Below are 57,318 nucleotides of genomic sequence, written 5' to 3' on the forward strand. Positions count from 1 at the left end.
TCATATGCCAACGCGGGCAACAGCTTCCACCGAAAACGCTGGTGGTGGCGCCGCTACGCGCAGCCACCACCAGCGGACTTCGAAACACGCCCTAGTGCTTCCGGTCGCGGGACATGCGGTGATGGAGCGGCGAAACGGCGGGCGGGGCACCCGCTACACCTGGGCGCCTGGGCTGGTCGACCTCCGGCTCCCGGACGAATCGGTCGTGCTGCGATTTCACGCCGAGCAGCCGATGCGCAGCGTGCAGATTCTCGTTCCGCGCGACACCGTCGATGCGGCTGCGGCGCAATTGAGCGGCCGCACAGTGGATTTCGAGGCGATGGCTGCGTCCTTGAGCACGGGAGATCCGCTGATCGAGGAGGTCGCCCGAGCGCTCACCGTGCCCGGCATCGGCGATGATCTCTACGCCGAATCCGCCGCCGCTTTCCTGAGCATGCACCTGCTCACCCGACATGCCCGATCGTCGGCTCCCCGGGCGCCGGTACGCGACGATCAGCGCGTCCGCTCGGCGGTTGCGGTGATGCGCGAGCGATTCGCCGATCCGATCACGTTGGCCGACATCGCGGGCGAGGTGCACCTGAGCGTGTATCACCTCGTCAGGGTCTTCCGGAAAGCAACAGGGACCACACCCCACCGGTTCCTCACCACACTGCGGGTCGAGGCGGCGAAACGGCTCCTGCGCGACACCGAACTCTCGATCGACCAGATCGCGCCGCGATGTGGCTTCGGCAGCACCGGCGCGCTGTCGAACGCCTTCCTGCGGCACACCGGCACTCGCCCCTCGGTGTACCGCAAGAACTGATCGACACTCGGCAATTTCGCGCATGGCCTCGAGCTGAACATTCACGTGTACTGAGTTCCGGAACGTGATTGACAGGTTCGAAATCGACTGCGTAAGAAGGGCAATGAGCCTTGGGCGAGGAGTGGGTGAACGACGTTGTCGCCAACTACGAAGGTGATCACGCACCGGCCCATGAGTATGCCGGAGAGAATGGCGAGTGGACCACGCTCAGCCGCCACGACCTGTTGCGGGCAGTGCAATCGAGCGCACAGGGCTGGCGAGAGGCAGGCTTGCAGGCTGGAGATCGGGTCGCAGTAGAGGCCACCGATCCGCATATCTTCGTCCCGGCTTTCCTCGGCGCGCTGTGGGCAGGAGTGGTCCCTGTTCCGGTGCCGCCGACTGCGGGCAGTCGTGCCGCGTGGAGCACTTGCGTCGCTGCGATGGCCCGAGCCGCGCAGGCCAACGCAATCGCGCTGCGCGCTGGCACCGAACCGCCCACGGGCAGTGGTCGGCCGATTGTCCTCGATACCGTGGTGGCCGCGTCGCCGGAAAAGTCGGACCCCTACCGGCCCGGGCCGGATGAGACGGCATATGTGCAGTTCAGTGGCGGCAGAACCGGCAACCCGCGTGGTATCCCGGCGCGGGTTGGCGCCGTACAAGCCTACGGGATGGCGATCATGCGCGACGGCCTCCAGAGCGGCCCCGCCACCGACCGAGGACTGTCCTGGTTGCCGCTGCACCACGACATGGGACTGGTCGGATTCGTGTTGGCCCCCTTGCTGGTTCGCGTCCCCGTCTCGTTCATGCCGACCCGGTCCTTCGTCCGCGACCCTGGATTGTGGCTGCGCGCCATATCCGAACGGCGCGCCACGATCAGCTTCGCACCCAACTTCGCCTTCGACCTCAGCGCTCACCGGATCTCACCCGAGGAAGCCGCCGCTCTTGATCTCAGCCACGTGTACGTTCTCGGCTGCGGTGCCGAACCCATCAATAACAGTGTGCTGCAACGGTTCCTGAACACCTTCGCCCCGGCGGGGTTGAATCCCGAAGCGCTGACACCGTGCTACGGGCTGACCGAGGCCACCTTCGCGGTCACGCTCTCGCCCGCGAGCCGCCGCTACCGCACGGACCATGTCCAGGCCGATGCGCTGTCCGCCGGGCACGCCACTCCCATCGAAAATGTCACTGCGACTGAAGGTTCCGATGGAGTGGAAACCCTCGTCAGTTGCGGACCACCGCTGCGCGGCCATCGGATCGTCATCCGCGACACCACCGGCGCGACCCTCGGCGAGCGCGCTGTCGGTGAAATCTGGGTCAGCGGTCCGTCCGTCGCCCATGCCTACCTGGGAGCTGATCCCGAGGCGCACAACTCAATCGGCCCGGATGGCTGGCTGCGCACCGGAGATCTCGGCTACCTCGCCGACGGAGAACTCTTCGTGACGAGCCGCGTGTCGGAATCGACTTGATCAGTGGCGCTTTGGTGCCGGTCAGCCGCTGACGTGGGCGGTGTTGTCGAGCCAGTGCTCAGCGAGGTCAGTGTCGCCGTCGATGCTAATGTCGGTGGCGACGTGGTCGGAGAGCGGGAGTCGCCGGGTCAAGGCCAGCAGCAACGATCGCGCCGGGCCACTCACCGTCACATCGGCCTGCCGGCTTCCTGCCTGCCACGTCGGCCCATCGGGCTGCCGCTCGACGAACCATGCGCCCATGCCGTCGGCGATGTCGGTGGCCAGCCACTGCAGGGTCTGCCCGGTGCCACGAATTGCGTGCGCGGACTCGGATCGCTGCATCTCCCACGTGAGGGAAGTGAGCATCGCGAGGTGGTTACTGATGAGCGCGGCAGCCACGTCAGCGTCGATGTCGGCGGGTCGGTTCGCCGCGTTGGCGGCGTCGAAGCCGTGGACGACCGCCTCATTCAGCATGGTGGACAACCAGAACCGCGTCCCGGACCGCTCGTCGCCCGCAGGGTTGAACACTGGCGCGTCGAGCGCGTCATCGGAACACGCGCTCGCGACCCGCCCCGCAGACCCCGCCAGCCACGTCGCCCACTCGCGGGAGTCGGCGGGGAGTGCCGCTCACGCGGTCCCGCTGCCAAGATCTCGTCGAGCAGGCGATGCGGGTCACCGGTGGTCAGCTCCACCGCGGCTGCCGCACCGACGGACGTGCCTACCATGAGTTCGACGTCGAGCAGGTCGATCCCAGCCTCGGACAGACTGGTCAACACTCCCCACAACCAGCTGAACCCGATGCTCTCGCCACTGCCCAACACCAACGCTCGGGACACCATCACTACCCGCCCTCCACTCGTGCTCGCCGTCGAGCGAGCTCGCGTCCTGTCGCTGACCGATTGTTGCGCCCAGCTGGCAATCACCATGGCTTACAAGCCGATCGAAGCCACCGAGACCCGCTGACGCAAGGTCGATGCACCCAAAACTGGGCATCGGCGTGACATCGCAAGTGCCGCAACTTATTTCCACCTATCTAGTCGAGTTCTCGGTGGCGAGAAACCTTCTCGCGGTTTCCGCAGACCCGCATGCTGCACCAGCGACGCTTCCCGCCGCGGGAGGTGTCCAGGAACAACCAGTCGCAGCGCGGACAGGAACGTAGCCTTTCGCGTGGCAGCGAGTAAAAGCCTTCGATCGAGAGCATGGCCAGAACGGCCGTGACGGCGTCGGGGTCCCGCCACCGGGCAGGGGCAAGGTCGGGTCTCGTGTTATTCAATCCGACGGCACCGTCGACGAGTCCGCCTGCGGCGGAACGGAAAAGGAAGCCCAAAGCCTCCGTCGCGGGCGCAGTGTTCGAAGCGATCGCTCCGAAAACCTTGGCCGATGCCTCCCTGACAGCATGGACCCGCCCAACAAAAGGCTCGTCTGCTATCCCCGCGACGGCCGCGGCTTCGCGAGCGTCGGCCAGCTCCGACGCCATGAACCAGTTCCCGATGTCACGAGCGGATCTGAACAACTCGTTGTCGGGCCCGGGCACCCGCCGGTCATACACGGCGTTCGCGAGGTCAAGAGCGGGATGCCCGCCGATGAAGTGCTCCGGCACCCATTTCGTCACCACGGCACATAACTCCATTTTGTGTGTTTAGAGGTTACGCCACCGGTAACCTCTATAACCATAGTATCCGGTAGGCGAGATGCCGGTTCGGCACGAGGAGAAGCACCAGATGCACGACCATCGCCGCAAGACTCGGCACGAGACCGTCAATGTCCAAGGCTTGGATATCTTCTACCGACATGCTGGAGACCCGGAGCTGCCTGCGATCCTGCTGCTGCACGGTTACCCGAATTCGTCGTATGCGTTCCGCAACATCATCGAGCCACTTGCCCGAACCGCCCACGTCGTTGCGCCTGATCTGCCCGCTTTCGGCTTCTCTGCAGCACCGCCCGCCGATGCTTACGACTACACGTTCGAGAACATCGCCGACACGATCGAGGCATTCCTCGATGCGCTGGAACTCGACAGATTCTTCCTATTCGCCACCGATTTCGGCACGCCAGTGGGCTACCACCTCGCGACTCGCAGGCCGGACCGGATCCGCGGCCTGATCGTGCAGAACGGCAACGCCCATGACGACGGGCTCGGGCCGGAGTGGAACGGCCCGAAGGCGTTCTTCGCCGAACCCACCGCGGCGAACAGAGCCAAGCTCCCCGAGTGGATGAATTTCGAGACAACCCGATACCAGTACATCGGAAATCAGCCAGAGCGCCTGGCGTGTCTCTATCCGCCCGAGGGCTGGCATCTGGACTGGGAACGGCTGTCGCGGCCCGGGATCATCGACATCCAATTCAAGATCTTCTCGGACTACGGGTCACACATTGCGCGCTTCCCCACCATTCGCGCCTACCACCGCGAACACCAGCCGCCGTGTCTGCTGCTGTGGGGCAGGCACGACCCTTTCTTCGATCTCAACGAGATCATGGCGTACAACCGCACGCTTGATTCGCTCGAGATCCACGTCTTCGAAAGCGGACACCAACTCTTGGAAACCCACTCCGGAGAGTGCGCGGATCTTATCTCCCGCTTCATGCTCGATGTGGAAGCAGACGGGAGATCCGTGGCGCTGGAATGAGTTCAACGTGGCAGGGTCACCGGGTCGGTGCAGCTGTCGGGGAGGTCGACGAATGAGCAGGTGGCCGGCGGCCGGGAGGGACGATAGTTGCCCGGTACTCCGCTGGATGCGGTGATGGCGCGGTAGGCGGCGACAGCGTCGGTGGGTTTGCGGGCGAGGGTGGGGTCGGTGCCGACATCGACGGAGTAGAGGCCGAAACGCAGTGCGTAGCTGCCCCACGCGAAGCTGTCGGTGAGCGTCCAATAGGTGTAGCCGATCACGTTGATTCCGTCGGCGTGGGCGCGCTGCAACCAGTAGACGGTGTCGCGCAGGTGGTTGGCGCGGCTGTACCCGTCGTCTCGCAGGCCGTTCCGCGTCACCATCCCGCTTTCCACCACATACACCGGTTTGCCGGGAAATCTGTGTGCGCAATAGTGCAGCGCGTAATAGATCGATTCCGGCTGTACCGCGTGCGTCAGCGGGCTACTCAGGTCTTGCGGTGCGATCAGCGTGTGCTCCGCCAGCTGTGGCAGCGTGTCCAGCGAGAAGCTGATGTAGGTACCGAGACCGATGAAATCCAGGCGGTCGATGACCCTGTCCACTATCAGGCTTTCTGTGGCATCCGCGATCGTGCCTGCCACGACATTGATCGACATCGTCACCTGCGCACTCGGCTGCACCAGGTGGATGTGGTCGTAGATGGCGTTGTGCACGTCGACAATCCGCAGCGCCATCGCCGAAAGGCCGGTGGTCGGTAGCGTGTCGCGCGACTCGAACTTCATGTACGCGCCCGGGTTGGCCACCGTTGTCCACAGCGGGTCTCGGGATGCGTAGCGGTCCACCACTTTGCGGGCATTGCCCAGCCACGCCTCGACAATGCCCGGATCGCCCCAACCGCCACGCTCGGCGATCCACACTGGATACACCCAGTGGTCGAGGGTAAGCATCGGGCGGATTCCGTTGGCGGCCATAGCATCCAGCACACGGTCGTAGAATTCGAAACCGGCCTCGTCCCATTCGCCGGGCCTGGGCTGCAACCGCGCCCACTCGATGCTGATGCCATACACCCCGACTCCGAGGTCTGCGGCCAGCGCGATATCAGATGTGTACCGAGTGTAGAAGTCCACGCAATCAGGGAATCGGGCGAGCGCGGTGTGTTCGGTGAACAGCCGCCGCTGGTGACTGTCTGGTGTGTGACCTTCACTCTGAAATCCGGAACCTGCGACGCCCCAGAGGAATTCGCGCCCCAGCGGCGGCAGGTCGATGGGCGGCGCCGGCCGCCCGGCAGCAGCGGCGGGTCGGCCGATGAGACCGGCCACCGCAAGACCGAATGCGGCACGCCGGGTGAATCGTCGCATGGTGTCTTCACTTTCGAACAAGCGATCACGGACAGAGCGTTGGCAGCTTCCGACCCGGCAGGTAGGTGCTGAGGTCGGTGGTGATGGTGTCGGCGGTGAGGGTGCAGATACGGCGTGCGGCATGCTCGGGCTCGAGGTCCCAGAGTCGAAGTGCGCCTTGGCCGCCGGTGCCGATGAGGTAGTTGGCCTTCGGGTGAAAAGCGACATGCCAACGGCCTGAGCCCGGTGGGGTGAGGGACGGGCCGTAGGGGCTGGGGTGCTCGGGATCGGTGAAGGTCCAAAGCCTGACGGTGGCATCGGTGCCTGCCGTGGCCAGGCGGCGGCCATCGGGACTGATGTCCACCGAGGAGACAGCGCTTCTGCTGGCCGCCAATGGATCTCCCAGCGGCCGAATGGTTCCCGGGTCGGTGATGTCGAAGACGCGGGCCGTGCCTGCGTCCCATCCGGCGACAACGGTGCGGTGGTCGGGGCTGACCGCGAGACCTCCGCCGTCGCCGAGCCAGTCGGCGGCGGTGGTGCCGATCGGCCCGGTGGAGTGTTCCAGCGACAGCGGCGTGTCCCACACGTTGAGTTTGTCGGCGAGGGTGGCGCCGATCTTGCCGTCGCGACTGGCAGCGAATCGAAATCCTGTGCGCAACAGTCGACCCGATGACGGCACGACGATCGCTGCGCTGCGCTGCACCGGTCGGTCGGGGTCGGCGTAGTCCCAGACGGTCAATGTCGCGACCGGCCCTCGGGAGAGGGTAACCAGCACCTGCTGGTCAAGGGCGAACGCAACACCGGCAGCTTCCGGGAAACGGTGTGTCGCACGGGGTTTGCCTGGGTCGGAGATGTCGAGGAGCGTGATCACCCCGTTGATCGATAGTGCCGCGAACCGACCGTCGAAGCTCACGACGGGGTAACTGGTGCCGGACATGCCTGCGATTCCGGTGACGTTGTCGACGGTGCCGCGTAGCTGCGGCGCCGCGGGGTCGTGGATGTCCCAGATGCGGGCGGCGGCGCCGTGGGCAGTGGTAATCATCCGGGTACCGTCGGCGCTGACCGCCGGGGGCTGGATCTGTCCGGCTTGCCCAGCCGGAGTGGTGCTCGGCAGCGACCAACGCTGCACCGTGCCGCCGACGGTGGCGACCGTGAAGGTGCGTCCGTCGGGACTGAAGGCTGCGCCCGCCGGAATGGTGGAGCATCGCCGGTTGCCGGATGCGCCGAGGCAGGTTGCGGCGGCGGCCAGCGGCGGTCCTAACGGAACGGGGTGAGCGAGATCGGCGAGGTTCCACAGTTGGGTGCCGAAAGATGTGACGGTCGCAAGGGTCCGGTTGTCGGGGCTGAGAATGACGCTGATCAGGTCGTAGGCGGAGGCGACGGAGAAGCCCGCGGCAGCAGGGTTCGGATGGTGGGGGTCTTCGACGTTCAGGAACCGGATTTCGGCGTCGCTGCCGGGTGGCTGCGACGGCCACCGGCCCGCGGCGACCAGCAGAGGGGTGCTGGCGGACAGATCAAGGGACATTCGTCCGTCGACGACTTGCGCCACCTGTGTTCCAGTACGGGTGCTCGGTGCTGCGTCGAGGTCCCACAGCCGAGCCGTGAGCGACTTGCCGAACAAGCCTTGCACCGATGTGCTTGCTGTCCCCAGAGTTTTGTCGTCACTGCTGAATCCCACCGCATAGACAGTTTCACCGACGGTCAGAGCCGGCGAGCGAGGTTTGGCTGTCTGCGGGTCGGTGATATCCCACAGCGTGACCTGGTCGTCGTTGGCGATGGCGACAGTGCGGCCGTCGCGCGAAAGCGCCAGGCTCGTAATCGGGGACCCGGTGTCGACGACCTGTAGCGAGCGGGGCTGTCCGGGGGTGGACAGGTCATAGATTCGCGCGGTGTGGTCTGCGCTGCCCGCAATCAATGTCGATCCGCGCCCGTCGAGACTGGTGATTCGGCTGGTGAGGTCGGTGATCGTTGCCGTAAGGGCGGCGGTGGCCGGGTCGCGTACCCGGATGACATGATCGTCGCCCGCGGTGACCAGCAGACCGTTGTCGAGGTAGACCAGCGCGGTGACGTCTCCGTCGTGGTCGGCGAAAGTCTGTGCCACCGGCAGGTTCTGGCTCGCGATAAGACGTGCTGCGGCTTCAGGATGACCAGGGCGCAGCCGCTGTGCGAGGAGGCTGAGTTCCGCGGACAGCGTCGGTTCGCTGTTCTGCAGGCGGTCGGCCTCGCTCAGGACGGTGGTGAAGAAGACCTCGTCGCGCTCCCTGCTGGTGATGTCGGCACGGACGACGCTGGTCAGCGCGGCGACCAGCAGCACGACCACCGCCGCCGCGAGCCCGGCCTGCGCGGCGATGCGCCTGCGGCGATGCCGGATGCCTGCGATGAGGAATTCGCCGGTCTGCCCGGTCGGTCTCGGTTGATGTTCGCGGGCTTGCGCCAGGCGTGCGCCGCGATACAGCAGGGCTCGGTTGCGTTGCGAGGCGGACCATTCCGCAGCGTCGGCGGCGACCCGCTGACGAACGAGGTGGCCTTCGCGATCGGCGTCGATCCATTTCCGCAGCTCCGGCCATGCGTCGATGACCACCTCGTGGGTGAGGATCGCGGCATGCGTGTCGAGGGTGATCAGCCGTGCCTGGGCAAGGGTTTCCAGCGCTGTCGCCGCGGCGTCGGGGTCGCTGGTATGAGCGAGCAGATCGACGCGGGCAACCCGGCGTCGGGTGTCGCGGGTGTCGTTACCGACGGTGACCATCTGTAGCAGCATGTCTTTGGACGCTGTCTGCTGCGAGTCATCCAGTTTCTGCCACGCGGTGTCTGCGGTGTGGGCCACGGACCCGACGACACCACCCGCGGCCCGGTAACCGTCGACGGACAGCTTGCGTCCCTTGCGTCGATGCCAGGTTGCCTCCATGACATGAGACAGCAGCGGTAGCGCACCCGAACTGTCGCCATCGGTGACGTCACCGAGCCCGCTGAGTTCGGTCAGGATCAGTTGCACCAGGCCTGATTCCAGCTTCAGTTCCGCCATGGCCGCCGGTTTGCTGATCGCATCGGTCAGTTCATCGCTGCTCATCGCGGACAATAGGAAGGGACGCTGGGTGATGGCGTCGGCCAGCACGGGATAGTCCAGGCAGGGCGCAAAGAAGTCGGCCCGCACCGCAATAACCACCGTGACGCCCTGATCCGCGTAGCGCGGCAACCGCTCGATGAACGCCCTGCGGGCGTCGTCGCCGATTGCCGCGGTGAACAGTTCCTCGAACTGGTCGACGACCATCAGGCGCCGACCGCCGCGATCCGACAGGATCTCGATCGCGGCGAGGTCTGGGTCCGGTGTGCTGATGGTGGTCGTCCATTCGGGCCCGAGAGCGGGGATCAGCCCCGCGGCGAGTAGCGACGACTTGCCTGCGCCGGAGGCGCCGAACACCACGATGATCCCGCCACCGGCCCGGTCGGTCGATCGGACCAGCGCCGCGAGGTCGTCGGTTGCGCGTTCGCGGCCGAAAAACCGCTCGGCGTCGCCCGAAAAGTACGGTGCCAGGCCTTGATACGGGCAGTGGAGGTCCTCCGGCGGTTTCCACGCATTGGCCTCAGACCACAAGCGTTGCCAGTCCCGCAGGTTGAAAAGTCCTGCGGGAGGCCGCCCTTGGGCATGTTTCGCCAGCTCGATCAGGGTCAGCAGCGCCGGTCGAAGCACTTCCCACCGGGCCGGGATGGCACCGGCGCGCCAATCACTGAGCCGCTGGGTCGTGAGCGTCCCTGCGTGGCCCCTGGCTGCCTCTTCACGCTGGTTGGCCGTGCGTGCCACCCGATCGAGGACGGGATTCCCCGCGCGTTCCCACAGTCTGTTGAACTGTCGGGTGAACACCTTGCGGGGTGAACTACCGACGCCCTGATCGCCTGCCGTATCAACCATCGGCGGCACGTCGACTTTGCCAGCGCCATAAACGATCTCCGGCCATCAACGTCTCAACTCCCCGGTTTCGACATCTTCCCCTGCGGCACAACCACATCGACGATACCTCCGGCGGGCGCAGACGCGCTTCACTGCCGGACCGGGAAACCCGAAAACATTGTCCTAACAGCAACTTCACCCGTCCGTAGACAAGAGACCGATTGGCCCGCAGCTGCCGCAGCGCCAGGCTTTCTGCAGAGCCTCACCGACCCAACGAAGCAGCTCGGGGAGGTTCGGTAAGAACGTCTGGAGGCGGATTCGGGCTCCGGAGGGGAGAGCCTCCCGCCTCCAGACGACAAACCCGGTCGAAATCAGCTCCGTCAGCACACATCCCGTACTGGCGGTCGCCCATTTCGCCCGGACAGGCCAGATCCGAAACAGGGGGGTTGAACACTATGTCGCACAACAGAAACCAACACCGGCTCCGCACCGGCTCCGGGATCACCCGGAGATCCGCGCTGACCGCGGGAATCGCGGCGTGCATCGTCGGGGCAGCACTCGGTGCCGCTGTCCCAGTGGCGAACGCAGGTTCGCAAACGACGTACGTCGTTCTCGGCGCCGGAGTCACACCGCAGGGAGCCCCCGGTCCCATGGCCGTGTTTCGGCTGAAGGCCGTATCCGAGGAGTGGCAGCGCGCAGCGAAGGCGAACAACCAAAACCCGGGTTCCCTGATCATTGTCACCGGAGCCAACCAGAATCCGAGCGGCGTCACGGAGGCCCGGGCAATGCGAAACTGGCTGGTGACGCACCACATCAGCGGGGGCCAGATAGTCGAAGAGTCGACGGCAGGCGACACAAAGCAGAACGCGCAGCGCACAGCGGAAATTCTGCGCAACCGAGGAATGATTCCAGCGGTCGTCCTCGTCACCTCGGGATGTCATATGGCGAGAGCAACCAGCCTTTTCGAGAGCGCAGGTGTGACAGTCGTCCGTGGTGTGAAGGCTCCCGGAGACACGTCGTGCTGATCATGGGCAACCACGTGCACCGAACCCGTCGGCACACCGACGAAACACGTTACTCGCCCTAAGCAATACCGAAGTTTTCGCTGGCCGCTGCGTCCCGCTTGCCCCCCAGGCAAGTGGGTGAACAGTTACAAGGTTGAGGCTGGACTGAAGTTGTGTACATGAGCGGTATCATCAGTGCGGACGCGGTGTGCTTGCGCACGGTAAGGACGGCGCTGCCGCTGGTGGCCGTCGGATATCGGAGTTGAAGCTCATGAACGCAGAACCGAAACGGATCTCTGTCGATTCGAGCGTCGCGGAACGTGGCCCGACGGCGTTACGCATCGCGGTCGGAGGTCAGTTGCGGGCGCTGCGTGAAGCAAGTGGCATCACGCCACAGGTAGCGGGCGATCACATTCGTGGCTCGTACGCCAAGATCAGTCGGCTCGAGCTCGGCCGGACCGGGTTCAAAGAGCGTGACATCGTGGATCTGCTTGACCTGTACGGGGTTACCGACGCAGAGCAGCGAAAGATGTTCCTGGATCTGGCGCGTAAGGCCAATCTGCCGGGTTGGTGGCATCGCTACAGCGACCTGCTGCCGCAATGGTTCGAGACCTATATCGGACTGGAAGGCGCGGCGCAGACGATCAGAACCTATGAGAGCCAACTGGTTCCGGGTTTGCTGCAGACACATGACTACGCAACCGCAGTGGTCGAGGTGGGGCAGGAGTCATCCAAGGATCCGGCGCGACGGGTGGAGTTGCGTACCAAGCGTCAGGAGATCCTGGATGCGCCCAACGGGCCGCTGCTGTGGGCGGTGCTCGACGAAACCGTGCTGCACCGGCGGGTGGGCGGCACGCGGGTGCAGCGCGAGCAGATCGAGCACCTCGTAGAGATGTCGACCAAGCCGAGCGTCACCATCCAGGTGCTGTCCTACCGGTCCGGCGCCAGTGCGGCCGCGGGCACCCCGTTCACCATGCTGCGCTTCATCGAGCGCAGCCTGCCCGACATTGTCTACCTGGAACAACTGACCACCGCGCTGTACTTGGACCGCACGGACGATGTCACCCACTACCGCCAGGTCATGGACCGGCTCGCGGTCCAGGCAGAGACACCGGCGCGATCGCGGGAAATCTTGATCGACGCTGCCGCAGCGCTTTGAGTCGCTTCCGGTGCGTGGTCAGGTCTTCACCGCCGCTGATGTCGCACCGATCGTCGCAGCATCGCCGTTCTGTGCCGACACGCAGGCCTTCGGAAAGATCCTGACCGCGGCATTTTGGCCTATGGTGATGACTTATGGGTCCTGATCCGCTGGAACATAACAAGGATACTGTTACGGCGTTCTACGATCTGATGTTCAATCAGAGTCGCCCGGCCGAAGCCGTCGAAAGGTACGTCGGGGACACCTATATACAACACAATCCGGGAGTGGCCGACGGCAAAGAGGCTTTCATCGGCTACTTCGAGCGCATGGCAGCCGAATACCCCGGCAAGAAAGTGGAATTCAAGCGCGTCATCGCCGAGGGCAATTATGTGGTTCTGCATTGCTACCAAACCTGGCCGGGCAGTGAAGATTACGCGGGGATGGACATATTCCGCCTCGATGAGCGTGGTCGGATTGTCGAGCATTGGGATGTGCTGCAGGTAGTGCCAGCTGCCGCCGAGAACGACAACACCATGTTCTGACTAGGCACTATCCGCAGGCGCGATCGGGACCGGCGGGTTCCGCGCGCCTTGCCTTCTCCCCCGCCGCTGTGATCCTCTTCCGGTGCGCCCGGCTCGACTCCCAGGCGGCCGTTGTCCATCAGGGACTTTGGGGGATTTCCCGCAGGTACATGCGCGACCGGCGCCGCGGTGGCGATCTGAGTGGGCGCTGTAGCAGACCACGACCTCCTGACCGCCGCACCGATTAGTTCGTCGATCTCGCGTCGTCTTACCAATATGACTACACCCACGATCGGCAGTCTGTTGTTGTCCAGCACCGACCCTGCGCGCCTTCGCGACTGGTACGCAACGGCTTTCGCGCTGAAGGTCGACCGCACGCCTGGGGAGCCGGGCTACGAGGTCCTGGACTTCGGCGGCTTCTACGTCATGATCGACACCCGCGACGATGTCGGGGCCGCGAATCCCGAACCGGGGCGGGTGATCCTGAACGTCGATGTCGAGGACGCTAAAGCGATCGTCGGCCGCATCGACGACCTCGGTGGGCGATGGCTGGCCGAACTCGACGATCGCGACGGCAGCCTGTTCGCGACGGCCATCGACCCCGACGGAAACTACATCCAACTCGTCCAGCTGAGCCCGCAGCACCGCGCTGAGATGACAGAGAGGGGCAAGTGATGCTCGCCGACAGCAACGCGTTCAGTGGATTCTCGGTCGATGACACCAAGGCAGCCAAGACGTTCTACACCGAAATCTTGGGGCTGAAGGTCTCCGAGGAGAACGGGATACTTCGACTGCACCTCGGCGGCGGAGGCTCGGTCGTCGCCTATCCGAAACCGAACCACACGCCCGCTACATTCACGATTCTGAACTTTCCGGTTCCCGACATCGACGCGGCCGTCGACGAACTGACCCGCCGTGGCGTTGCCTTCGAACGCTACGAATTCGCAGAACAGGACGAGAAAGGCATCCATCGCGGCGGTGGCCCCTTGATCGCCTGGTTCACCGACCCCGCAGGCAACGTACTGTCCGTACTCCAGAACTAGCACGTTGCGCGTTCAACGCGCCTCTCCGCACACGGTGTGAGTCGAAATCTCTCGCTTTACAAGGGATTTCGACTCACTAGCCGGTGGAGATCAGCAGGACGTCTGGAACGGGAAGCACGGCTGGGGCGGGACAGTCGGCGCGGGTGCGACAGTGGACGGGACGACAGCGGTGCCGGTCGGGCTGTCGGTAGATCCCATGTTGGCGATGGTCAGCACGACAAGCAGGAGGAACACGCCGCCGACAAGCGCGCCGAGGGCCCACAGAATCGGCATGGGCGACGCGCTGCGGTAGCCGTGAAAATACGGCGATCGGTAGCGCCCTGGCCGGGGCGCGGGCCGGTCTCTGAAGCGGACAGACCCGCGCACGTAACTCCCGCCTATCCGTCCCCTGCGAGAATGCGGCCGCACCGCTTCATACCCCATGACCATCAGTATGGCGCGAGGGTCCGACACAATCGGCCGAGACGCCCAGAAACCGAGCCAGATCCCGCGATCGACGAATTGGTCTACTGGGCACACGGTTTCGATCGAATCGGAGATCTGCCGCCACTACAACTTCGAGCTACTGCGCCTGCCGACCACCGGCAACGCCGTCGGCTACGCAGCTGGCGCCGAGCATCTGTGGTCGACGAACATCGGTGGTCGCTGCGCGGCAGTGTCGGGCGCCCGACAGTGGGCAGCGCCTCCGCGCATGATCCGCCCGCGCTGCGACGGCTCAGCGGGCCCGCGGCGGCGCGGAAGACCGCATGTCGAGGCAGTTTGCCCCGAGGCGCCGCAGCGACGGTTAGCATTTGTCAAGGCTCATTGCCGTCGACCTGATGCGATCTCGGCAGCGCAGTGTCATTGCGCGTGATCGGCCACACCCTCATACGTCATGGGACGACCCGTGCGCTACCAAGCAAACCCGCAGCTCGATGACAGGAGGCAATCCATGAGCAGCATGCCGTTCAAACACATTGTCGCACTGGGGAGTTCGTTTGCGTCGGGTCCTGACATCGAGCCGATCATCGACAAGGAAGCCAACCGCTCGGCCAACAACTACGCGCACCTGCTCGCGGAGAAACTCGGCGCCGAACTCACCGACGTCACGGTGTCCGGCGCGACCACCGACACCATCATCGACACCCCGCAACGCCTGCTCACCACGACCTACCCGCCCCAGCTGGACAGCCTCCCGGCGGATGCGGATCTTGTCACCATTACCGCAGGCGGCAACGACCTCGAATACGCCGGGAGCATGATCAAGCTCGGCAGCGCGGGACGCTTGTCCACCGACCCGCACACCCGCCCCCTTGCGTCGCAGCTCGCCCGAGGCGGAGTGCCACAACCCACCTCCGACGACATCGACCGCGCGGCAACAAATCTCGTCCGAATCGTCGACGCCGTCCGGGACCGGGCCCCGAACGCGCACGTCTTGCTGGTCGGGTACCTCGCCGTCATGGGTCCCGACACCTGCTACAGCCACGAGGTGCCGCTCGACGATGCCACCGTCGACGCATTTCGGAACCTCGGCGATCAGGTCGACGAGGTATTCACCCGCGCCGCAACCACATCCGGCGCCGACCTGGTCCCCATGCACGAGTTCAGCCGTGACCACGCACTCGGATCGAGCGAACCCTGGGTCAGAGGACTACCGAAACAGCTGCGCGAGATCTACCGCCTCATGCCGTTCCACCCCAACGACGCCGGCATGCGCGCGGTCGCGAACACCGTCTACGACTACCTCCAAACCAATTGACCGCGAATGGTGTTCGACGCCGACAAGCAATGACCGGGCGAGCGTCGCCGCAGCCATGCCCCATTCGAAGATGAGCTGCTTGTCGAACGGGACAGGACGGAGCGGTTTACGGCGCGTCGGCTCTTTCATGTCCCGTTCCCAGACGTCTCTCGCGGCGAACGGGCACATCAGTGTGATGGAGCGGAAAGCCGAGGTGTCGATCCCCATCCACGCTCGTGGACCATCCGTTTTCGAAACGGTGACGGACGCCGGTCCGCATGACCTTCCAGGTGATCACGCCGATCACGAGTTCGCTCCCGAGGGAGGGCGGAAAGCCGAGGGCACGATCCCCAAGGTCGCATCGACCTCGATTCGCTCAGCAGGCGATCCCAGGCCCCGCCTGGTTGACTTTCCTTGGTAGAGAACACGTTCAGACGCCAGCGACGCTGTCCGATCCAAGTAGTGACCCCGGCGGGAATCGAACCCGCGTCGTCCTGATCGAGAGTCAGGGTGCCCGGACCAACAGAGCACGGGGCCTCGTCGTCGCTCTTCGGCTGAGCTGACGGGCGTGACGCAGATCGGAATCGAACCGACGTAGTCCTGAGTGAAAGTCAGGGTGCCCAACCAGCAGAGCACTGCGCCTAGCGGGTGGCCGTGGGGGCGGTAGGGATCGAACCTACCGTGCGCGATGGCACCTGATTTACAGTCAGGCCGAGTCACCAGACTCTTCGCCCCCGAGTACGAACCGCTCGTTTATGACGTGATCACTGTGCAATTTTCAAAGGCGCATTCCCGCGCCCTACATCGGGTGCGGGTGGTTGATTTCCGTGGAGTACAGCCAATTACGAAAAGGGCCGCTACCGTGGCTGTCAGCCCTTGGCGCGACCCAGTGATGTGACCGTCGGTCTCGTCTACGGATCGCTTGTGTAACTGGATGATTCGGCATGGGACAGCGAAGACTCCTCCGCTGCACAGCGTTCAACGACAGCACAGAACCGCATCAGCGGATACCTCGTGTGCTTGCCCATTGCCGTTACCTTCCGTTGCCGTCGAATCCAAAGTAGCACCGGCATTCCCGTCTCCGAAACCGATTTATTCGACGGGCGGGATCGCGTCACGATGGAATCCCATGCCTGCCATGATCGTGCACAGGTGTGCACGGTAGAGGTCGTCCACGTTGGTGATGAGGCGCGGCAGATTGCCGAACTGTTCCGAGGTGAGGAACCCGAGGATCGATGCCCACGACCAGTACTGCCCGGCGTCAGTTGACGGGAGTAAGCACCACCACGGCGAACAGTCGGGTCGTTTGCTTTTGGTAGGTGGAATATTGGCCGTCGAGCACCTCGTCCATGATCGCGAACCTGCGGGCGTACTCCGGGTCGCCCGGATAGGTCGGACGCGCCGCCACCCGCACCCGCTGTCGCACGATCTGAATCTCGCACTGCGGCTGCGCCTTCAGGTTCGCCAGCCAGCCCGGCGGCTGCGGCGCCCCGCCGTTGGAGGCGGCGATCAAGTAGTCCTTGCCGTCCCGCCCGTACGTCAACGCCGACGTTCGTTGTTGCCCTGTTTTACGCCCGACCGTCCGCAGCAACAGCGTCGGCTTCCCGAGCAGCACCCGATGGCCGACCAACCCGCCGCTGTGCTCATACACCCACTGATGCACCTTCAGCACATACGGGAACACACTGGGCATGATCCAACCCTTCTTACGGCCGCAGGACATCCCCACCTAATCACCCGAATCGGTCCCGTACCCCGACCGGCTTCCCACCGGTGGTATGCCCGACGAATACCGTTACAGCGCAAGACATCCTCTACATGCCGGGCGGAATTTCGTTGCAGGTGGGCGATATCGAGTGCCGCGACCCGCCAGAAGATCCAGTATTCCGACGGGAACGCGGCGCCATCAGCGCCGGAAGGGGCCGGTCACCTCGTAGGTGATGCCGTCGTTGCTCGACCCTCTGTTACCGCGCTGGGAGGAGAAATACAGGCGGTCGCCTGCCGGGTTGAAGGCAGGCCCGGTGATCTCCGACAGGCTCGACCGATCCACCTGAAGGAACGGGGCGACAACGCCGTCGGCGATGATGCAGATTTGCATGTCGCCGCCGTCCTCGGCGACGAACAGGTCACCGTTGGCCGCGCCGGTCACGTTGTCCACCCCCGACAGCGGCGCACCGCCGCCAGGTTCGTAGATGACCGAAAGCTGGCTGCTCGCCGCGTTATACGCCCACACCTTGTTGTCGCCCTTGGTGGTGAACCAGCATGTTCCGTTGGCGTAGTGGCAGCCCTCGCCGCCGTTGAACGCCTTCGACTCAGGCACCTGTCGCCTTGTCGGCGTGGACGCGCCCGACCGATCCGGGATTTCCCGCCAGCTCACGGTTCCTGCGTTCTCCACGAGAACCTCGAGTTTGCCTGCGGAAAGGTCGGGCCAGACCGCGGGAACGAAACGATAGAACCGGCCGTCGGTGCGATCCTCGGTCATGTACACGACCCTGCGCTCCGGGTCGACGGCACACGCCTCGTGGGTGAACAACCCCATCTCCGGCCTGCGGACCGCGGGCTTGACACCCCAAGGGTCGGTTTCGAATACCGCGCCGCGCTCCACCTCTTCGCAGGACAACCACGTGTGCCACGGCGTGGCGCCACCGGCGCAGTTACGGGTGGTGCCGGACAGCGTGCGGTGCGCGCCGACGATCGACCCATCCGCAGCGAACTTGATCGCACCGACGCCACCGCTGGCGTCGATCTCGCTGTTGGACACGTAGATCCAGCCGGGGCCGTCAGCGAAACAGGCGCCGCCGTCCGGCGCGGGGTGCCAGGTGTAGTTCGACGATGCCACCTGCTTTCCCGAGCGGGCCACGATCCGGCTGGTGAAGCCCTTCGGCAGGAACACACCGTTGCCGTCCGGCCGCTTCGCCAACGGCCCATACGGCGACTGGCCGGATTCGGCGCCAGCACTGAAAGCCTCGAGCCACGAGGCGCCACCGAAGGCGACAGCGGATCCACCGACCACGCTGACCCGCAGAAAGTTACGACGATCCACAACCATCCTCCAACGCGCAATGAACGCGGCCCGACAGGGCCGTAGGGCAGTCACACCACGGATCGTCAGGGCTGTGAACGATCCATGCATGGTTGACCAGATCGCCCACAATTATGCTGACGCACAACCCTTTTTCCATTCCCACTTGACTGGTGCGCTCGCCGCGGGCGATCAGGTGGTGCTGGTGTCGGACATTCGACTGCGCAAGGTGGGGACGCCGGGGCCGGAGAGGTCGTCGCAGTAGGCGAATCGGCCGGCCATTGCCATGGTCAGCGCGATCGTTGTTCCGGTGACCAAGGGGCCGGTTCCGGTGGTGAACGGTCCGTCGGTTGCTGTCAGACGCAGGCCTTCGACCGTGTTGCGGCTGGGAACGGTGAAGTTGCGTGCGGCGAAGAAACGGGCTACTTCGGTGGCAGCTTCCGTCGACGGCGTGCGGGACAGGCCGAGGGGGCGGCGGATGTCTTGAGCGTGGACGACCACCTCGCCCAGCCAGGCTGCTGTGTGTCCGGAGGGGGCGGTGGTGCTCGCAATGATTGTTCGGAAACGGTCGAGGGTTTCGGCGGGGGTCGCACCACGGTATTCGGCGAGTTGGCGGTTGTTGTGCCGGTCGAAGTCGAAGCGGGCGGCGAGGACACTGGACAGCCAGCGCAGCCGGCCGATGCTCGCGCCAGCGGTGAGGTGGGCGACGACCTCCTCGACCACCCAGTCCCCGCACAACGACGGCCGGCCCCATTGCTCGTCGTCCAAGTCGGCGAGATCGTCGGCGAGGACCGCGCGTTCGGCGTGCGCGAGCGCCCAAAGAGCCTCGCGAGCAACGTTGTTCGACATGGAAACCTCCAAGTTCGGGCAAGCACGAGGTGTGATTCGACGCGGTTCATCGAGCAACGGCCGCGCTCATCATCATCCGTAGTGCAGACGAGGACATGCGAACAGATTCATCGGCGACGACCAACAGCGACTCGACGCGATCCTGGCCACAAGACCAGTCGACGGCCACGTCAACCTATCGTCACGCCATTAGCAGGCCTGAAACCCCCCACCGACCGCGACATACTCGTGCGGCTCCGAGCTTGACTTCTGCGTTACCGAGCCGATCCGTCTGGTCGTGCGCGCGGCGACGGCGGCTGGTCGGGTGATCAGGGGGCTCTGAGGGCGGCATCGGTCGAGAGCGCTCCGCCGTCAGAGCCCCCTGATCGCTTGTCCAGCAGTGTATTTCGGGCGATGGCAGCCAACTTCGCGGCGTTGCTGGATGCCGCATGGCTGACAGGCCAAGGTGAGCGAGGGAAGCTGCGGTAGTTGAATCTTGGCGAGGTGCAACGACTGTCGTGATGGGACTGGGCGGTTCAGGTGTCGGCGGGGGTGGGGAGTTCGGTGGCGCCGAAGGCGATCAGTTGCCGGATGGGGTCATGGTAGGTGGTCCATTCGGCGATCTTGCCGTCGCGAAAGCGGAAGAGAGTGAGGTAGTCGTTGCGGTAGGGAAGGCCGGTGCTGCGGACGAACAGGTCGCCTTTGACCGTGACCAGCCAGGAGTTGGGGTCCAGTAGAGGTTCGATGCTGGTGACGATTTGGCGGTACGAGTCGTACCCCTCCATCGCCTGGGACGCCGCACGCAAGTTCTCTTTGCCGGTGACCTCGCGCACCGAAACCACGGGATCGAACGGGATTCGCATCCGCACATCATCGGTACACAGCTCGAGCACACTGTCCATGTCCTTGGCGGAGGTGTACTCATAGAAACTCTCGATGATCGAACGCATCCTGGCCCGATCTTCGGCAAGTGGTGTATCGGTAGGAGTCATGACTTCAGAATAGGCAAAACTCGCGAACGATCGTTCGTATTGTTGGATACGTCACGTGTGAATGTGCCTCGATCCCACCCAACGCGCCATCGTCGACATGCTCGAACGACCGATGGACCGCGACCTGAAGATCCATTGTCGACATGACCGAGGCGTGGCTGCGTCCGGTGTCTGCACGGAGGTTGGTGTGTTTACGCGCCCGCGGGGGTGAAGTATCGGCGTGGATTGTCGACCAGCATTGTGGTGATGTCGGCCTCGGACACTCCGGCTTCGCGCAAGGCGGGCAACACAATGGCGGGTATGTAGTCGTGGCGCAAATTCGGCAGCAGGCGAGCGTTGACTTCCAGGGCGTCGGGTCCGAGCCAGTCGGAGAAGCATGCGGCGTCGTGGCTCAGGACCATCCGGTCGGCGTAGCCGCGTCGACACAGGGCCGCAACGGTATTCACGCGCGCGGTGGGGCTCACGTCCGGGAACCCGAACCGGTCCATGCCGAGTATTGCTCCACTGTCGGCGATTTCGAGCAGGTAGTCCAGGTCGGCGGTGTCGCCGGAGTGACCGATGACGACTTTGGTGAGGTCGACCCCTTCGGTGCGGAACAGCTCGATCGTCGGGCGGCCCAGTTGTTTACCGGCGTTGGTGTGGGTGGTGATCGGTGCGCCGGTCTCGCGATGGGCCCGAGCGACTGCTCGACACACTCGCGCCACCCCCGGTGACATGTCCTCTTGGACAGCGCATTTCAACAGGGCCGCGGTGACCCCGGTGTCGGCGATGCCTTCGGTGAGGTCGCGCACGAAGTCGGTGACCATCGGGTCGACACCATCGGCATCGATCAGCAGCCCGGGGCCACGCATGTAGTACACGAACGGCACATCGTGGTAGGTGTATACGCCGGTCGCCACCACAATGTTCAACTCGGGCACTCCGGCGGCGACACGCTGGATCCGCGGAATATCACGGCCGAGGCCGAGCACCGTCGGATCGACAATGGTCTTGATGCCTTTGCCGGCGAGTGAGCGCAGTCGGTTGATCGCATCGTTGACTCGCGCGTCCTCGTCCCACCAGCTACCGCGCCCGTAGTTGTGCATGTATTCCGGATTCAGCAGGAAGATGTGCTCGTGCATCAGGGTCGGACCGAGCCGATCGACCTCGACCGGTCCGTGAACCGTTTCCACAGCAGACACCGGCACCCCTTCCAGGTAGAGACGGCCCTCGGCGGGCCCTCGACCTGAGGAGTGTCCCAAGCGGCAGCGGTGTCAGGGACAGCACAGCGTTGGGGCCCGCGTGTCGTATCAGTGTTCGATGCGGTTCCTGAAGACCGCAGGCACGACCGCGTCATCGTGACCGCAAGCACAAATGACGACGCACCCTGGATCTCAGCGGCGCGCAGAACCCAGCTACGCGGGGTGCAGGTGATGAAGCACAGGGCTTGCTCATTTGACGGCATTGAGCCGGATTCGACTGTCGGCGTTTCCCCCTCGAAGTTGCTGGCCCGCACAACCGGACACGTCCGATATTGCCTCACCGAATACCGTGCGACGCGGCCAGCAAGCTGGCTGGACTATTGATTACAGCGGGCTGATCGGCTGAAAGGTGCCATTCTCAATCAACGGCTCGGCAACGTTCGCGAAGGGTCGTGATTCCGTCTCCATGGAGATCGTTCACTGCCGCACCGCGACCGACCATGGCCAACACGATGGCCTCGCCGGGCCCGCGCACTTCGGGACCAGCACCGCTGGCCCAGTCCACATCCGTGGCGACCATCCGCAGTCCCTGGGTATATCGCTTCGGTTTCGCGAACGGATCCGGATGGTCCAGCACCGCTAGCATCCGCTCCGTCGGAATCTGCCGTTCCCGACCCAGCGGACGGCGAATGTCCTGCTGATGTACGAACAAACTGGATAGTGCCAGGACCGGCGACATCCGGGCGATCCACCCGACTGTCGAGGCGAATCGGTCCACCATCACGCCGGGAGGCAGGTCGGCGGTACGGCGCACCAGCCTGGCATTGCAACGATCGACAGAGAATCCGCTGCGCACCAGCACTGCGGAGTAGATCGGAAGTGGCACAGTGCCATTGAGCATATGGCCGAGGACATCACGGACCCGCCACCCAGCGCACAGTGAAGGCTGCTCCCATTCGTCGCCGGTCACGGTGCGCAGCAGCTCGATCAGCTCGGCGCGCTCCTGCGCGAGCAGCTCAGCCAAGGAAGTCCCCATCCCCGAAAGGCTAGCTGCACCAACTATCTTGGGTAAAGCATCCGTCGCGGCAGGTCACCTTCTCGGCAGCGCCGATCCTGGGGGCAAGAGCCGGCCGCTGAGGACGGGACGGTTGGTGAGGTCATCCTCGGGGATGCCGACGCCGAGGTTCTCGGCAAGCCTGTAGAACATTCCGAGGGATCCCGCTGTTGCCGCATCGAGAATTCACCGTCGCGACTGGCGGCCCCCACTTTCTGGGGCACGAGTCGCGCAGCGCGGCGTTAACACTTCGCGCGAAGGTGTCCGGAGCAGCGCGGTTCGGGCAATGCTGCGGCGAACTACGGTGACTTGCTGTCGATTACGCAGATCCGTGCCGACGAGTGACGTAACAGGGGCTGGCACTGCTCGATGTGCAGCTTGTACGCGAACGGTCGCGGTACACAACTCGAGGGGATCTCATGCGGTTCAAGTCACTGATCGTCGCCGGCCTAGCGGCGGGTGTCGCCATCATCGCCAGCGGATGCGACTCCCCCGGGTCGGCGCCGACAACGCCTCAGGCGACACGAACCCCGCTGCCCTCAGCACCTGCGGTACCGCCCACGCAAGCGGTGCAGCCTACCCAACCGGGGCAGGCGGGTGACCCCGGCGCCACCGTCCCCAAGGCCACCGAAGTGCCCGCGACCAAAACCTTCGTCGCAGACCCTCCGTCACTCCCGAAGTGCGTGACCGCCCAGCTCATCCTGGACAAGGGATTCGGCGGCCAGGTGGGCGGAACCTGGTTCCTGAAGTTCATCAACTCCAGCTCGCGAACCTGTGTCCTGCAAGGATTCCCCGGCGTCTCGCAAACCAACGGACCAAGCGGTGACCCGGTGGGCGAGGCCGCCGTGCGGGACGAGGGCCCGCAGGCGCCCAAGCCCGCCCCGGTCACGCTCGCACCGGGCGGGGCAGCGCAGTTCGAGTTCATCACCTACCCCAAGCAGGTGAACGAGTGCGCAGCCCTGCGCACCAGCACCCTGCGCGTCTACCCGCCCGACAACACCGAGTCGCTGTGGCTGCCCTGGGACGGCCTGATCTGCCCGAGCCCACAGCGCATGCTCATCGTCAGGGCGATCACACCGATCTAGGCGCGCACTGCGCCATGGCCGCTGGTGTCGATCGCGAGATGCTCGTTTAGGGCATTCGGACCACCGCTCCCCGCCGGGCTTCTACGCTGATCAAGTGGCCGTGGTGGTCGGCGTGCACGGGATCGCGCAGCAGTACAAGGGTGGCTATCAGTTAGCGGCCGCGTGGTTCGCCGCGCTGCGCGACGGGCTGGTTGCGGCCGGGTATGGCGCGGCGGCCGACCAGCTCGCGGCAGACGATCTTCGGGTGGCATTCTTCGGCGACCTGTTCCGTCCGGCCGGCGCCATGGCATCGCAGGGGCCGCAGTTCACGGTCGCCGATGTGCGGCCGGGTCCCGAGCGCGAGCTGTTGACCGCACTGTACAACGAGGCCCTCAGGGTCGAGCCGGAACTCGCCCCGCCCGCGGACTCGATGGGACCGGGTCGGGCAGCCCTGCAGGTCGTGGTGGCGAAGCTGCTGCAATCGCGCACGTTCGCGGGTGTGGCGCAGCGGGCGTTGATCGGCAATGTGAAGCAGGCGGTGCGGTTCCTGGCCGAGCCGGAGGTCAAAGCCACGGTGCTGGAACGAGTTTCGGCAATGGTCGGTCCGGACACCCGGGTGCTGGTCGGGCATTCGCTCGGCTCGGTGGTGGCTTATGAGTTCCTGTGCACGGCGGAGTCGTCGGTCGAGACACTGATCACCCTCGGCTCGCCACTCGGGGTGCCGAATCTGATCTTCGACCGTCTCACGCCCGCTCCCCAGGGCGGGAAAGGGGTCTGGCCGCACGGCATTTCACGATGGGTCAACGTCGCCGAGCCCAACGATGTCGTGCCGCTGCGCAAGAAGCTCGCCGAGCTGTTCCCGCCCGCCGACGGCGGCTCCGGCGTCCTGGACCAGCTCGTCGAGAACGGGGATGCGCCGCACGCCGTCGAGCGCTACCTCAACACCGCAGCGACCGGCGCGGCCGTCGGGCAGAGCCTTGGTTGACCCGCCGGTGCTGGTCGCTGTCGGCACCCAGCACTATGCGCGCGATGACCTCGACACTCTCGACCGGGTGCCGACCTCGCTGCGGCAGGTCGTGGAAACCTTTCGCGCCCTGGGTATTTCACCGAGAGACGAGGACGGTCACGGGTTCCTGCTCGACGTGGAACGCGCACAACTGTTGGCGACGCTGCGCAGGGCGGTGGACCGGGCGCCGGTTGTCATCGTCTACTACACCGGCCACGGCCTGCAGTTCAACAACAAGTACTACCTGCCGCTCACCAGCACACAATCCGATCTACCGGCCACCGCGATCGCGACGCGGGAGCTGCTGGAGGACTACTTCCTGCGCCTGGACGAGTACGGCGAGCCCGCGGCGGAGCAACCGGCGGTCCTGGTCATCTTCGACTGCTGCTTTTCCACCTCCGCGCTCATCGAGGGCATGCACAGCCTGCTGCAGGGCATCGGCAACGCCAATCTGTGGGTGATGGCCAGCGCCGACACCATCGAGTACGCGCAGGACGGCGCGTTCGCGAAGGCCTTGAGCGAATACCTGCGCAACCCCAGAACCGGTCCCTCGCAACGGTATCTGAGCCTCGAGATCCTCGTCGGCGAGATCAACAGCGCCACCGCCCGCGCCGGAATCGACCAGGAGGCGCGCTGGTTCCCGCCCGCGCGCCGCGGCGTGACCGGACTGCTGCCGTTCTTCCCGAACCCGGGTTTCCAGCCGCACGTCGCAGGCTTCACCATCGACGAGCAGCGACAGTGGCCGGAGTTCGACGGCTTCTACCTCACCGGCCGAGACGGCCGCATCCGCGCACTGGAGGACCTCGCAGGCTTCCTCACCAGCCCCGCCCCAGGGATCGCCGTCGTCACCGGCAGCCCAGGTTCGGGGAAATCGACACTGCTCGCCCTGCCTGCTCAGCTCAGCGCCACGCACAGTCGAGAAGAGTTGCTGCGCACCGGATTACGGAATCCGCTCATCCTGCGCGCAGGCGTGCTGCTGCCCGAGGAGCTCGAGGTCATCGGCGTGCACGCGCGCGGTCTGAACACCAACCAGGTCGCCACCGCGATCGCCGGATCGTTGGGCGTGGCGGGCACGACGGCGAATGCCATTCTCACCGAATTGATTTCGTCGAAGGCGGCAACAACCCACCGGGTGGTCGTCGACGCGATCGACGAGGCGGCCACTCCGGTCGACCTCCTCGAATTCCTGCAGACGCTACCGAAGGTGGCGGCGATCAAGGTCGCCGTCGGCATGCGCAGGCACCTGCTCGACCAGCTCGTATCCCCGGAACTGGTCGTCGATCTCGACGCCGAGCGGTATCGCGACCGCAGCGCGCTGGTCTCCTACGTGCACCAGCTGCTCGTCGCGGCATTCGAACCGGGCGTCACGACGGCCTACCAGGGTGTCGAGGAGGCGTCGACGGCCGAGGTCGCCGAGTCGATCGCGGCGAAAGCGTCCACAGCCGAGACCGATTCGTTCTTCATCGCCCGCTCGCTCGCCCTCGCCGTGCGCTCGCGCGCCGAGCCGATCGGCGACGTGCCGCCCTCGATGGCGGCGGCATTCGACGAGGACCTGCAGCGGTTCGGGCCGCGTGCGGAGATCGCGCGAATCCTGTTGGCGGCGTTGGCATGGGCGAAGGGCCCAGGCCTGCCGTGGGAGAACGTCTGGGTGCCGGTGGCGCGGGCAATCGCGGCCGTGCAGGGCGGCCCTGCGATCGACGACGACGATGTGCGGTGGCTACTGCACCACGCAGGGGCCTACATCATCGAAGACGTCGGACCCGGCGACCGGTCGGTGTTCCGGCCCTTCCACGAGCTGCTCGCCGCGCACCTGCGCGGCGCTGATCCGGTGCCGCGGATCAGCGAACAGATCGTGCAAACCCTGCTTGCTCGCGCCCGAACGACCGGCTCGTGGCGCGACGCACACCCCTACATCCGCACCTATCTCGCCGAGCACGCCCGCGACGCGGGCGCGGAATGGATCGAGGTACTTCTCGCCGAGGCCGACTACCCAGCCGTTGCCGACCCGGCGATACTCGCCCCGGTGCTGGTCACGCTGGCGCCCGACGATCCGCTGATCCGGAGTTACCGGCGCGCGAGCCCGCTGCTCACCCAGGATCCCGCGGACAATCTCGCCTACCTCGCGGAGGCCGCGACGGTCGTGGCCGACGATCCGGAGCTCTTCGCCGCCTCGACCTTGACGCCCACCTACCGGACCGTGCGCACCTGGGCGGCCCACGACGACAGTGTGCTCGCGTTCCGCGCGCACCGTTCGGCGATCTCCGAGCTCGCGTTCGCGGCCGATCCCGCCGGTCGGCCGCTGCTGCTGACCGTCACTCGCGGCGGTGACGAGGCAGAGGTGTGGGACGTGCGGTCCGGGCGCCCCATCGGAGGTCCGGAGGAACAGGAAGGCCAGCTGCACGTCGACGCGATCGGTGTCGCAGGCACGCGGGATTTCATCGGCGCGGACCGGCTGGTCGGCGTGGACAACCGCCTCTTACACATCCAATGGGAGACCATGGCGCTTGTCGTCACCGACGCCCGCACCGAGGAGACCGTCAGCACGATCCGCGTTCCGGTGGCAACCGGTCCGTGGACCCGGGCGATCCTGAACGCGGGCGCGCTGATTCGCGACTTCAAGGACGCCTTCGGTGGGGTGCTGCCGATTGCCGTCGGTTCCGGGGTCGACGATCAACTGCTGCTGGCGACCGGGGACCGACGCGGGCTGGTCCGATTGTTCGCGGTGGATTCCGGCAGGGAGGTCGGCCAGCTGGCCGGTGACAATCACGAAAAGATTGTGGCCCTGGCATTTTCGCGAGAGCCGACGGGCGACTCGCACGAGCTCGCCGTGGTGCACCGCGACGGCGAGATTCGCTGCTGGGATCTGCAGAGCCGCGTCGTGCGGGCCACCGCGCATACCGGGGAAGGCAGGTTGACCGCGATCGACTTCGGGATATCCGGGGGTACAAGGGTTTTCATGACCGGATATCGCGACGGACAGGTCCGGATCGACGGGCGCCTCCTGCGTGGTCACAGCGACGCGGTGCACGCCGTCGCACTGCCCAGATCCGGATCGTCGATCGTGGCATCGGCGGATGCGCAGGGGGTTGTCCGCATCTGGGACCTCGACTCCGAGCCGACCCTGCCGGAACAGGGCGGCACAGTGCCCGAGTTCGCGCTCGGTCCGGCGAACCACCTTGCGATCGGCACGGATTCGGGCGAGGTGCGCATCGCGACAACCACCCAGCTGGACGAGTGGCCGATCCGCCACCGGCACCTCACCGGCATCGCCGCAATCGGCTTCGGGCCCGGGTCCGCCGGACCGCTGCTCGCCACCGCAGACACCGCAGGGCGGGTGCGGCTGTTCGAGGTGGACAGCAGTCGCCTTGTCACGCAATCGGTTCGAGCGGACTCCCCGGTCGACACCATTGGCTGCGGCCTGCTCGCCTCGGGTGATCCCTTCGTCGTCGCTGCGCGGCAGTGGACGGGCGAGGTCAGGCTGTGGCGGATCGATGCCAAGGGCCGGGCGCATAGTATGGCCCGCCGCGAACTCCGGCCCGACCTCACCCACCGAGTGACGATCGAAGGCTTCGCGGGCGGCCGTTCCGGTACGGTGCTTGCGCTGGCGATGCTGCGGCCGTCGGCATCGGAAAAGGGCGCGCAGACCACGCTGACCCTGTGGAACATCACTACCGGGGAACCGATGTCGGACCGCTCGTTCGGCGGCCGCCCGGCCGAGGTGACGGCAGTGTTCGCGACCACACCCGACGGACGGCCCATCGTGGCGGCGACCGCCGAAAACGAGCCCATCCACACTTGGGATGCCATCACCGCCGAGCCCTTGTGGGAACCGGTGCCGCGCAACGGAAATAGTCGCGTCACCGCCTTGGGCATCGACTGGGCGCCCGACGGGCACCCACTGGTGGTCATCGGCGACGATTCCGACACCATCCGAATCGTCGAGCCGCTCGCCCTCCGATCACTCCTGATGATCCGCCGACGGTCGACGCCACGCGCCGTCGCCCTCAACGGCGACATCCTCTGCGTCCGCGACAGAGACGGGCTCGCAATACTCGAGGTCCCCGACATCCGATCGGCCATCCCCCGCTGAAATCGGCGCTACCGGGCCGTCATGGTGCGGGAATCGTTGCGGTGCACAGCTTCCAGCCGTCGCTGGCACGGGCGAAGAACGCGACCTGCGGGGGTCCATTGACGCTGCCCTGTAGGCGGGCGAAGGTGGTAGCCGTGTTTGTTGACCGAATTGGCCTGGGGCGTCCAGGCTGACAGGTCGACATACCTCCCCAAGCGTGGGGAGGCGAAACAATCAACGAACCTCGTCGGCTGCAACGCTGGAGCCGACGGAGCCGCAGTGATGGGAATGAGAAACCGACGGGCCAGACACGAGTGCCGCCATGACCTACCCCGCGAATGCCGACTCCGGCGCCATAACTCCAGCGCAGCAGATGCCTGCCCCAGGCGGCGCAGGCTTCAAGCAACTCCTGCTGAATGCGCTGGAGACTGCGCCGGCAACGGCTACGAATGACACACTGCTCAAAGGACATTCGCTCCGCGAAGGCGACACACGGACGTCCCCGAACGGCAACTTCAGCGTGCAGGTCAAGAACGGGCAGGTGAGCCTGTCCGATCTGAACGGCAAGACACTGTGGACGCAGGGGCTGGCGAACCAGCACGGCACCGCCGATCCGCACGCGAGCCTCCGTCTCGGCGATGACGGGCTGGCACTGAACGGATACGTCACCGCAGCAGGACGACCGCACTACACGGACAACAACTACGGTTCGCTGTGGTCCGCCGATCTCGCAAACCTCGACAAGAGTCGGATAGCGGGCCTGCAGGTGACGAATGACGGCCGCCTGGTTCTGCTGGACAGCAACCGGACGATACTCACGACACTCTTCGCGCCACCTGATAGACCCGATGAGATCAGGTTGCACTACCCCGTCGGCGCCTCGAACGGATTCTGCCACGTCGTCGCGATGGGCGAAGAAGCATTCCGGAGCGCAGACAAGTTGATGGTTCCTGGGACACCGACGCCGGCCCCCGATCCCTGGCAGTTACTACAGAATCTCGGCCTCACGTCTCCTGATCACGCCGTCACGGTCGATACATACAACTCGCATATCGGCGACATCGACGCGACCAAGAAAACGATGCACCAGCAGAACAACCGCACCGGCACCGCGACCGCCGACACGGCAGGCATTGCCGCCAACGCGATGACCGGCATCAGGAATATCGTTCACGATCTCAACAGCGCGCTCACTGCTGCCGACGGCATACCGACCACTGTCGGGCCGCTTTCGATGGCCAAGACCGCGTCCGCATTGTCCGCGGGAATCCTTCCAGCGCAAGCAGGTTCGATGTCGGGCACGGGTCAATTCGATCGAGCGAAGGAACGGGCGCTCCTCGCGAGAATCTTCGACGCGCTCGACGCCTCCTATCAGTTGGTCCGCGGTGCACAGGAACAGATCCAAGAAGCCGCGGCACGTCTCGGGAAAGTACCGAACCCCGGCGCGCTCACCCCCGAACAAGTCGACTACGGCAACGCAGGCACGTGGGCGCACGGCGAGGAAGCCTGCCGGCAATTCGTCAATCAAGCGCTCGACAAGCTCGGCATCACGGATCCGGTGGCCCGAGACAACTGGATGCGCGGCATGCTCACCATCGCCTCTCGGGAATCCCAATACAATTCACCCAAATATCAGGTCAACACCTGGGATACCAACGCGATTGGCCCTAAACGACCCGACGGTGCACCAGGAAGATCGTCACGAGGTCCCTGGCAGACCATCCCGGAAGTATTTGCCGCACACCATCAGATCGGCACCTCCACCAACATCTACGACCCGGTGGCCAACGCCGCGGCGGCGATCAAATACCTGCAGAACGACAGGCATGTGAGCCCCGACGCTTCCGACTTCACCAAGCTGGTACAACAGGCCGACCCGAACCGCGGCCCACGCGGTTATTAGCCTTGTCGCGCAACCTAATGCAGGATCCAGCGGTGCAGCAGCATCGTCGACACTGAACATTACTTGCCGCGTCGGCGGCGCTGACGCCCCGGCGACCGGTCGGATTCCGCCGCAACTCGCTCACGCAGATCGTGCGGCGCGAAATCGACGATCTCGTCGCGTGAGGTGATCGCCAGCTTCTGCAGCACCGACGCGACCTGTGCGTCCACGGTGCGCATCGAGATGCCGCGGCGGACGGCGATCGCGTTGTTGGTCCAGCCGGCCGCCGCCAGAATCGCCACCTCCGCCTCCGCGGGCGACAGCGACGACCACTCTCCGTCCGACCCGTTCTGCGCCCGATGCAGCGACAGCGCACCCATGGCGAGCAACTGCACTTCGCCGAGTTCCGGCCGCAGCGCAGCACCCTGGGTTTCCGCGGCCGTGTACGCCGCCGCACCGAGTACTGCCTGCCCGACCGCGACAGCCTTCGTGGTTTCCGCCGAAAACGGACCGAGTCGGCTCACGTCGATGTTCGTCTTCGTGAGCAGGGTTGTCGTGCCACCGGCGAGCTGCGCGATCTCGGTGGCGGCTGCGATCATCCGCTGCCGGTTCGCCTTGTCGCCCTGCCATCCCTCGATCAACCGCGCCAGCGACCAGATGCGGAACTGGACCGCCCACAGACTGCCCCACCGGTCTCGGATGCCGGTCAAATGCCCGAGCGCCTCCCGCCCTGTCCGCAATGCCTCCGCGGGCCGACCGATCCGATTCAGCGCGACGGCCCGGGTCAGCCGCGCCCACGAATGCACCCAGGAGGCGGCCGAGCCTTCCACTCGTGCAAGGAATCTCGTGGACAACGTGTCCGCCTCGAGCGCGGTGCCGAGTACCCCGGCCGCCAACGCTGCGAACAGTTCGGCCATGACCGATCCGCCGACCTCGTTGTCCCGCCGGTACTTCTCGGCGGATCTGCGCAGCACGACGATCGATCTCGGGTCACTTCGCGCAAGCAAAAGATCTACACCCCACGCGAATTCGACGGAGGCGGGCACACCGAGGTCGGTCTCCGCCGACTCGCGCCACCCGGCCGCGCCGTCACCGAGACACATCCGCATACATTCGTCTAGCAGCGCCTCCGCGTCGGCCCGCATGCCTTGGCACAGCGCGATCCAGACCACCAATGCGGTTGTCTCGACCTGATTCCTGGTCGGCTCCGGCGTCAGGACGCGCATCGCGTCGAGCGTCCGCTCGGACCACATCCGGATCTCACGGAACGAGCACCCGAGAAAGGGCAACCGGATCGCGAGCAGACCATGACAGATGTCGAGGGCGACCGGCGCCTCCCCCGGCGCGGCCAGGCTGCGATCGATCGCGGTCAGGATGTTGTCCCACGCCGCCCGCGCCCAATCGAGATACTCCAGTTCCGCGGCGCCGAACCAGTTTGCCGCCGCGTCGGCCACCTTGTTTCGGTAGTACTCGCTGTGCCTGCGCTCGAGCCGGGCGCGTTCGTCGACGCCGGTTCGCGACCGCGATTCGAGCCGCTGCTGCGCGAAGACTCGAATGCTTTCCAGCAGCGAATACCTGGCCGTGGTCGGGCTGAGATGCACCGAAACCAGTGACTGATCGACCAATTCGTCGAGCAGTTGCGGAATATCATCTCTGCGCAACACGATTGGACTGCCGTCGACGCCCTCGTCGGGGTCGGCGCAGACGAACTCGATCGCTTCCCGTTCCGCGCCGACGTCGATCCCTGTTCCGTCGGCGAAATCCTCCTGGTTCAGGTCGTAACCCGCCGCGAACACCGCCATTCGCTCGAACAGCACACGCTGCCGCTCGTCACATAGCTCGTACGACCACGAAATGACGTCCCGAACCCGGCGATGCCGCTCCTCGGCGCCCACCCTCGGCCCATCCGCCCACCGCATGCGCCGGTCGTCGGGTGCATCGCCGCTGAGTTCGCGCAGGATCATCGGCAGCGGCTCACGCACCAAACGTGCTGCGGCGAGGCGGATATAGAGCGGATGGTTGTTCACGTGATGGCAGATCTGCGCCATCATCTCGTCCCGATCCGGATAGCTCACGGAGCGGCCGGTCAATTCCGAACGCAACCGGAACAGCGCGACGCCCTGCTCACGCGACAGCGGCGGCACCGGAACCAGCTGTTCGTCGACCCATCCGATCGATTGTCTGCTGGTGGCAACGATGCTCACGTTCGGCAGCGCGGCCGTCAACGTGTGGACGACGCTGCCGACGCCGTCCAGCACATGCTCACAGTTGTCCAGCACCAACACCACCTGCTCGGCGGATTCGCCGCCGCCGAGCGCGTCGACGATCGCCTCCCACGCCGAGCGACCCGAGAAGTCGGTTTCCATCACCGCATGCGCGATCTGTTCGGCCACCGCGGTCGCGTCGGTACCGGCGGCCAAGCGCGCCAACCGCACCCAGTGGACCGCGACGCCGGTGCTTCGCTGGAATCGGACGACGGCTTCGGATGCCAACCGGGTCTTGCCGATACCGCCGGGGCCGACCAGCGTGATCAGGCGCCACGAGCGCAGCAGGAGCGTGATGATGTGGTCCAGCTCCGGCTGTCGTCCGACGAACGCGTCCGGACCCGGTGTCGAGCCGGGTCTCTCGGAATGGTCTCGAGCACCCATGTTCACGGACACTAGTCCGCCACGGCGCGATTTTCGTACCGATCGGCCTACTGATGCACGCCGCCCACCAACTAGACCAACGTTGAACTACCTGTGCACCTGCAAGGCCAACCGTGCTGAGGAGAAACCGTCATGATGTGCTGCGTGCTGCTCTCCGGGCTCGTGCTGATTCTCGGGCCGCGCCTCGCGAGCGCGCTCCGACGAGCCGGTCGCCCCGACAGCAGACAACCGGCAGTAGGGCACCGACCGCTCGAATATGCGGCCTATCTCGAATTGCTCCGCGACGCCGCCGCTCCAATGCGGGAAGAACTATGACGAGTGTGCGCGACACTGCGACACAGGACGCCGCACCGCGGTTGCGCGGACCGATCACCGCTCGAGCCTGGCGCCGGACCTTAGCGGTTTCGCTCGCGTTCTGGACGGTGCTGGCGACGGTGCCGAACCTGCTCGACCTCGCCGCCCCATGGCGCGCGTTCACGGCCGGGCTGTCCATTCCCGGTGCAGGCGTGCTCTATTCGCTGTCTGCGCAACACCACCACGCGGCCGGTTCGGTTGCCGTGCACGCGCTGGTGCTGGTTGTCGGGATCGCCGCTCTCGGTGGGGCGCTGTGGAAGCGGCGGATCGTCGCGAGCCTGCTTGTGGTCGTTGCAGCGGCGGCCCTGGTGTGGGCCGTGTTGATCGCACCGGCCGTGCTCACGGTGGCCGGGCACATCGCAGGTTTCCTGATTGTCGCGGCGCTCTCCTTGTGGGCCTTCATGTTTCGTGCCATCGCGCGCTCCGACTATGTCACCTTGCCCGCGATCGTGATCACCACGGCGATTCTCGGTGCGCTGCTGACGCACTCGACCGAGGGGCACCCGCTTCCGCTGGCCTGGATATCGTGGGCGGCGCCGTGCGTGGCGATCGCTGCCACACTGAGCATCGTTGTGCGCGAGCAATTCCGGCATCGGGCCGCGTACCGCGTCGGCAAGCAGCGGGAACAATATCTCGCGCAACGACGTACTGAGCGACACCAGCCGGTGCGCACCGCCCCGCTCCCCCTTCGACATCGGGCGCTGCCCACCGTCACCGAGGCGAGTGTCGACCAGCTCCGCCTGCACCGCTACCTGACCAGCCTCGCCATGCAACCACTCGACAGCTGGGACGGCTTCGACGACGACGGGCCAGGTCCGCTCCAGCAGTACCGCTATCAACTCAACGCCATCGGCTGGGCGCTGTCGATGTTCGGCTACTCGCACGCGCCCGCGTACTTGGGCGCGCCGCACCAGGCCCAACTCGACCTGTTCGCCCGCATGCAAGACCCGCGGGTCTGGGGCTACTGGTATCGACAGAACCTGTTGGGGAACTGGGACTTCCGGCTCCGCCGCGCCGATCCGATCGACGTGCCGCAGAACATCATGTTCACCGGATACCTCAACCTGCAGCTCGCCATGTTCCGCCAAGCGACCGGCGACGACAGGTTCGAGCACACGGAAGCGTTCCGGTTCGAACGACCACCGCAGGCGGCCACCGACTACCACCATTGCGCCATCAACGACATCGTCCTTCGCAACTTCGGCAGCGAACTGTGCCTGTGGGCGTGCGAACCGGTGCCGGTCGGCCGCGGCCGCACCCACGGCCTGGTCTTCCCGTACTGCAATGCCGTTGCCGCCGCAGGCGTTGCGGTGCTCGACGCACTGAACGGCACCCGGCACGCCGCCGACCTCGCCGCCCGGCTGCGCCACCGGCTCGCCACCGAGTTCACCGCCGCCGACGGCGACATCATCGCCTTCCTCGTCTCCGGCGCCGGACTGTCCGCTCGCGGATTCCGCGGGCCAGCGTCGACCGCGGCCATCGCGGCGTTCGTGAGCCCGCTGCTGCCCGAACTCGCCTGGCGCGCATGGGAAATCCTGCGGCACGAGTGGCTCGACACCGACGCCTACCTGATCCCGACCTCGGGCGGGAGGGAGGCGCCGACGGCGGCCGATTGGGGATCCGGCGCGCCGACCAACGCCGAACCGCTGGCGGCGGGCCTGCTGCTCGCGCAGGAATCCGGCGAGCCTGAATCGTGGGCCACCCTCTGGGCCGAGGCGTCCCGGCAACTGCGGTTCGCGCCCGACCCGCGGCAACCCGGCGTCTGGAGCTTCGAACGAGCATCCGTGCACGCCAACGGCATGCTCGGCCTCGGAGGGCTCGGCAGGCCCTACGCGCTCACCGACATGATGACCGTGCCGCGTCCGGCAGCGTGGACGCGTGGTCCGCGGATCGTTGCGGTGCCGTATCCGGCGGTCCTGGTCGCCAAGGCGGTCACCGACGGCGCCGGACTCGACGCGGTGTTCCGTCAAGGGCACCAACCGGGCCGGTTCACTGTCCGGATCGATCAGCTTGTGCCACAACGCGAGTACGCGGTACTCGGCGGCATCGATGCCATCGTCCGCGCCGACGACCGCGGCAGGGCCGACCTGACCATCGACCTCGCAGACCGCGCCGCGATCACCGTCCGTCCGACCTGGTAGATCAGGTTCGCCCGTCCCAACAGTGGGAAATCGCCTCGTCGGGACGGGTAACAATGAACACCTGGCCCACGGCGAAGGGCCGGACGTGTCGATGGGCTGAACGTGCGGAGGCGATGGTGACTGGCGGATCGGCAACAGACCTGGTCACACCCGTCGTCGGGGGTCTGTCCGAGGCGAATCGCGGGGCGCTCGGCGCGCTGGTGGCCTTGGCCGACACGTACGGCACGGGCGGTATACCGGTCGACCCGACCGCGGTCGCGGTGCGCGACCAAAAGGTCGACGGGTCCGGAACCGCTGCCGATGCCGCCAAGCAGCAAACCGGGGTGCTCGGCAGCACGGCGGGCAAGTTCAAGGGCCTGGATGCCGGGCTCGCCGAGCAGATGGACCAATTGACCAAAGCCAACCGCACGGACCAGCTCGCGATCTACCGGATCATCCGGGAGGCCTGCGATCAAATCGCCGCACTCGGTCCGGCCGCCGACACCCCGCTCGGCCAGCAGCAGATCAACGGGATACTCACCGGCGCATTGGACAGGGCGCAGACCATCGTGCGCAACGGGCAGGCCAACGCAGGAGGCTCCAGGGAAACGGTGAATCAGCTCACCCGCCAGTTCCCCGGACCACCACCGTCACAACGGGTTTCGGCGCCGCCCCGGCAGCGCACCCCGGTGTCGGCTGCCCCGGCGATCAACCGGCCAGGTCCGCCGATTCTCGGCGACGGGCGGGCCCGGCTGCCGCTGGCGCCGGGAACCTACACCGTGACTTCGCATTTCGGCCCGCGGTGGGGCAAGTCGCACAACGGCATGGACCTGGCCGCGCCGGCAGGCACGCCGATCTACGCGGTCACCGACGGCGTCGTCGTTCAAGCGAGCGACAAAGGCGATGGCTACGGCCAGCTGGTGCGCGTCCGATCCGCCGACGGCACCGAAACCCTCTACGCGCACCAGCTCGCGGGCAGCATCAAGGTCAACGTCGGCGAGCAGATCACAGCGGGCACCGTCATCGGCGCCGTCGGATCGACCGGCGACTCCACCGGCCCGCACCTGCACTACGAGGTCCGCCGCGGCGGCAAGGCCGTCGACCCGGAGGAGTATCTGGCGGCCAACGGCCTGCGCGCCTGACCGGACCTCGCTGGCTTTCGTCCGAAATGTTCAGCTGGACACACGCGCTCGCGCGAACGGAAGGGTGATGTGCTGGTGCGAGCTTTCGATGCTGTCCAAGTGGTCGTGCAGGCCGGCCAGGCCGGTGCGGAGTCCGTGCCCGTGCGGTGCGCCCGCCAGCAGCACCTCGATCGCGCAGTCGGCGACGTGATCGGTCGGTAGCGACCGGTCGAGGGTCGCCACGATCGTGGTGATCGGCTCGAGACCCCTGTCGAGGTGAGCTTCGCCGAGATCGGAAGGCGGGTAGCACCACGTGAGCACTTCGGGCCCCGAATGGAAACGGTGGAATGCCCAGCCACGTGCCCGCAAGCGACCGTCGAGGTCGGCGAACACGTACACCTGCACGGCCGGAACCTGGTGTCCGCAGGCGATTCCCAGCGCCTCCACCGCGGTGGACGGCGCGCGGTGCGGATGCGCGATCTCGGCTCTGGCCTGCGCAGGCAGACCGCCGGATGTCGTCGATGGAGTGTCGCGTTCGGACTGCCTTGCGCGAGGTCGTGCTGCCTCGCCGGGAGTGTCCCTGGACATGGCCCAATCCTCACAGCCCGATCGAGCAACACCGCAGCGACACGCGGCAGGCACCCTATCGGCTCTGGCGGGCCAGCACGCTCCCGGCGCCGGCGAGAACGAAACCGCAGACCGCGATCACGCTGATGGCCACCTGCGGCGACGTACCGTCGATCAGCAGCCCGGCGAGTGGCGCGGCGACGCCGGCGCCGATCGCGATCGACGAGTCGTACAGCCCGCTGATGACCCCTCGCGAATCGTCGGGCGCCAGCTCACTGAGTCTTTGCGAACCCGAGGCGATCGGCGGCGCACTGAAGAGTCCGGCCGGTACCAGCAGGATCAGATAGACCCACCAATGGGTGGCGAGGCCGAGCGGAAATGTGGTCATGGCAAGCGCGGCAATGAGTGTGAACAGACCCGGATGCCGCGGCACCGTGCCGTAGCCGAGGCCGCCTGCCACCGCGGCAACACACCAGGCGGCGTACACGATGGTGAGATAGTCCGCCTGCCCGGCTGATTGGAGCCCGGCGATGAGTGACAGTTCGGTGCTGTACACCAGAAACGCTCTGGTGGAGGCGGACAGGAACACCGCACCGAGGCCGGGCGTGAGCCAGTGCGCGATGCGTCGTCGACCCGTTCGCACTGCTGTCGCGGTCCCGACCCGCATCGGCGGGTTCAGCCGCCAAAGCGCGAAACCAGCTGCACCCCAGCATATTCCGATCAACCGGAGCGCAATTCCCGGTGCGAGCTGCAGGATCAGCAAGGTGCCGACGGCCGGGCCGATGATGTGGACAACGTCGACCGCGATGGCGTCGACCGCGAAAGCCGGGCGTTGGTGCCTACTCGGCACGATGACGCCGATAGCTTGACGCACCAGCGAGGAAACCGGAAGGGCGAGTACCCCGATCGTGAACACGCCGACGAGCAGCACCGGAAAGGTGAACCGCGGCAATGCCGTCCAGACAAGAAGCTGGGCGCCAGTGGTGACAGCAAGCATGGTGTGCAGGCCGCGCCGGTCGAGCAGCAATCCCATCAGCGGTGAGCCGATGGCGCGGCCGGTGATGTACAGCGCGGCAACAACGCCCGCTTCGTAATAGCTGCGATCGAGGTTGACCACGGCGTGCAGGGTCAACGCGATCAGGGTCGCGGTCGGCGGGAATCGTGCGATGCACGCGACGGTGAGCAGCGATCGGACGCCGGGCAGACCGAGCACCAGGCGATAGGCGGCGAGGCCTGCGGGTGCCGATTCAGCCGATCGACCGGGATCGAGCGGCGGCTCGCCCGATGGCGGGTGTTCCACCGTCGACACGGGGCCAGCTCCTGTCACATAGGCGCGGAAGGACCCGCCGATTGCTCGGCGGGTCCCATGGGGAATTACTTTCCCTCGTCCGGCCTTTCACTTACGCCATCGCTCGGCTCCAGGTTCGCGTCGACCTTGGCGACGCGCAAATGGCCTGCGATTTTTGTCTCGAATTCAGGGTAATCTTCGGAAGGTTCCAGCGCCGAGTAGCCGCGTTTTCCATCGCTTGTTCGCATCGAACTCCACTCCTTCTTTGTTTTTCTATTGACGCTCGCATCTCAGCGATGCAATAACTACGCCACTTCGGTCGGGTAGCCGAGATCGCCCAACTCGTATCGTCGGGCGGCATCGCCGGTAGCTGTCCACTCGCCCGATCGCTGCTCTCTATTTGCTGAAAGATCCCCAGAGTTGGGGATACCGCAGAATTCGGAAAAGATGAGGTGTCATTGAGCAGGGTTTAGCGTCATGGATTTTCCGTTTGCCGGGGTTACCCCCAACGAGCTGTCCTTCGCCGCGCGGGACGAGCGATATCGGCGGCTGCACGAGTGGGGCGAGCCGAGCTACCTGCATCCGTCCGGACTGCGCATGATCTGGAAGTACGACGACGTTCGCACGGTGCTCGAGGCCGTGCTGCGGGGTGTCAGCACCGCCAACTCCTTGGACCCGTTGGTCGGATACTCGCGGATCGCGACGACCGCCTCGGCGATACCGCCCTTCCTGCGGCACCTGCTTCCGCCACCGGCCAAGGCCACCGCGAACTTGACCGACCTGGGACTACACAAGAGGGTGCGGGACACGATGTCGGGTGCCGACGGCCATTTCACGATCCCGGCAGGCCAACGCCACGCACGCGAAGCAGCCATGTCCGCGCATTTCCACGCCGCGCTTGACGAGCTCGATCCCGGAGCCGAACTCGATGTGACGGCCCTGTCGATCGCCTACGCGGCCCGGGTCACCGGCGAAGCGGTCGGCCTGCCACCGCAGTCCTGGCCGAATGTCGCGATCTGGAGCAGCGCTCAGTCCGGCCTGCTCGGTCGGCGGATGCACGGTCGTGAGCTCGGTGCGGCAGTGGACGCGCTCGGCTGGCTGTTCACCATCTCGGCCCGCACCGTCGCGCACGGTTCCGGCTTCGCACGCCGATTACGGGAGGCGGAGTTGCCCCGCCGAGTCGCGATCTCCGCCATGGCGAATTCGCTTGCGGCAGGAGTGCATACAGTTAGCGGGACCATCCAGCAAGGGCTACAGCGGCTACTTTCCGCACCGGATCGGGCCTGGTGGAGCCTGCTCGCCGATCCGCATCAGGCGGGCAGCGTGGCGATCAAGCTGATGCACCTCGATCCAGGACTGGTGGCATGGAAACGCCGCGCTGACGAAGCGATCACCTTGCCCAGTGGCACTACACTCCCGCCAGGACCGATTCTCGCGTTGTTCGCGGCGGCCAACCGGGACACCGCGGCGTTCCCCGACCTGTGGAATCTGCACGGTAAGGGCAAGCTGCCGTTGACCTTCGGCATCGGCCGCCACGTCTGCCCCGGAAAACAGTTGGCCACGTTGGCGATCGCGGTGTTCCTCAGGGAACTACACGCGCAAATTCCGCACGCCGAGCTGATACCGACAATCGGCCGCCGCCGTCCCGACCTCCTCTTCAGTGGCGCCGATATCGCGATCACCACCTGAACGCAATCGAGCTAACTCTGCTGTGCACCAGTGGTTTCAGTTCATGTGGCTGCCTACCGACTGAGCCAGGAACGGCCAGGAACGGTGCAAGTCGTCTTCCCAGTAGCCCCACGAATGGGTGCCGACCGGGCGATCGTCCACCGTGACCGGGATATTCAGCTCATGCAGCCGGTTCGCCAAATTCACTGTGCAGAAACGAATTGCCGCTTCGATCGGCCCGCCGAACGCGATCTGCACCGGCAGCGGAATCCGGCCCTCCTGCACTCGCCGATCGCTCGGTGTGTCATGCGGAGCCGCCGCGATGCCGCTGCCCGTAGTCAAGTAGACGGCGGTCCCCCGCAGCCTGTCCGCGTTGACCAGCGGATCGTTGACCCGCCACAGCGGCCCGTTGCGCGGACCCCACATATTCTCGACACTCTGTCCGCCACCCCAGTTTTCGACCGTGAGCCGGACGAACTCCTGGCCGATCGGGTCCGACGTCTGCGCGCAACCGCTGAAGGACGCCACATTGTTCCAGAAGCCGGGCTTGGCGATCGCCAGGTTCAGGACCGAGGTGCCGCTCATCGACACACCGACCAACGTTCGATTTCCGTTGGCCCCCAAGAACTCCTCGATGACCGGAGGCAGCTCCTCGTTGAGGAACGTCTGCCACTTGTTGAAGCCGAGCACGGCATCCGTGCGTACCCAGTCGGTGTAGTAGGAGTTGGCGCCGCCGAACGGGGTCACGACGTTGATGTCCTTGCCGCGCAAGAAATTCACGGCATCGGTCTGCACATCCCATCCGCTCTCGTTCGGGCCACCGCCGGAGCCGTTGAGCAAGTACATCGTCGGCCGCGGCGTCGCCCGGTCCGCGGCACGGATGATCTGCACCGGGATCGGCCGGTTCATCGCGGGCGAGAACACCAGCACGTTCTGTTGCCGATCGTTCACGTCCTCCACCGAGACGACGCCGGGCGCCGCGGTGGCAGTACCCATCGTGCCGACCAGGCCCGCGGCCGCGAGCGCCCCGACGAGGAGCCCTCGCACTAGCGCAGTGTGTGTCGATCGCTTTGTTCTCAAGATTGCCCTCCGGTACCTGCGACGTGCACCACGCCTTTCGGCGGCTGCCGACGCCGGCAGCGAAGGAGATTCGCATCGCCGCCGCCCGAGGATTGGTCCCGCGCGCAGCAATCGCCCTGGGCGGTGCCCGAACGGGACATAGCAGAGGTGGCACGCCGGTCCCGGCTCTGCGATGTCCCGTTCGACGGCGGTACTCGGATCGGCGCGGCCGAAGTGGCGACGGACCGCCTAGTCGCGGAGGGCGGAGCCCGAAACGCCGGTCGGCCGGACGGCGATGGCCACGCGGTCCTTGGCGTCCGGAGGCACCACCGGACCGTTGGCGTACCGCTCGGACAAGCGGGTGTAGAGCGCGCCGTCGGGGTCCTCGTCGATGTGGTCGACCACACCACGGACCTCGATGTAGCGGTACGGGTCGTCCGGATCGAAGATCGAGATCGATACCCGAGGCTCGTCGGCGACGTTCTTGAACTTCTGCCGGTAGTTGGTGTGCGTGAACCAGATGAACTCGCCGTCCCACACGAACCACATCGGGTTCACCTGCGGGGCGCCGTTCGGCCTCGTGGTGCCGAGGCTCGCGTAGATCGGGCGTTCCAGCAGATCGCGGACCTTCTCTGGGATCTCGGTCATAGGTACCTCCGCTCTCGGTGCACAGTTGCATGATCATCAAACCGCACCTCCTCCAGCGTGAGCACAGCGGGTAGGTGGGCCGGAACCCGCAGGGGCGCAGACATATCAGGCGGCCAGCACGCGAGTTACGCGTACTGGCCGCCATGGCCGACCGCGGCGCCTCATCGTGCCACAGCCCCCGAACTTGTCACTGTGGCACAACGAGTTTCGTGGCTCCGACCGGTGTTGGCGACTGCGGTACCAGCTCGCGCCCCGCGCTTGTCTCCGGTTGAGCAGGTTGGGCGATCGGCGATACCGTCCTGCCCTCGCGAGTGGGCAGCAGATCGGGGGCGAAGACCTCGTGGACGAGAACGCTCTGTCCAGTGGAGAACGAGATCTCATACACCCGTCCGGCCGAGTCGGCAGGCAGCGCACCGAAGGTGGCAAGGGTGACACCTGTTCGGAAAATGCGCCGTCGTTCGAACATGCCACGTTCGCGAACATGCAGCCCGAATGGTTGGTCGCCGAGGGGAATCAGAGCTTCCCGGTCGACTCGTCGATAGGTGATCAGGTTTTCGCTGACGATCATGCCTGCGCTGTTGCGTAGCCTGGATCGACGTACCGCGAGAGCTTTGTGGTCGCCGAACACTTCTTCGAGCTCGGGACAGTCGTTGATAGGGATCGGCTGACTGCGGGCCAGCAAAGGTTCGGCAACGATCTCCGACCTCGCAAGGGTACGGAGCATCAAGGTCGTCGACCCCTCTGCCGTAAGTACCAATTGGGTTACCAGCGGTAGCTCGCGACGCGCTTCGAGCGCCGGATACTGTTGGCTGCCAACGAATTCCTCATACCATCCAGCAAACATGGCCGACCTCGGTACTTTCTCGCCCCCGACAGGTGATGGCAAGATCTTTATCCCGACGGCCCGGCAGCCGCATCGGTAAGTACTCGGTTCGCATCGGTATACCCAAGCCTGGCAATACTTAAAGGTGACCGACCGCGACCGCACCTACGATCAGCGGCATCAGAGATCCGATAGATGTTGCTCGAATCTATAGAGGTGATCGATGGCCGCGGAGTTCGATTTCAATCTGATCCGCACGTTCGTCCTGCTCTACGAAATGCGGAGTGTCACTGCGGCGGCCGATGCCCTCGGCGTCAGCCAACCCACCGTCAGCTATGGCTTGGGCAAGTTACGCAAGCGGCTCGGCGACGAACTCTTCGTGCGCGGCCCCGGCGGGCTCGTTCCAAGCTCGGAAGCGGAGCGGCTCTATCCGCCGCTGCGCACCGCCATCGATCAGATGGATGTAACCATCGGCGCGGCAACCGAATTCGATCCGTCCGGGCCGGTCAGCTTTTCCATCGGCCTGTCCGACCTCGGCGAGGTCAACTCGCTGCCGCTGGTGCTCGCGGAACTTTCGGCACGGGCACCTGCCGCGACACTGCAGGTCCACGCGTTCGATATCGAGACAGCGCCCGATGAGCTCACCCGCGGCAAGGTGGACGCGATCGTAACCGGCCCGGTGCTGGATTCGGTACGCCTGAGCCGGATCCCGCTGTTCACGGAGGGGTATGTCGGCATGGTCGCGGCCGACCATCCGCGCCTGCGCCACGACAACCCGACCGCGGCGGAGTTGCGTGCGGAGCGCCAAGTCGTCGTGGACGGCACCAGCGGCCATGCCGCCGCATGGCAGGCGCTGCGCACGTATGGTGTCGAGCCGGACATCGCGGTCCGGGTCACCCGCTTCGCCACGTTGCCCTATGTGGTGCAGGACAGCGAATTCATGGCGATCGTGCCGGAGCGGGTCGCACGCACCGTGGTCAGATCACATCCGGTCCGGATCTTCGCGCTGGCGTGGCCGATTCAGCCGGTCGAGGTCACCGCCTACACCCGCCGCACACCGGGTCGCAGCGCTGCGCAGACCTGGTTCCTCGACGTGATCCGGACCGCGTTGCAAGAGCCGGCGTGACTCAACGGATTTCGGACACCTGCTGCCCTTGACTTCCATACTGTCCGCATGCCCGACACCTTGCCAGGCGTCGCACGTGGTTCCCACAACTGGGAAACAGCATGTCGCAAATCGGTCGTCCGGTTTCGGCTACCTCCCAGCGCTTTCGCCCAGCTCGGCGCCCACGCTGACCGCAGGCCCAGCGACGGCCGCCAGCCCGACTTGACGCATACCCATATCGGAATATGATTGGCCCATGGCACGAGCAGCGACGACATCGGACGTTTTCAACGCGATCGCCGAGCCGCAGCGCAGGGAGATCCTGGCACTGCTGCGGGCGGGTGAGCGGCCGGTGACCGAGTTGGCCAGGGAGCTGGGCATGTCCCAGCCGGGGGCATCCAAACACTTGCGGGTGCTCCGAGAGGTCGGACTGGTGCGGGACCGTCAGGCAGGCAAGCAACGCCTCTACGGCCTGGACGCCCGCGGGCTGCGACCGGTTCATGAGTGGACCGGCGGGTTCGAGGAGTTCTGGAACGAGAGCTTCGACCGACTGGACGAGTACGTGCAGGACCTGAAACAGGCAGAGCAGAAGGAGAGCTGATGAGTGCAGTGGGACGAGGAACGCAGGCGCAGTCCGCGACGGCCGACCGGGAGATCGTGATTTCCCGGGTCATCGACGCCCCACGGGAGGTGGTGTTCGAGGCGTTCACCGAGGTGCGGCACTTGTCGCGATGGTGGGGCCCAAAGGGATTCACCACCACCACGCGGGCGTTCGAGTTCCGCGTCGGCGGGGTATGGGATTTCGTGATGCACGGACCGGACGGGACGGACTACCAGGAGTGGATCTCCTGGACCGAGATCGTCCCGCCGGAGCGAATCACATTGCGGCACGGCGAGTCCCACGACGACCCGAACGCCTTCGAATCGATCCTGACGTTCGACTCCGACGGCGCGAAGACCCGAATCGACATGCGCACGGTGTTCCCCACCAAGGAACTGCGCGACGAGGCGGTCGAGAAATACCACGCGGTCGAGGGCGGCGAGCAGACCCTGAACAACCTGGCCGCCTACATCATCGAGGTCGTGCAGCAGGGAGTGAAGGGCTGATGGCCGGAAAGGTTTTCTTCAGCGTATCGATGTCGCTGGACGGGTTCATCGCGCCCGAGTCGTCCACGGAATTGATGGGGCAGCAGTGGATGGAGCTGCAGCAGTGGATATTTCCGCAACGGTTCTTCCGGGAGAACCTGAAACTCGGCGAGGGCGGCGAAGAAGGGCGCGACAACGACATCGTGCGGGAGACGTTCGAACGCACCGGCGCGAGCGTGATGGGCAAGCGCATGTTCGACGCCGGTGAACAGATGTGGCCTGCGGAAGCGCCGTTCCACACGCCGGTCTTCGTCGTGACGCACCAGCAGCGCGACCCGTGGGAGCGGCCGGGCGGAACCGTCTTCCACTTCGTCAACGACGGCATCGAGTCCACGCTCGACCAGGCGCGCAAGGCCGCAGGCGACCGCGACGTCCGCGTCGCAGGCGGCGGCGCAACGATTCTCGAATACCTGAACGCCGGCCTGATCGACGAGTTCACGATCGCCCTCTCCCCCGTGCTGTTCGGCGCCGGAGTCCGCCTGTTCGACGGCATCGACGCCGCCCGCGTGGCCCTGAAGCCCGAACACGCGGAACCCACGCAGCGGGTGACCCACCTGACCTACACCGTCCACAAGCGATAGCCACACGGCACGCCTTCCCGCCTACTCCGGGTCCACCGTGGATCGCACGAGTTCAGCGATCCGCTGCGCCAGGTCAGCCGCAGCTTCCTTGGCGAGTGGTAGGACATTCGGCGCCGGCAGTAGTCGGTCACCGAGCAGCTCTGCCAACTCGTCGCCGAGCTGATCGAGCACTGCGTCCGTGAGGGATTCGGGCACGATCTGGTACGTGATGTGTGTGGACCCCTTGTCGCCAGCCGTGCCGACGTGGACCCAGCCGACGGGAATGTAGAGCACATCGCCGGACGTCAGTGTTATCACGGCGGTCGGCTCGCCCAGGCTGTCCATGTCCACCCGGGAAGGTGCCGTGCCCTCCTGCGCCCACACCGACCATGTTTTGCGCCCGTCCACTTGGATCAGGAAGTTGTCTTCCCCGTCGGTATGCGGGACGAGACCCGAGTGACCCGCTCCGGTCAGGAACACGTGCGCCTGCACCTCACAGCCGAAGTTCTCGCTGAGCAGCACCCTGCTCAGTTCCGTCGCCTTCGGTACCCAGTGCTCCGCGTTGGCTAGGACAGCGGTAGCGCCCGCCTGCAACAGTTGTCGCACCTTGTCCTCATCCACCACGTCCGCCACTGGCTGCCCGGCGAGGGTGCGGGCGCTGGTGAACTCGGCGGGATGATGCATACGGCCCGCCGTGGAGATGCTGACGCGGTCGGCGCGCAGCCCGCGCCCGAGTAGGTCGTTCACGTCCGCGAGGGTGAGCATGCCCGGGGCACCAGATTCGGTGACCTGGCCGACGGCGTGCGCGCGCCGCCAATGGCGCGCGAGGAAGTCTGAGGGCAGGCCCCACGCCGCAAAAACCTTGTCAGAGTCCATGAGTCACCTCGTCCAGCTCCTCGCGCCGGTACCAGCCGACGGCCAGACAGGTGAGCTCGGTGGGTGCCATGCGCTCGCCCAAAGCCCTCACCGCCGTGCCGTACATGCGGACCCATGCCTCGCGCGGCCCTCCTGACCGCGGCACGCCGTCGTCGGCGGCAGCCAGCGCTGCGCGGTGTTTGCGCCACTGTGCCGCGCCCGCCGCCACGGCCTCATCGAACGGGATGTGCACCACCCCTTGGTGCCACGCCTTGTCCACCAGCAACACAGCCGTGCACGGCTGTGCGGTCAACGTGGCGGTACCCAGCACGGCCAGTAACCTGCGGGCATCCAGCCCCATCAGCACTACTCCCGCCTCGGACACCGGATCGGCGTCCAACTCGGGAAGGTCGAAGGTGACGTTCGGCTGCTCAAGCACGGACGCGTTCCTTTCCGCCTGCCGCTATTTGGGCCAAAAGGCTTCCGGCCACACGGGATACGCCCACCCGGTGACCGTCGATGTTCCTGGCGGCCGGCCCGAGCACCATGCATGCCGCCGCGCCGAGGGCGTGCACGCGCGGCGCCGCGCGGTAGGCGAGGGTCGCCTCGTCGAGATCGGGCCAACCGTTGCGCAGGCGAATGACGTCCGCAGGCAACAGGTCGCTGCCGACGTTCGGCTTCGTGCCCAGTGCCAGCACGACACGGTCGCCTGTCACCGAAGCGCCGTCAGCGAGGTTCACCTCGCCGGCGCGCAGCGCGACAACCTCGGCACCCCTGTGCACGATCAGCCGACGATCGGCCTCCGCTGCCCGCAGCCCGGGCCGGAACTCGAACATGATCGATGCGACACGTTGCTGCTGCATGATTTCCAGCCGGTCCTCCCACGCGGTACCGTGGAAACGCGCTAGTCCTTCGGCACGAAAGAACGACGCGTTGACGTCGGCGCATTGGTAGTGCTCGGCCTGTTTACGCAGCACCCAGTGCACGCGCCCACCTGCGGCGAGGCAGTTGGCCACGATATGTGCGCCGGACAGCCCCGCGCCGACCACCACGGCGGTGTCGGGGCGGTCGACGACCGCTGCCGGATCGTCCCAGTAGTGGACGCGGTCGGGCAGCGGGCCGGGCCACTCGGCGCGCTCCTCGCCCGTGCACAGCACCACCGAGGACGCGGTGATGTCGCCGAGCGTCGTGCGCGCGACCACCTCGTCGGCACCGGGCAGCAGTTCCAGGACCTCGCCTTGCCACAGCCGGTCTGTGAGGCCGTGCACGGCGACCACGTGCTGCACATACGCCTCGAACACGTCCAGCGGCACGACCGAGCGGTGCCCGGCCTGCGCCATCCGCACCTCGCGCTTCTCCGCCGGGGTGAGCGCGGACCAGCACAGACGAGCGAAGTCGAGCAGTTCGCAGTCCCGGTAGCCCTCGACACCGGGATGGTGGTCGTACGGGGAGCGCAGTGTGCGCTGTCGCAGGATGTCGGCGCGGCGGAAGAACCGGCCCCCGATGCCGCCCCCACGGTCCACGATGACGATGTCACCAACACCGGCGTGCCACAGTGTGGCGGCCATGCCGAGTGCGGCGAGGCCGCCGCCGACCAGTACGACATCGGCGTGAGTAGGTAGCGCGTCCACGCGCGGCGCGGGTCGGGCGCGCCCGATGAGGTCTCGCCCGCGCGGCGACTCCAGGACTTCGGGTGATGGCACAAAAACGGTCACGTGAGCTCCGATGCGACTGATGCCGGTTCGGCCGGACAGGCTGTCGAACCGGGCAGGACGAGCAGAACAACGAACGGCAGCGCGAGGGCCGCCAGGCCGAACAGCACCGGACGCGGGCCGACCAGGTCGATCAATGCACCGGCGCAGGCGACGGCGAGCATGCGGACGGTGGCCGTCGCCGCCGTGCTCGCGGCAATCACCCTGCCGCGCAATGCATCCGGTGTGATGCGCTGCCGGGTGGTAGCCACGATAATGAACCCGAGCGCTGACGCGCCGTCGAGCACCAGCACCGTCGCCGCCAGCCACAGCGGAGCATCGAACAGCGCAAGCACGCCGACCGCACCACCGTTGACCGACAGCACCGCTGCCAGCAACAGCGGCCACCGGGCGGAGTCGCAGAACCGGGCAATCACGAAGCTGCTCACCAGGCCGCCGACACCCGCCGCCGACACGATGAGCCCCGTCGTGAGCGGACTGGAGCGCAGCTCCTCGTTGGCACGTACCAGCAACGGTAGGAACGCTGCCGCCGCGAGCAGGTGCAGATAGCACGCGCTGACCAGCAGCACGGCTTGCGCCCGGTCCCGCCGTACCAGCCGAAGGCCGGCCAACACGGACTCATCACCCTCGGTTTTCTGTTGTGCCGGAACATTTTTCGGTAACCGGGCCAGCAGCGTGGCCGAGGCGACGAAGCTCGCCGCGTTGACGATGAACGCCACCAACGGACCGAGCGCCTGCAGCAGCCAGCCACCCGCAGCTGGTCCCGCCAGTGTCGCCGCGGCGTCCGAACCTTCCACTAAGCCGTTGGCGCGCAAGAGGTCTCGGTCTTCGACCAGGCTCGGCAGGTAGCTGCTCGCCGACGCGTGGAACACCGCATCGCCGATGCCGGTGACCAGCGCGAGCAACACCAACGGCACCACCCGTGCCCCGCCGAACACCACCTCCGCGCCGATGGCGACAAACGCGACTGCCCGGACGACGTCCGCAGTCACCATGAGGCCCTTGCGTTCTCGGCGATCCACCAGGGCGCCGACATGCAGCGCTGCCAGGACCTGCGGCAGTTGGGCTGCCGCGCCGACGACACCGGCCGTGACCGCGGACCCGGAGGCCGCGAGCACGGCCAGCGGCAGCACCATGTCGGTGACCCGGTCACCGAGAATGCTCAACGCCCGTGCGGCGAGGAAATACCGCAGCGGTTTTCGAATGGGCGTCAAGGGCGTCGGCGGCACGGGACCGTCGCCAACGTACGAGCCTCAGCCAATGAGCGTGACGGGAATGATGACCTCGATGACCGGCTTCGGCGGCATCCCGTTGGCGACATACTCCTCAATGAGGCTCTTGACCTTTTTCGGGCTCTCTGTCGGCGCGGGCGAGAACCGGTTGTGATTCGCTTTGGCGCGGCGCTTGGCACACTCGATGGTAAACATCTTCAGCACGGCTTCGCCAGGTCGAACCTCACCATCGTAGAACATGATCCGACTGTGATCCGGCGTCATGAATGTCTTCGCGAATTGGCGGGACACGATCATCGCGTCCGCGTCGTCGACGAACCGTGTGCCTTCGCCTGCGGTCATCTGCCAGGTCAGCCACGGTGCGTCGGTCAGATTGCTCTCGGACTTGATGATCTGCCAGCGACCCGGCTCAGGCAAATCGAAGGACACGGCGATATCGTGGTCCTTCGTGTCGATCGCGCCGGAGATCATCACCACCCGACGTTTGAGATCTGCGCTAGCGGCCATCTGGATGTCACGCGCTCGCACACGTGTCTGTACATCGAAACCTGGAACGGAAAGCGTCATCGGAACTCCCTCAATTCTTGATTCGAACTCGCGGAAAATGCACGCCGAGAAAGTAAACCCCCAAAGAATAATCGCAGGTCCCAGACTCGATGCGATACATCACTAAATGTACACGAGGCACAAAGGCGCTTCAAGAGGAAATTTCCACATAGAACAAGTGGGCACGTGTCCGATCTTGTTCTGCGGCTTGATATTTGAGCATTGCATTGTGCTTGATTCGCGACGAAACCTACGAATAGGCGGCGACCGAATTCACGGGGACCGTTGTCATTTCAGGCCCTGCCGTAACACATCAGCACAGTCAATCATCTTGCACTGCAACATAATCCGGCCTCCGGGTCGCATAGGCCACGCGGCAGTGCCTCATGGGGTTCGAACAGGTCATACTTTCGTCCATCGCCGTCACGACTCGGAACCCTTACAGTGGAACAGATGTTGGCACCGACGAGATCCATGGCGTCTGGACTGCGGGTTGTCATTCACACAGCGCCAGAGTCGGAGCTGGTAAGCGCCGCCCTTGCGGTGCGGGTGGGGTATCGGAACGAGACGTCGGCGTGGTCCGGGCTGGCCCACCTTGCCGAGCACATCGCTTGCGGCGCAGACACTCCCGGCGCGCGTGCACTGGCAGCGGCCGGCGGCACCTGCAACGCTGAGACATACCCGGATTTCACCGTTTACCACGGAAGTGCGGCAGTCGAGCACAGCGCGCTGCTGACGAACCGCCTGCTGGAAGTCTTGGCCGTGAAGGAGATCTCAGCGGAGCGCATACATGGCGAGGTCACGATCGTGACCGACGAGCTGTCAGCCGCCGTCGACGGAGCAGTGACGGGCGGCTTCCCATGGCTGTGGCTGCCTGCCGCGCTGTACCACGAACCGGAATTTGCGCACAACGGCTACGGCGACCTGGATTCGCTCGGCCAGGTGACATCAGAGGTGCTTGCCGAGTTCTTCGCCAGGCACTACATCGCCGACAACGCGGTGCTTGCCGTGTGTGTCCCTGATCCCACGTCGCTGCCGGCGCGTATTCCGTTGTTGCCGCGCGGCACGCCTCCCGCCCGCTCGGACCGACTGCCTGTGGTCACACCCGGCTCAGCGACCGTGGTGTCCGCGCCCGAACAACCACACCAGGCCACCGCCGTTGCCTGGTCACTGCCGTTCTTGCCGCTCACGGCAGGCCACCTGCGGACCGCGGTGCTGGCGGACGTTCTTGTGGGTCCGCACGACGGGATATTGGAGGACTCACTGCCGGAGGCGCTGGAGGTTGCCGCATATGTCGGACCGTCCGCCGATCCATGGGACGTCAGCGCGCCGCTGCCTTTCGTCGTGGAGGTGCACCACGAAGCCGACGAAGATCCACTGGCTGTGCCTGCCGCAGTCCACACGGCGCTGAAAGAGTGCGACGTAGGCGAGGATCTGGTCGTTGCGGCGGCGCGGCGGATGGCGACACAGTTGCGACAGAGACTGGTCGACCCCGTTACGCTGCCGATGCTGTCGGTGGCCTCGGAACTGGCGCACGGTGGGATCGAGCGTCTGGCTGAGGTGCCTGCCCTGCTGACCGCCACCTCACCCGCAGATGTTCGGGCGGCGGCAGCGGAGCTCGTTGACGCGCCGTATCGCGTCCTGACCCGGGGACCACACCCATGACGACGACGCTGATCCGGCCAGGTTCGCCGCTGGCGTGGCTGCGGGTGCGGGTGCGGGTTACCGGAGCTGCCGCCGATCGGATTGTGTTGGGGCGGTTGCTCACTGAGGCGCTGCCGACCGTACCGGCCAGCGAGTCACCGCTGCACCGGCGGCTAGCACTGTTCGGTGCCGTAGCCAGTGTGGAATCGGACGGGTACGGCATGGTGGTGCAAGTGGTCGCCGAGTCCGGACAGTTGACAGCGACCGTGGAGGCCATATCGTCGGCGCTGCACAACCCGATCCCCTCCGCGCTCGTGACCGATGCATGGGACCGGTCGGCGACGACGTGGCAGTGGCAGCGCAAAGACAGCGAGGAATTGGCGGATCTGTTGGCCGATCTGGCTTTACACACACCCCCATCACAGTGGTCGGGGCTTTACGACGCGCTACTTGCCTCGATGGAATGCGGCGCGCGTACGCTCGCCAGTGCAGCCTCGGTGGGCAGCCTCTCCACGGTCTACGTCGGCCCACACGACGAAACCGCTCTGCCGCAATGGTTTACCCCCTCGGATGTACAGTCCGTTCATGACGCTTCGCCTGTCTCTCGCGGACAGTGGGCCATCGACGTCGTCAGCGACAGCAGCGCCCTCATCCGCCTGGGTTGGCAAGCACCACGCCGAGATCATGCGGACTTCGCCGCACTCGCCGTCGCTGCGCACGTCGTCGGGGGCCACCATCGCTCGTGGCTCACCAGGGAGTTCCGCACCGAACGAGGCTGGGCCTATTCACCGTGGGCACTGCTGCGCTCCGGCCCCGACCACGGCCTGTGGCAGGTGTCCCTGCGCGTGCCCCGCGCCTACGTCGAAGAGGCCGTCGCACGCATCCAGGCCATCGTCCGTTCTTGTCGCCCAACGCAAGAGGAGCACGATACTGCGGTGGCCCACGCACGCACCGAGATCCTGCGACTGTGGTCCGCGGGCGACACAGCGGCGTCCTTGCTCGGTTACTGGCAGGACCTCGGCCTGGAGCCGCACGACGAGAAGACGCGGTGGCTGACGGCCCTATCCACCACAACCCGCGACACCGTGGCCGACGTCGCTATCCGATGGCTGGACACAGAACCCCATGTCGCCGTGGTTCTGGGCTGACCTGCACGACGGGCATCAAGAAACGGCGGATCGAGAGTGCTGCGCTAGCAAAGCAATTGGACCGAAGGCCGCCACAACGACAGGGACAGCAAAGATCGCGGTGAGGGGCAGGTAGGTGATCAGGGTGCCTACCAGGGCGGCGCCGATGGCGACACCACTGTTGTTGGCGGTGCTGATCCAGGTGGCGGCCTCGGTTTTGCTGCCGTCGGGAGTCAACTGATCGGCTAGGAGGTAGCCGGTGACGAGCACGGGGGCGATGGGCAGGCCGGCAAGCACCAAAAACGGCCATGGCGACACCCCGGCGCCGATCAGCGGCAGCGGCGCGAAGCACACGATGACGCCGAGGCACAGCAGGCGGTATCGGGCGCTGATCGAGTATCGCCACTTGCGGCGCCCGTAGACCAAGCCGCCCAGCGCACTGCCGATCGACAGCGTTGCCACCATGAATCCCGCCAGGGCCGCGTCGCCGTGTCGAAGCGCGAGCGCGGGGACAGCCACGTCAAGAATGCCTAGACCAATACCGGTGGCCAACAACGGGATAAGCACACCGAGCAGGTTTCGCAACACGGCCAGCGGGGGCAGCTGCACCGACGGCCGCACTGTCTCGGGCGCTGGATGAGGCTGACGCGTGCCGGGTGCCCAGCGAGTGAACAACAGAACCGCAATCAGCTCGACGGCCACACTGACGGCCAGCGCGGCCGCCGGCTGGGTAGTCGCCATGAGCACGCCGGCGATGACCGGGCCGGCAAGAGAGAGTACCTGTTCGATGGTTGTATCCAAGGACAGCGCAGTAGTTAAGAGGGGTCCGCGACCGATCACGTCGGGCCACGCAGTCCTGGTGGCGGCCGAGATCGGTGGCGCGAACGCGCCCGCTCCTGCTGCGGCCGCGATCAATGCCGCTGGTGCCGAGACAGTCTCGACAAACGTCAGCAAGAGGATGCCCGCTAACAGATAGCCTGCGCCGAGGATAAGAACGCCTCGACGACGCCCCATACGGTCGACGATTCGACCACGCGCGGGGGCAAGCACCCCCGCGGTCAGCGCGAACGCACCTGAGGCCAACCCCGCCACGGCAAACGAATCAGCGGCCTGTCTGACGGACAGCACCAACGCCAACCCGAGCATCCCCATCGCCAGCTGCGCCAACCCTGCGGCCACCAGCAACCGCAGTGCGGCAGGGCGACCGAGCACGGCGCGGTAGGTGACGCGCGCTTGATCAACCATGCGCTCAACCGGCTTTGCGAAAGAACCCAACCACAGTGCACCGCAGACGATCTCCAGCCGCCCCATCTACCCGACGGACCGTGTGAAAGGTGTCATTGGCCAGGAACACGATCCTGTTTGGGCGGGCCTGAAAGCACAAGGGGTCGGGACCGCTGAACAGCACCTCTGATTGGGCCTCGGTGGTCAGCACCGATTCGACTTCGCCCGGATGCACGCGGCCGGATTGGAGGGCTTGTCGTACCAGTTCAGAGGCGCACTCGTCGACTACAAGCAGTTCCCCACCCCACGAAGCCCCCCAGCGGGGGTGGACGTACCACACGAACCCGCCGGTCTGCTCAGGGTTGCCGTCGTTGTGCCAGCTCAGCTGCGAACCGACGGGGTGCACCCGACACGTATGGCCCACTGCGCGCCAATCTTGTCCTGCCACCCCGACTACTTCCTCGGCCAGGTGTGCGGCTTGCAGGAGGGTCCGGTCGACAAGCGCTTCCGATGGTGAAACAGCTTCGAGCACAGTAGCGGTGCTTGCGTACGCGAATCCGTCGCTGACGTTCCCGACCTGGTTGCCAGGGGCGATGGGGCTGAGTTGCCGTGTTTGGAACCAACGCCATAGGGCTGTGGCATCCGACGGCGCAAGTACCTCGTCGATGACGATGACGCGGCTTCCTTTGTACGTCACGTGCATGATCAGCGCACCTCGGCAGGAAAGGCGGATTCCAACTGGCTGGTAGCCCGTTCCATAAGCATTACCGCCCGCTCGACGAAATGGCTGTTTCGGTCGGGCCGACGGAGCAACTCGTCGGCGCATTGCAACGCACGGCGCACGAGCACATGATCTGGTCCGTGCGCGCCACCTCGCTCGATCGACGCATGACCGACCCGAGTTCGCACATCGGCGCGCACGCCCATGATCTCTGCGGCGACTATCAAACTGTGAAAGGCGACGAGAGGCGAGCGCAGAGTCAGCGAGACTGCCGTCCGGCTGAACTCCTGCTCCCGAACAGCATCAGTGGGGTCGACATAATGTCCGAAGCGATGTTCATCGCAGCGCAGCAAAAGGTGCGTCATCTCATGCACCAGGCACTCGGCGATGTCCATGGAGCTCCATCGCGGTCCTGGTGCTACGTAGATGGTGCTCATCTGTTCAACCATGGCTCCGCTGCCGGCGACGACGACCGCCCCGTCGAACAATGCCACCTCGGTCACGACCAAACGAAACAGACGTTGCGCCGGTTCGGGCAGAAGCGCGAGACCTTCCCAGAACAGCACAACGGATTCAGCAGGCGCCGCCAGAGGTCCACTGCTTGCCGGCGAAGGTTCGCGGCCGAACTGGCGCGCAAGAGTGCGCAGGCGAATTTCATCATCCACGACATGAAGTGGGCCGGGTGCTGCCGGTTCGGTATTAGCGCTCTGGATGAACGCATGGACCCCGGCGGCCAAATCCTGTTCAGAGCGGATCGGCTCGGACGTGGCGGCACTTGCCAGGACGACCAGTGTGGTCAGGCATTCCTCAAAACCGTTTGTGTAGTACACGTGTGCACCTCGTCAGTCGCGGGGAACCGGCAGTTCGGCCCTCACGGACCGGTTTTGGTCAGGCTTGCGCGGGCGCGTACAGGGTGTGACCCGCGCGCTCAACGAGTTCGCGCATCCGAGGCGTGAGCAGGTTGTGCCGACGATCCTCGGCCACGATCTGTTCGTGGGCTTCGGCGGCACGCATCCGCAACGCGGCTGTCGGACCGTGCAGTCGGCGGCATGCCTCGTCCGGAATATGGTGCCGCACACGCCAATCGAGCAGTTCGGCTGCCACAAGCATGCTGTGCACGACTCCGGGATATTCCCGGTCGTCCTGCCGGATGGCTGACCTGACACGCACATTCGCGCTGCCAGGCAGGAAGTGACCGTAGCGGCGTTCGTCAAGAAACAGCAGGGTATGGGTCAACTCGTGCACATACGCTTCGGTCACCTCCGCCATGTGCCACGACCGGCCGGGCATGAGCCACACCGTTCCGATGTGCTTGTGGTCGGACATCGAGCCAGCCCAGTCGGCTCCGGTCACAAAGACTGTGCCCACCACGGTCGCCGCGATAGTGCCCAGTGCCTCGTCCTGTTGCCGCAGATGCCTCCAGCCGCTGACAGCTTTTTCCAGCCGCCACGCGGGTGCCGGAGTGGCGCCGTCGCCCTGACGCTGAGGAAGGTCGAAGCCACGGACGAGCTCAGCTAGTTCGTCCCCATCGCCGACGAAACTCGGGTCTTCCCCCAGTTCCCTTCGTGGCGTTGCCAAAAGCAGCGCACGGTAGGCGCGACGTAGCTCTGGAAAAGTATGCGGCGTTGCTCCCTCGGCGGAGGTCAGCACGACAAGGTTTTGCATGATCTCGCGGGCACCGACCAGGCTGTACACGTCTCCACCTACCGCTCAACCGGAATGCGGTTCAGCTGAGCGCCGCACGTCTCGAGAATCTCGATGGGCCGCGGCATCAGCAGTTGTTCCAAGTCCAATGCCTGAACGGCGCTCAGGCTGCGCACAGCGCCGGCACGTAACGTGTCGGTGTCGGGATGTAGCGCACGGTCTTGAACGGCAAAGGCGCCCAGTCGTTCTCGCGCCAGCAAGATTTCGGTGGCTACGACGATGCTGTGCAGCACCTTGTCCAACGGTCGCCGATCTCGGCGGATCGCGCTTGGCGTGAGATTCTCCTCCACCAGCAGCAATCGCATATCTCGATAGAAGCCGTGGCGACGTTCCTCCATGAACAGAGTGGTGTGGACCAACTCGTGCAGCAAGAACTCCTGCACGTCCACGTCGGTCCAGGTCGGTTTCGTCGCCGCCCACAGCACGCCTGGAACACTGCTTGCAGTGCCACCGGCCAAGCCATGCGACGGAGCCAAAACCACTACTGGCAGAAGGACTCCGAACAAGGAACGAATCTGCGACCATTCGACCGCCAGCACATCTAGAGCTGCACGGATGCGTTCCTCGGAGCGCCGCAGATCTGAGGCATCTTCGGGTGTATTCGCAGGCACTTCGTAATTTACTGCGTCAATGCGGCAAGCTCGATCAAATGCCTTCAGCAGAGCCTGTCGATCCGGCCCTTGCCCGATATAGACAGGAAGTTGACCATAATCGGCGTCGAGAACCGGGATCGCAGGCTCTCGGCGCCGGATGTACGCTTGCCATGAACGGGCCAGTCTTGCGACCGGACCCCCTGTCGGTGGTGATTCGATACCTTCGGACGCCACTAACACCCCCAGCGTTTCAAGTACTGCTGGCACTCCGTTT

General features: G+C 65.6%; 51 protein-coding genes and 3 tRNA genes (1 of these 54 only partly in view). 23 read left to right on the plus strand and 31 right to left on the minus strand.

Going from position 1 to position 57,318, the window contains the following annotated elements:
- Positions 1-121 precede the first annotated feature (121 nt).
- Positions 122-802: a helix-turn-helix domain-containing protein gene (locus ACGFNJ_RS33370; protein WP_393458461.1), complete on the plus strand. Its 681-nt coding sequence runs from the start codon at positions 122-124 to the stop codon at positions 800-802.
- A 125-nt stretch (positions 803-927) separates the two neighbouring features.
- The gene (locus tag ACGFNJ_RS33375) at positions 928-2,247 is read left to right on the plus strand and encodes an AMP-binding protein (RefSeq protein WP_393457481.1); all 1,320 of its coding nucleotides are present in this window, start codon (positions 928-930) and stop codon (positions 2,245-2,247) included.
- Positions 2,248-2,268: 21 nt separating this feature from the next.
- On the opposite strand, the gene ACGFNJ_RS33380 is transcribed toward ACGFNJ_RS33375, so the two are convergent.
- Positions 2,269-2,700, minus strand: a complete 432-nt coding sequence (locus ACGFNJ_RS33380; RefSeq protein ID WP_393457484.1) for an SCP2 sterol-binding domain-containing protein — start codon at positions 2,698-2,700, stop codon at positions 2,269-2,271.
- 249 nt (positions 2,701-2,949) lie between these two features.
- Here ACGFNJ_RS33380 and ACGFNJ_RS33385 point away from each other — a divergent pair, with 249 nt between their 5' ends.
- Entirely contained in the window at positions 2,950-3,189 is a 240-nt protein-coding gene (locus ACGFNJ_RS33385) for a hypothetical protein (RefSeq protein ID WP_393457487.1), read from the plus strand.
- Between the two features lie 70 nt (positions 3,190-3,259).
- On the opposite strand, the gene ACGFNJ_RS33390 is transcribed toward ACGFNJ_RS33385, so the two are convergent.
- Positions 3,260-3,856, minus strand: a complete 597-nt coding sequence (locus ACGFNJ_RS33390; RefSeq protein WP_393457490.1) for a CGNR zinc finger domain-containing protein — start codon at positions 3,854-3,856, stop codon at positions 3,260-3,262.
- A 61-nt stretch (positions 3,857-3,917) separates the two neighbouring features.
- Between ACGFNJ_RS33390 and ACGFNJ_RS33395 the strand changes: the two genes are divergently transcribed.
- Complete coding sequence (locus ACGFNJ_RS33395) at positions 3,918-4,853, plus strand: alpha/beta fold hydrolase (protein WP_393457493.1); 936 nt, start codon at positions 3,918-3,920, stop codon at positions 4,851-4,853.
- A gap of 2 nt (positions 4,854-4,855) precedes the next feature.
- Here the strand turns inward: ACGFNJ_RS33395 and ACGFNJ_RS33400 are convergent, their stop codons facing one another.
- A complete protein-coding gene (locus tag ACGFNJ_RS33400) occupies positions 4,856-6,190 on the minus strand; it encodes a family 1 glycosylhydrolase (protein ID WP_393457496.1) in 1,335 nt (444 codons plus the stop codon).
- Positions 6,191-6,215: 25 nt separating this feature from the next.
- Complete coding sequence (locus ACGFNJ_RS33405) at positions 6,216-10,076, minus strand: hypothetical protein (protein ID WP_393457499.1); 3,861 nt, start codon at positions 10,074-10,076, stop codon at positions 6,216-6,218.
- Positions 10,077-10,510: 434 nt separating this feature from the next.
- On the opposite strand from ACGFNJ_RS33405, the gene ACGFNJ_RS33410 reads away from it, so the two are divergent.
- The 5 genes from ACGFNJ_RS33410 to ACGFNJ_RS33430 all read left to right on the plus strand — a co-directional run bounded on the left by ACGFNJ_RS33410 (position 10,511) and on the right by ACGFNJ_RS33430 (position 13,764).
- Positions 10,511-11,080 carry a YdcF family protein gene (locus ACGFNJ_RS33410; protein ID WP_393457502.1) on the plus strand — a complete coding sequence of 190 codons (570 nt, stop codon included), beginning with the start codon at positions 10,511-10,513 and terminating at the stop codon, positions 11,078-11,080.
- Positions 11,081-11,330: 250 nt separating this feature from the next.
- Entirely contained in the window at positions 11,331-12,218 is an 888-nt protein-coding gene (locus ACGFNJ_RS33415; RefSeq protein ID WP_393457505.1) for a helix-turn-helix domain-containing protein, read from the plus strand.
- 134 nt (positions 12,219-12,352) lie between these two features.
- A complete protein-coding gene (locus ACGFNJ_RS33420; RefSeq protein ID WP_393457508.1) occupies positions 12,353-12,742 on the plus strand; it encodes a nuclear transport factor 2 family protein in 390 nt (129 codons plus the stop codon).
- A 255-nt stretch (positions 12,743-12,997) separates the two neighbouring features.
- The gene (locus ACGFNJ_RS33425) at positions 12,998-13,396 is read left to right on the plus strand and encodes a VOC family protein (protein WP_393457511.1); all 399 of its coding nucleotides are present in this window, start codon (positions 12,998-13,000) and stop codon (positions 13,394-13,396) included.
- Positions 13,396-13,764: a VOC family protein gene (locus tag ACGFNJ_RS33430; RefSeq protein WP_393457514.1), complete on the plus strand. Its 369-nt coding sequence runs from the start codon at positions 13,396-13,398 to the stop codon at positions 13,762-13,764. The genes ACGFNJ_RS33425 and ACGFNJ_RS33430 overlap by 1 nt, the downstream gene beginning before the upstream one ends.
- 90 nt (positions 13,765-13,854) lie before the next feature.
- Here the strand turns inward: ACGFNJ_RS33430 and ACGFNJ_RS33435 are convergent, their stop codons facing one another.
- The gene (locus tag ACGFNJ_RS33435; protein ID WP_393457517.1) at positions 13,855-14,037 is read right to left on the minus strand and encodes a hypothetical protein; all 183 of its coding nucleotides are present in this window, start codon (positions 14,035-14,037) and stop codon (positions 13,855-13,857) included.
- A gap of 658 nt (positions 14,038-14,695) precedes the next feature.
- On the opposite strand from ACGFNJ_RS33435, the gene ACGFNJ_RS33440 reads away from it, so the two are divergent.
- Entirely contained in the window at positions 14,696-15,502 is an 807-nt protein-coding gene (locus ACGFNJ_RS33440) for an SGNH/GDSL hydrolase family protein (RefSeq protein ID WP_393457520.1), read from the plus strand.
- Between the two features lie 442 nt (positions 15,503-15,944).
- Here the strand turns inward: ACGFNJ_RS33440 and ACGFNJ_RS33445 are convergent.
- From ACGFNJ_RS33445 to ACGFNJ_RS33485, 9 genes are all read right to left on the minus strand, one after another.
- Positions 15,945-16,018, minus strand: a tRNA-Glu gene (locus ACGFNJ_RS33445).
- Positions 16,019-16,050: 32 nt separating this feature from the next.
- Positions 16,051-16,123, minus strand: a tRNA-Glu gene (locus ACGFNJ_RS33450).
- 13 nt (positions 16,124-16,136) lie between these two features.
- A tRNA-Tyr gene (locus ACGFNJ_RS33455) sits at positions 16,137-16,217 on the minus strand.
- A 525-nt stretch (positions 16,218-16,742) separates the two neighbouring features.
- Positions 16,743-17,174, minus strand: a complete 432-nt coding sequence (locus ACGFNJ_RS33460; protein ID WP_393457523.1) for a nitroreductase/quinone reductase family protein — start codon at positions 17,172-17,174, stop codon at positions 16,743-16,745.
- A 213-nt stretch (positions 17,175-17,387) separates the two neighbouring features.
- On the minus strand, positions 17,388-18,524 hold the full coding sequence (locus tag ACGFNJ_RS33465; RefSeq protein WP_393457526.1) for an alkaline phosphatase PhoX: 1,137 nt from the start codon (positions 18,522-18,524) through the stop codon (positions 17,388-17,390).
- A gap of 171 nt (positions 18,525-18,695) precedes the next feature.
- Positions 18,696-19,352, minus strand: coding sequence for a maleylpyruvate isomerase family mycothiol-dependent enzyme (locus ACGFNJ_RS33470; protein WP_393457529.1), 657 nt, complete (start codon positions 19,350-19,352; stop codon positions 18,696-18,698).
- Between the two features lie 515 nt (positions 19,353-19,867).
- Positions 19,868-20,323 carry a nuclear transport factor 2 family protein gene (locus ACGFNJ_RS33475; RefSeq protein ID WP_393457532.1) on the minus strand — a complete coding sequence of 152 codons (456 nt, stop codon included), beginning with the start codon at positions 20,321-20,323 and terminating at the stop codon, positions 19,868-19,870.
- 191 nt (positions 20,324-20,514) lie between these two features.
- Positions 20,515-21,504, minus strand: coding sequence for a phosphotriesterase (locus tag ACGFNJ_RS33480; protein WP_393457535.1), 990 nt, complete (start codon positions 21,502-21,504; stop codon positions 20,515-20,517).
- A 418-nt stretch (positions 21,505-21,922) separates the two neighbouring features.
- Entirely contained in the window at positions 21,923-22,540 is a 618-nt protein-coding gene (locus ACGFNJ_RS33485) for a maleylpyruvate isomerase family mycothiol-dependent enzyme (RefSeq protein ID WP_393457538.1), read from the minus strand.
- Between the two features lie 437 nt (positions 22,541-22,977).
- Here ACGFNJ_RS33485 and ACGFNJ_RS33490 point away from each other — a divergent pair, with 437 nt between their 5' ends.
- From ACGFNJ_RS33490 to ACGFNJ_RS33505, 4 genes are all read left to right on the plus strand, one after another.
- Positions 22,978-23,643, plus strand: coding sequence for a DUF4232 domain-containing protein (locus ACGFNJ_RS33490; RefSeq protein ID WP_393457541.1), 666 nt, complete (start codon positions 22,978-22,980; stop codon positions 23,641-23,643).
- 94 nt (positions 23,644-23,737) lie between these two features.
- Positions 23,738-24,607, plus strand: coding sequence for a hypothetical protein (locus ACGFNJ_RS33495; protein ID WP_393457544.1), 870 nt, complete (start codon positions 23,738-23,740; stop codon positions 24,605-24,607).
- Complete coding sequence (locus ACGFNJ_RS33500) at positions 24,600-28,718, plus strand: hypothetical protein (RefSeq protein WP_393457547.1); 4,119 nt, start codon at positions 24,600-24,602, stop codon at positions 28,716-28,718. The genes ACGFNJ_RS33495 and ACGFNJ_RS33500 overlap by 8 nt, the downstream gene beginning before the upstream one ends.
- A gap of 301 nt (positions 28,719-29,019) precedes the next feature.
- Positions 29,020-30,600: a hypothetical protein gene (locus tag ACGFNJ_RS33505; RefSeq protein ID WP_393457550.1), complete on the plus strand. Its 1,581-nt coding sequence runs from the start codon at positions 29,020-29,022 to the stop codon at positions 30,598-30,600.
- Positions 30,601-30,659: 59 nt separating this feature from the next.
- On the opposite strand, the gene ACGFNJ_RS33510 is transcribed toward ACGFNJ_RS33505, so the two are convergent.
- Positions 30,660-33,227 carry a LuxR C-terminal-related transcriptional regulator gene (locus ACGFNJ_RS33510; RefSeq protein ID WP_393457553.1) on the minus strand — a complete coding sequence of 856 codons (2,568 nt, stop codon included), beginning with the start codon at positions 33,225-33,227 and terminating at the stop codon, positions 30,660-30,662.
- Between the two features lie 311 nt (positions 33,228-33,538).
- Here ACGFNJ_RS33510 and ACGFNJ_RS33515 point away from each other — a divergent pair, with 311 nt between their 5' ends.
- Together ACGFNJ_RS33515 and ACGFNJ_RS33520 are read left to right on the plus strand one after the other, a co-directional pair.
- Complete coding sequence (locus tag ACGFNJ_RS33515) at positions 33,539-35,722, plus strand: hypothetical protein (RefSeq protein ID WP_393457556.1); 2,184 nt, start codon at positions 33,539-33,541, stop codon at positions 35,720-35,722.
- Positions 35,723-35,835: 113 nt separating this feature from the next.
- The gene (locus ACGFNJ_RS33520; protein ID WP_393457559.1) at positions 35,836-36,843 is read left to right on the plus strand and encodes a peptidoglycan DD-metalloendopeptidase family protein; all 1,008 of its coding nucleotides are present in this window, start codon (positions 35,836-35,838) and stop codon (positions 36,841-36,843) included.
- A 30-nt stretch (positions 36,844-36,873) separates the two neighbouring features.
- On the opposite strand, the gene ACGFNJ_RS33525 is transcribed toward ACGFNJ_RS33520, so the two are convergent.
- The 3 genes from ACGFNJ_RS33525 to ACGFNJ_RS33535 form a co-directional block, all read right to left on the minus strand.
- A complete protein-coding gene (locus ACGFNJ_RS33525; RefSeq protein WP_393457562.1) occupies positions 36,874-37,410 on the minus strand; it encodes a hypothetical protein in 537 nt (178 codons plus the stop codon).
- Between the two features lie 55 nt (positions 37,411-37,465).
- On the minus strand, positions 37,466-38,698 hold the full coding sequence (locus ACGFNJ_RS33530) for an MFS transporter (RefSeq protein ID WP_393457565.1): 1,233 nt from the start codon (positions 38,696-38,698) through the stop codon (positions 37,466-37,468).
- Between the two features lie 65 nt (positions 38,699-38,763).
- Positions 38,764-38,925 (minus strand): hypothetical protein, encoded by a 162-nt coding sequence (locus ACGFNJ_RS33535; RefSeq protein ID WP_393457568.1) that lies wholly within the window; start codon positions 38,923-38,925, stop codon positions 38,764-38,766.
- Positions 38,926-39,154: 229 nt separating this feature from the next.
- Between ACGFNJ_RS33535 and ACGFNJ_RS33540 the strand changes: the two genes are divergently transcribed.
- Positions 39,155-40,366: a hypothetical protein gene (locus tag ACGFNJ_RS33540; RefSeq protein WP_393457571.1), complete on the plus strand. Its 1,212-nt coding sequence runs from the start codon at positions 39,155-39,157 to the stop codon at positions 40,364-40,366.
- A 36-nt stretch (positions 40,367-40,402) separates the two neighbouring features.
- On the opposite strand, the gene ACGFNJ_RS33545 is transcribed toward ACGFNJ_RS33540, so the two are convergent.
- From ACGFNJ_RS33545 to ACGFNJ_RS33555, 3 genes are all read right to left on the minus strand, one after another.
- The gene (locus ACGFNJ_RS33545) at positions 40,403-41,341 is read right to left on the minus strand and encodes an alpha/beta hydrolase (protein WP_393458464.1); all 939 of its coding nucleotides are present in this window, start codon (positions 41,339-41,341) and stop codon (positions 40,403-40,405) included.
- Positions 41,342-41,653: 312 nt separating this feature from the next.
- Complete coding sequence (locus ACGFNJ_RS33550; protein WP_393457574.1) at positions 41,654-42,052, minus strand: PPOX class F420-dependent oxidoreductase; 399 nt, start codon at positions 42,050-42,052, stop codon at positions 41,654-41,656.
- A gap of 187 nt (positions 42,053-42,239) precedes the next feature.
- The gene (locus ACGFNJ_RS33555) at positions 42,240-42,776 is read right to left on the minus strand and encodes a hypothetical protein (RefSeq protein ID WP_393457577.1); all 537 of its coding nucleotides are present in this window, start codon (positions 42,774-42,776) and stop codon (positions 42,240-42,242) included.
- 322 nt (positions 42,777-43,098) lie between these two features.
- On the opposite strand from ACGFNJ_RS33555, the gene ACGFNJ_RS33560 reads away from it, so the two are divergent.
- From ACGFNJ_RS33560 to ACGFNJ_RS33575, 4 genes are all read left to right on the plus strand, one after another.
- On the plus strand, positions 43,099-44,001 hold the full coding sequence (locus ACGFNJ_RS33560; RefSeq protein WP_393457580.1) for a LysR family transcriptional regulator: 903 nt from the start codon (positions 43,099-43,101) through the stop codon (positions 43,999-44,001).
- A 235-nt stretch (positions 44,002-44,236) separates the two neighbouring features.
- Positions 44,237-44,581 (plus strand): ArsR/SmtB family transcription factor, encoded by a 345-nt coding sequence (locus tag ACGFNJ_RS33565; protein ID WP_393457583.1) that lies wholly within the window; start codon positions 44,237-44,239, stop codon positions 44,579-44,581.
- Positions 44,581-45,087, plus strand: a complete 507-nt coding sequence (locus ACGFNJ_RS33570) for an SRPBCC family protein (RefSeq protein WP_393457586.1) — start codon at positions 44,581-44,583, stop codon at positions 45,085-45,087. Before ACGFNJ_RS33565 ends, ACGFNJ_RS33570 begins: the two co-directional genes overlap by 1 nt.
- The gene (locus tag ACGFNJ_RS33575; protein ID WP_393457589.1) at positions 45,087-45,707 is read left to right on the plus strand and encodes a dihydrofolate reductase family protein; all 621 of its coding nucleotides are present in this window, start codon (positions 45,087-45,089) and stop codon (positions 45,705-45,707) included. The genes ACGFNJ_RS33570 and ACGFNJ_RS33575 overlap by 1 nt, the downstream gene beginning before the upstream one ends.
- Before the next feature lie 21 nt (positions 45,708-45,728).
- Here ACGFNJ_RS33575 and ACGFNJ_RS33580 read toward each other — a convergent pair whose 3' ends face one another.
- From ACGFNJ_RS33580 to ACGFNJ_RS33600, 5 genes are read right to left on the minus strand one after another with little or no spacing between them, the layout of a single operon-like run.
- A complete protein-coding gene (locus ACGFNJ_RS33580; protein WP_393457592.1) occupies positions 45,729-46,562 on the minus strand; it encodes a JmjC domain-containing protein in 834 nt (277 codons plus the stop codon).
- A complete protein-coding gene (locus ACGFNJ_RS33585) occupies positions 46,552-46,980 on the minus strand; it encodes a DUF6187 family protein (RefSeq protein WP_393457595.1) in 429 nt (142 codons plus the stop codon). The genes ACGFNJ_RS33580 and ACGFNJ_RS33585 overlap by 11 nt, the downstream gene beginning before the upstream one ends.
- The gene (locus ACGFNJ_RS33590) at positions 46,973-48,256 is read right to left on the minus strand and encodes an FAD-dependent oxidoreductase (RefSeq protein WP_393457598.1); all 1,284 of its coding nucleotides are present in this window, start codon (positions 48,254-48,256) and stop codon (positions 46,973-46,975) included. Before ACGFNJ_RS33590 ends, ACGFNJ_RS33585 begins: the two co-directional genes overlap by 8 nt.
- Positions 48,253-49,467 (minus strand): MFS transporter, encoded by a 1,215-nt coding sequence (locus ACGFNJ_RS33595; protein ID WP_393457601.1) that lies wholly within the window; start codon positions 49,465-49,467, stop codon positions 48,253-48,255. The genes ACGFNJ_RS33590 and ACGFNJ_RS33595 overlap by 4 nt, the downstream gene beginning before the upstream one ends.
- A 39-nt stretch (positions 49,468-49,506) precedes the next feature.
- The gene (locus ACGFNJ_RS33600) at positions 49,507-50,052 is read right to left on the minus strand and encodes a DUF6423 family protein (RefSeq protein ID WP_393457604.1); all 546 of its coding nucleotides are present in this window, start codon (positions 50,050-50,052) and stop codon (positions 49,507-49,509) included.
- A 432-nt stretch (positions 50,053-50,484) separates the two neighbouring features.
- On the opposite strand from ACGFNJ_RS33600, the gene ACGFNJ_RS33605 reads away from it, so the two are divergent.
- Both ACGFNJ_RS33605 and ACGFNJ_RS33610 read left to right on the plus strand, forming a co-directional pair.
- Entirely contained in the window at positions 50,485-51,696 is a 1,212-nt protein-coding gene (locus ACGFNJ_RS33605; RefSeq protein WP_393457607.1) for a M16 family metallopeptidase, read from the plus strand.
- On the plus strand, positions 51,693-52,823 hold the full coding sequence (locus tag ACGFNJ_RS33610; RefSeq protein WP_393457610.1) for an insulinase family protein: 1,131 nt from the start codon (positions 51,693-51,695) through the stop codon (positions 52,821-52,823). The genes ACGFNJ_RS33605 and ACGFNJ_RS33610 overlap by 4 nt, the downstream gene beginning before the upstream one ends.
- A 15-nt stretch (positions 52,824-52,838) precedes the next feature.
- On the opposite strand, the gene ACGFNJ_RS33615 is transcribed toward ACGFNJ_RS33610, so the two are convergent.
- The 5 genes in view from ACGFNJ_RS33615 to ACGFNJ_RS33635 are tightly spaced (at most 58 nt apart) and all read right to left on the minus strand, a layout consistent with a single transcriptional unit that may run on beyond the window.
- Positions 52,839-54,113 carry an MFS transporter gene (locus ACGFNJ_RS33615; RefSeq protein WP_393457613.1) on the minus strand — a complete coding sequence of 425 codons (1,275 nt, stop codon included), beginning with the start codon at positions 54,111-54,113 and terminating at the stop codon, positions 52,839-52,841.
- Positions 54,052-54,729 carry a 2OG-Fe(II) oxygenase gene (locus ACGFNJ_RS33620; RefSeq protein ID WP_393457616.1) on the minus strand — a complete coding sequence of 226 codons (678 nt, stop codon included), beginning with the start codon at positions 54,727-54,729 and terminating at the stop codon, positions 54,052-54,054. The genes ACGFNJ_RS33615 and ACGFNJ_RS33620 overlap by 62 nt, the downstream gene beginning before the upstream one ends.
- A 2-nt stretch (positions 54,730-54,731) precedes the next feature.
- The gene (locus tag ACGFNJ_RS33625; protein WP_393457619.1) at positions 54,732-55,577 is read right to left on the minus strand and encodes an aKG-HExxH-type peptide beta-hydroxylase; all 846 of its coding nucleotides are present in this window, start codon (positions 55,575-55,577) and stop codon (positions 54,732-54,734) included.
- A 58-nt stretch (positions 55,578-55,635) separates the two neighbouring features.
- A complete protein-coding gene (locus ACGFNJ_RS33630; RefSeq protein ID WP_393457622.1) occupies positions 55,636-56,442 on the minus strand; it encodes an aKG-HExxH-type peptide beta-hydroxylase in 807 nt (268 codons plus the stop codon).
- A gap of 8 nt (positions 56,443-56,450) precedes the next feature.
- Positions 56,451-57,318 carry the 3' portion of an aKG-HExxH-type peptide beta-hydroxylase gene (locus ACGFNJ_RS33635; RefSeq protein WP_393457625.1) on the minus strand. The gene runs 11 nt beyond the window's last position, so 868 of the gene's 879 nt are visible here — the last part of the coding sequence; its start codon lies off the right edge, out of view; it ends in the stop codon at positions 56,451-56,453.

The sequence above is a fragment of the Nocardia sp. NPDC049149 genome (assembly GCF_043197455.1).
GTDB lineage: Bacteria > Actinomycetota > Actinomycetes > Mycobacteriales > Mycobacteriaceae > Nocardia.

Coding starts and splice junctions, on each gene's coding strand:
- ACGFNJ_RS33510 (WP_393457553.1), bottom strand. CDS start 33,227: ATGGGTGCTCGAGACCATTCCGAGAGACCCGGCTCGACACCGGGTCCG.
- ACGFNJ_RS33475 (WP_393457532.1), bottom strand. CDS start 20,323: ATGACTCCTACCGATACACCACTTGCCGAAGATCGGGCCAGGATGCGT.
- ACGFNJ_RS33400 (WP_393457496.1), bottom strand. CDS start 6,190: ATGCGACGATTCACCCGGCGTGCCGCATTCGGTCTTGCGGTGGCCGGT.
- ACGFNJ_RS33610 (WP_393457610.1), top strand. CDS start 51,693: ATGACGACGACGCTGATCCGGCCAGGTTCGCCGCTGGCGTGGCTGCGG.
- ACGFNJ_RS33405 (WP_393457499.1), bottom strand. CDS start 10,076: ATGGTTGATACGGCAGGCGATCAGGGCGTCGGTAGTTCACCCCGCAAG.
- ACGFNJ_RS33520 (WP_393457559.1), top strand. CDS start 35,836: ATGGTGACTGGCGGATCGGCAACAGACCTGGTCACACCCGTCGTCGGG.
- ACGFNJ_RS33575 (WP_393457589.1), top strand. CDS start 45,087: ATGGCCGGAAAGGTTTTCTTCAGCGTATCGATGTCGCTGGACGGGTTC.
- ACGFNJ_RS33425 (WP_393457511.1), top strand. CDS start 12,998: ATGACTACACCCACGATCGGCAGTCTGTTGTTGTCCAGCACCGACCCT.
- ACGFNJ_RS33545 (WP_393458464.1), bottom strand. CDS start 41,341: ATGGGTACTGCCACCGCGGCGCCCGGCGTCGTCTCGGTGGAGGACGTG.
- ACGFNJ_RS33605 (WP_393457607.1), top strand. CDS start 50,485: ATGTTGGCACCGACGAGATCCATGGCGTCTGGACTGCGGGTTGTCATT.
- ACGFNJ_RS33600 (WP_393457604.1), bottom strand. CDS start 50,052: ATGACGCTTTCCGTTCCAGGTTTCGATGTACAGACACGTGTGCGAGCG.
- ACGFNJ_RS33515 (WP_393457556.1), top strand. CDS start 33,539: ATGACGAGTGTGCGCGACACTGCGACACAGGACGCCGCACCGCGGTTG.
- ACGFNJ_RS33435 (WP_393457517.1), bottom strand. CDS start 14,037: ATGCCGATTCTGTGGGCCCTCGGCGCGCTTGTCGGCGGCGTGTTCCTC.
- ACGFNJ_RS33485 (WP_393457538.1), bottom strand. CDS start 22,540: ATGGGGACTTCCTTGGCTGAGCTGCTCGCGCAGGAGCGCGCCGAGCTG.
- ACGFNJ_RS33460 (WP_393457523.1), bottom strand. CDS start 17,174: ATGCCCAGTGTGTTCCCGTATGTGCTGAAGGTGCATCAGTGGGTGTAT.
- ACGFNJ_RS33580 (WP_393457592.1), bottom strand. CDS start 46,562: ATGGACTCTGACAAGGTTTTTGCGGCGTGGGGCCTGCCCTCAGACTTC.
- ACGFNJ_RS33535 (WP_393457568.1), bottom strand. CDS start 38,925: ATGCGAACAAGCGATGGAAAACGCGGCTACTCGGCGCTGGAACCTTCC.
- ACGFNJ_RS33620 (WP_393457616.1), bottom strand. CDS start 54,729: ATGCACGTGACGTACAAAGGAAGCCGCGTCATCGTCATCGACGAGGTA.
- ACGFNJ_RS33420 (WP_393457508.1), top strand. CDS start 12,353: ATGGGTCCTGATCCGCTGGAACATAACAAGGATACTGTTACGGCGTTC.
- ACGFNJ_RS33525 (WP_393457562.1), bottom strand. CDS start 37,410: ATGTCCAGGGACACTCCCGGCGAGGCAGCACGACCTCGCGCAAGGCAG.
- ACGFNJ_RS33540 (WP_393457571.1), top strand. CDS start 39,155: ATGGATTTTCCGTTTGCCGGGGTTACCCCCAACGAGCTGTCCTTCGCC.
- ACGFNJ_RS33550 (WP_393457574.1), bottom strand. CDS start 42,052: ATGACCGAGATCCCAGAGAAGGTCCGCGATCTGCTGGAACGCCCGATC.
- ACGFNJ_RS33560 (WP_393457580.1), top strand. CDS start 43,099: ATGGCCGCGGAGTTCGATTTCAATCTGATCCGCACGTTCGTCCTGCTC.
- ACGFNJ_RS33380 (WP_393457484.1), bottom strand. CDS start 2,700: ATGCTGAATGAGGCGGTCGTCCACGGCTTCGACGCCGCCAACGCGGCG.
- ACGFNJ_RS33430 (WP_393457514.1), top strand. CDS start 13,396: ATGCTCGCCGACAGCAACGCGTTCAGTGGATTCTCGGTCGATGACACC.
- ACGFNJ_RS33390 (WP_393457490.1), bottom strand. CDS start 3,856: ATGGAGTTATGTGCCGTGGTGACGAAATGGGTGCCGGAGCACTTCATC.
- ACGFNJ_RS33615 (WP_393457613.1), bottom strand. CDS start 54,113: ATGGGGCGGCTGGAGATCGTCTGCGGTGCACTGTGGTTGGGTTCTTTC.
- ACGFNJ_RS33385 (WP_393457487.1), top strand. CDS start 2,950: ATGAGTTCGACGTCGAGCAGGTCGATCCCAGCCTCGGACAGACTGGTC.
- ACGFNJ_RS33555 (WP_393457577.1), bottom strand. CDS start 42,776: ATGCTCCGTACCCTTGCGAGGTCGGAGATCGTTGCCGAACCTTTGCTG.
- ACGFNJ_RS33415 (WP_393457505.1), top strand. CDS start 11,331: ATGAACGCAGAACCGAAACGGATCTCTGTCGATTCGAGCGTCGCGGAA.
- ACGFNJ_RS33570 (WP_393457586.1), top strand. CDS start 44,581: ATGAGTGCAGTGGGACGAGGAACGCAGGCGCAGTCCGCGACGGCCGAC.
- ACGFNJ_RS33410 (WP_393457502.1), top strand. CDS start 10,511: ATGTCGCACAACAGAAACCAACACCGGCTCCGCACCGGCTCCGGGATC.
- ACGFNJ_RS33440 (WP_393457520.1), top strand. CDS start 14,696: ATGAGCAGCATGCCGTTCAAACACATTGTCGCACTGGGGAGTTCGTTT.
- ACGFNJ_RS33490 (WP_393457541.1), top strand. CDS start 22,978: ATGCGGTTCAAGTCACTGATCGTCGCCGGCCTAGCGGCGGGTGTCGCC.
- ACGFNJ_RS33370 (WP_393458461.1), top strand. CDS start 122: ATGGAGCGGCGAAACGGCGGGCGGGGCACCCGCTACACCTGGGCGCCT.
- ACGFNJ_RS33470 (WP_393457529.1), bottom strand. CDS start 19,352: ATGTCGAACAACGTTGCTCGCGAGGCTCTTTGGGCGCTCGCGCACGCC.
- ACGFNJ_RS33395 (WP_393457493.1), top strand. CDS start 3,918: ATGCCGGTTCGGCACGAGGAGAAGCACCAGATGCACGACCATCGCCGC.
- ACGFNJ_RS33505 (WP_393457550.1), top strand. CDS start 29,020: ATGACCTACCCCGCGAATGCCGACTCCGGCGCCATAACTCCAGCGCAG.
- ACGFNJ_RS33565 (WP_393457583.1), top strand. CDS start 44,237: ATGGCACGAGCAGCGACGACATCGGACGTTTTCAACGCGATCGCCGAG.